The 54,700-nt window shown below is 65.5% G+C and carries 57 protein-coding genes and 1 riboswitch (2 of these 58 running past the window's edge); of the genes, 32 read left to right on the top strand and 25 right to left on the bottom strand.

Translation table 11 applies throughout. The features are described 5' to 3' along the window. Positions 1–958, top strand: partial view of a MacB family efflux pump subunit gene (locus tag ACQR1Y_RS05795; RefSeq protein WP_434880122.1) — the 3' portion only. It extends 1,004 nt beyond the left edge of the window; 958 of the gene's 1,962 nt are visible here — the last part of the coding sequence; its start codon lies beyond the left edge, outside the window; the stop codon is at positions 956–958. 156 nt (positions 959–1,114) lie between these two features. Here the strand turns inward: ACQR1Y_RS05795 and ACQR1Y_RS05790 are convergent, their stop codons facing one another. The 10 genes from ACQR1Y_RS05790 to asd all read right to left on the bottom strand — a co-directional run bounded on the left by ACQR1Y_RS05790 (position 1,115) and on the right by asd (position 11,182). Then, positions 1,115–1,378 carry a hypothetical protein gene (locus tag ACQR1Y_RS05790; protein WP_434880121.1) on the bottom strand — a complete coding sequence of 88 codons (264 nt, stop codon included), beginning with the start codon at positions 1,376–1,378 and terminating at the stop codon, positions 1,115–1,117. Between the two features lie 810 nt (positions 1,379–2,188). Beyond that, complete coding sequence (locus tag ACQR1Y_RS05785) at positions 2,189–2,638, bottom strand: hypothetical protein (RefSeq protein ID WP_434860617.1); 450 nt, start codon at positions 2,636–2,638, stop codon at positions 2,189–2,191. Positions 2,639–2,718: 80 nt separating this feature from the next. Continuing rightward, on the bottom strand, positions 2,719–3,054 hold the full coding sequence (locus ACQR1Y_RS05780) for a hypothetical protein (protein ID WP_434860616.1): 336 nt from the start codon (positions 3,052–3,054) through the stop codon (positions 2,719–2,721). A 131-nt stretch (positions 3,055–3,185) separates the two neighbouring features. Further along, positions 3,186–3,452 carry a hypothetical protein gene (locus ACQR1Y_RS05775; protein ID WP_434860615.1) on the bottom strand — a complete coding sequence of 89 codons (267 nt, stop codon included), beginning with the start codon at positions 3,450–3,452 and terminating at the stop codon, positions 3,186–3,188. 530 nt (positions 3,453–3,982) lie between these two features. Further along, positions 3,983–4,834 (bottom strand): DUF3313 domain-containing protein, encoded by an 852-nt coding sequence (locus tag ACQR1Y_RS05770; RefSeq protein WP_434860614.1) that lies wholly within the window; start codon positions 4,832–4,834, stop codon positions 3,983–3,985. 531 nt (positions 4,835–5,365) lie between these two features. Then, positions 5,366–7,573: a xanthine dehydrogenase family protein molybdopterin-binding subunit gene (locus ACQR1Y_RS05765; RefSeq protein ID WP_434879494.1), complete on the bottom strand. Its 2,208-nt coding sequence runs from the start codon at positions 7,571–7,573 to the stop codon at positions 5,366–5,368. A gap of 4 nt (positions 7,574–7,577) precedes the next feature. Further along, positions 7,578–8,594 carry an FAD binding domain-containing protein gene (locus ACQR1Y_RS05760; protein WP_434879495.1) on the bottom strand — a complete coding sequence of 339 codons (1,017 nt, stop codon included), beginning with the start codon at positions 8,592–8,594 and terminating at the stop codon, positions 7,578–7,580. Further along, positions 8,591–9,130: a (2Fe-2S)-binding protein gene (locus tag ACQR1Y_RS05755; RefSeq protein WP_434879496.1), complete on the bottom strand. Its 540-nt coding sequence runs from the start codon at positions 9,128–9,130 to the stop codon at positions 8,591–8,593. The genes ACQR1Y_RS05760 and ACQR1Y_RS05755 overlap by 4 nt, the downstream gene beginning before the upstream one ends. Before the next feature lie 107 nt (positions 9,131–9,237). Further along, on the bottom strand, positions 9,238–10,197 hold the full coding sequence (locus ACQR1Y_RS05750; RefSeq protein WP_434879497.1) for an NUDIX domain-containing protein: 960 nt from the start codon (positions 10,195–10,197) through the stop codon (positions 9,238–9,240). Between the two features lie 109 nt (positions 10,198–10,306). Beyond that, entirely contained in the window at positions 10,307–11,182 is an 876-nt protein-coding gene (gene asd / locus ACQR1Y_RS05745) for an archaetidylserine decarboxylase (RefSeq protein ID WP_434879498.1), read from the bottom strand. Positions 11,183–11,220: 38 nt separating this feature from the next. Between asd and ACQR1Y_RS05740 the strand changes: the two genes are divergently transcribed. After that, the gene (locus tag ACQR1Y_RS05740) at positions 11,221–12,882 is read left to right on the top strand and encodes an aminotransferase class III-fold pyridoxal phosphate-dependent enzyme (protein WP_434879562.1); all 1,662 of its coding nucleotides are present in this window, start codon (positions 11,221–11,223) and stop codon (positions 12,880–12,882) included. A 249-nt stretch (positions 12,883–13,131) separates the two neighbouring features. On the opposite strand, the gene ACQR1Y_RS05735 is transcribed toward ACQR1Y_RS05740, so the two are convergent. The 3 genes from ACQR1Y_RS05735 to ACQR1Y_RS05725 all read right to left on the bottom strand — a co-directional run bounded on the left by ACQR1Y_RS05735 (position 13,132) and on the right by ACQR1Y_RS05725 (position 15,699). Further along, positions 13,132–13,764: a hypothetical protein gene (locus ACQR1Y_RS05735; RefSeq protein WP_434860608.1), complete on the bottom strand. Its 633-nt coding sequence runs from the start codon at positions 13,762–13,764 to the stop codon at positions 13,132–13,134. A 138-nt stretch (positions 13,765–13,902) separates the two neighbouring features. Beyond that, the gene (locus tag ACQR1Y_RS05730) at positions 13,903–14,592 is read right to left on the bottom strand and encodes a class I SAM-dependent methyltransferase (RefSeq protein WP_085962810.1); all 690 of its coding nucleotides are present in this window, start codon (positions 14,590–14,592) and stop codon (positions 13,903–13,905) included. A gap of 51 nt (positions 14,593–14,643) precedes the next feature. Then, positions 14,644–15,699: a glycosyltransferase family 4 protein gene (locus ACQR1Y_RS05725; RefSeq protein ID WP_434879499.1), complete on the bottom strand. Its 1,056-nt coding sequence runs from the start codon at positions 15,697–15,699 to the stop codon at positions 14,644–14,646. A gap of 347 nt (positions 15,700–16,046) precedes the next feature. On the opposite strand from ACQR1Y_RS05725, the gene ACQR1Y_RS05720 reads away from it, so the two are divergent. From ACQR1Y_RS05720 to ACQR1Y_RS05700, 5 genes are all read left to right on the top strand, one after another. Beyond that, entirely contained in the window at positions 16,047–16,745 is a 699-nt protein-coding gene (locus ACQR1Y_RS05720; RefSeq protein WP_434879500.1) for a L,D-transpeptidase, read from the top strand. A 270-nt stretch (positions 16,746–17,015) separates the two neighbouring features. Then, positions 17,016–18,677, top strand: a complete 1,662-nt coding sequence (locus tag ACQR1Y_RS05715; RefSeq protein ID WP_434879501.1) for a DUF4403 family protein — start codon at positions 17,016–17,018, stop codon at positions 18,675–18,677. A 208-nt stretch (positions 18,678–18,885) separates the two neighbouring features. Then, positions 18,886–20,103 carry an ABC transporter substrate-binding protein gene (locus tag ACQR1Y_RS05710; RefSeq protein WP_434879502.1) on the top strand — a complete coding sequence of 406 codons (1,218 nt, stop codon included), beginning with the start codon at positions 18,886–18,888 and terminating at the stop codon, positions 20,101–20,103. Between the two features lie 467 nt (positions 20,104–20,570). Continuing rightward, the gene (locus tag ACQR1Y_RS05705; protein ID WP_434879503.1) at positions 20,571–21,311 is read left to right on the top strand and encodes a response regulator; all 741 of its coding nucleotides are present in this window, start codon (positions 20,571–20,573) and stop codon (positions 21,309–21,311) included. A gap of 25 nt (positions 21,312–21,336) precedes the next feature. Next, entirely contained in the window at positions 21,337–22,701 is a 1,365-nt protein-coding gene (locus ACQR1Y_RS05700) for an ATP-binding protein (RefSeq protein ID WP_434860746.1), read from the top strand. A gap of 67 nt (positions 22,702–22,768) precedes the next feature. On the opposite strand, the gene ACQR1Y_RS05695 is transcribed toward ACQR1Y_RS05700, so the two are convergent. The 3 genes from ACQR1Y_RS05695 to ACQR1Y_RS05685 all read right to left on the bottom strand — a co-directional run bounded on the left by ACQR1Y_RS05695 (position 22,769) and on the right by ACQR1Y_RS05685 (position 25,697). Then, positions 22,769–23,308 (bottom strand): PRC-barrel domain-containing protein, encoded by a 540-nt coding sequence (locus ACQR1Y_RS05695; RefSeq protein ID WP_434879504.1) that lies wholly within the window; start codon positions 23,306–23,308, stop codon positions 22,769–22,771. A gap of 509 nt (positions 23,309–23,817) precedes the next feature. Next, positions 23,818–24,066 carry a hypothetical protein gene (locus tag ACQR1Y_RS05690; protein ID WP_434860602.1) on the bottom strand — a complete coding sequence of 83 codons (249 nt, stop codon included), beginning with the start codon at positions 24,064–24,066 and terminating at the stop codon, positions 23,818–23,820. 146 nt (positions 24,067–24,212) lie between these two features. After that, entirely contained in the window at positions 24,213–25,697 is a 1,485-nt protein-coding gene (locus ACQR1Y_RS05685) for a hypothetical protein (RefSeq protein ID WP_434879505.1), read from the bottom strand. 216 nt (positions 25,698–25,913) lie between these two features. Between ACQR1Y_RS05685 and ACQR1Y_RS05680 the strand changes: the two genes are divergently transcribed. The 11 genes from ACQR1Y_RS05680 (at position 25,914) to ACQR1Y_RS05630 (ending at position 36,250) form a co-directional block, all read left to right on the top strand. Beyond that, positions 25,914–26,696 carry a transglycosylase SLT domain-containing protein gene (locus ACQR1Y_RS05680; RefSeq protein WP_434879506.1) on the top strand — a complete coding sequence of 261 codons (783 nt, stop codon included), beginning with the start codon at positions 25,914–25,916 and terminating at the stop codon, positions 26,694–26,696. Between the two features lie 78 nt (positions 26,697–26,774). After that, positions 26,775–26,884: riboswitch (TPP riboswitch) on the top strand. Beyond that, on the top strand, positions 26,873–27,886 hold the full coding sequence (locus ACQR1Y_RS05675) for an FAD-dependent oxidoreductase (protein ID WP_434879507.1): 1,014 nt from the start codon (positions 26,873–26,875) through the stop codon (positions 27,884–27,886). Its footprint overlaps the riboswitch before it by 12 nt. After that, complete coding sequence (gene thiS, locus ACQR1Y_RS05670; protein ID WP_434879508.1) at positions 27,877–28,074, top strand: sulfur carrier protein ThiS; 198 nt, start codon at positions 27,877–27,879, stop codon at positions 28,072–28,074. Before ACQR1Y_RS05675 ends, thiS begins: the two co-directional genes overlap by 10 nt. A gap of 316 nt (positions 28,075–28,390) precedes the next feature. After that, positions 28,391–29,173: a thiazole synthase gene (locus ACQR1Y_RS05665; protein ID WP_434879509.1), complete on the top strand. Its 783-nt coding sequence runs from the start codon at positions 28,391–28,393 to the stop codon at positions 29,171–29,173. After that, on the top strand, positions 29,160–29,768 hold the full coding sequence (locus tag ACQR1Y_RS05660) for a thiamine phosphate synthase (RefSeq protein WP_434879510.1): 609 nt from the start codon (positions 29,160–29,162) through the stop codon (positions 29,766–29,768). The genes ACQR1Y_RS05665 and ACQR1Y_RS05660 overlap by 14 nt, the downstream gene beginning before the upstream one ends. A gap of 411 nt (positions 29,769–30,179) precedes the next feature. Beyond that, positions 30,180–32,081: a phosphomethylpyrimidine synthase ThiC gene (gene thiC / locus ACQR1Y_RS05655; protein WP_434879511.1), complete on the top strand. Its 1,902-nt coding sequence runs from the start codon at positions 30,180–30,182 to the stop codon at positions 32,079–32,081. A gap of 374 nt (positions 32,082–32,455) precedes the next feature. Further along, a complete protein-coding gene (locus ACQR1Y_RS05650) occupies positions 32,456–34,093 on the top strand; it encodes an AAA family ATPase (protein ID WP_434879512.1) in 1,638 nt (545 codons plus the stop codon). A 21-nt stretch (positions 34,094–34,114) separates the two neighbouring features. After that, positions 34,115–34,498, top strand: a complete 384-nt coding sequence (locus ACQR1Y_RS05645) for a RidA family protein (protein ID WP_434879513.1) — start codon at positions 34,115–34,117, stop codon at positions 34,496–34,498. A gap of 230 nt (positions 34,499–34,728) precedes the next feature. Beyond that, positions 34,729–35,274 carry a hypothetical protein gene (locus tag ACQR1Y_RS05640; protein WP_434879514.1) on the top strand — a complete coding sequence of 182 codons (546 nt, stop codon included), beginning with the start codon at positions 34,729–34,731 and terminating at the stop codon, positions 35,272–35,274. A 214-nt stretch (positions 35,275–35,488) separates the two neighbouring features. Then, positions 35,489–35,746, top strand: coding sequence for a hypothetical protein (locus ACQR1Y_RS05635; protein ID WP_434879515.1), 258 nt, complete (start codon positions 35,489–35,491; stop codon positions 35,744–35,746). A gap of 234 nt (positions 35,747–35,980) precedes the next feature. Beyond that, positions 35,981–36,250 carry a hypothetical protein gene (locus tag ACQR1Y_RS05630; protein WP_434862378.1) on the top strand — a complete coding sequence of 90 codons (270 nt, stop codon included), beginning with the start codon at positions 35,981–35,983 and terminating at the stop codon, positions 36,248–36,250. Positions 36,251–36,410: 160 nt separating this feature from the next. Here ACQR1Y_RS05630 and ACQR1Y_RS05625 read toward each other — a convergent pair whose 3' ends face one another. After that, complete coding sequence (locus tag ACQR1Y_RS05625; protein ID WP_434879516.1) at positions 36,411–37,031, bottom strand: glutathione S-transferase family protein; 621 nt, start codon at positions 37,029–37,031, stop codon at positions 36,411–36,413. A 106-nt stretch (positions 37,032–37,137) separates the two neighbouring features. On the opposite strand from ACQR1Y_RS05625, the gene ACQR1Y_RS05620 reads away from it, so the two are divergent. Beyond that, positions 37,138–37,641 (top strand): mismatch-specific DNA-glycosylase, encoded by a 504-nt coding sequence (locus tag ACQR1Y_RS05620; RefSeq protein WP_434879517.1) that lies wholly within the window; start codon positions 37,138–37,140, stop codon positions 37,639–37,641. Positions 37,642–38,767: 1,126 nt separating this feature from the next. On the opposite strand, the gene ACQR1Y_RS05615 is transcribed toward ACQR1Y_RS05620, so the two are convergent. After that, complete coding sequence (locus tag ACQR1Y_RS05615) at positions 38,768–39,208, bottom strand: hypothetical protein (RefSeq protein ID WP_434862375.1); 441 nt, start codon at positions 39,206–39,208, stop codon at positions 38,768–38,770. Between the two features lie 320 nt (positions 39,209–39,528). On the opposite strand from ACQR1Y_RS05615, the gene ACQR1Y_RS05610 reads away from it, so the two are divergent. From ACQR1Y_RS05610 to ACQR1Y_RS05600, 3 genes are all read left to right on the top strand, one after another. Further along, the gene (locus ACQR1Y_RS05610; RefSeq protein WP_434879518.1) at positions 39,529–39,783 is read left to right on the top strand and encodes a hypothetical protein; all 255 of its coding nucleotides are present in this window, start codon (positions 39,529–39,531) and stop codon (positions 39,781–39,783) included. Positions 39,784–40,050: 267 nt separating this feature from the next. Continuing rightward, entirely contained in the window at positions 40,051–40,320 is a 270-nt protein-coding gene (locus ACQR1Y_RS05605; RefSeq protein ID WP_434862373.1) for a helix-turn-helix domain-containing protein, read from the top strand. 161 nt (positions 40,321–40,481) lie between these two features. Then, positions 40,482–41,024 (top strand): collagen-like protein, encoded by a 543-nt coding sequence (locus ACQR1Y_RS05600; RefSeq protein ID WP_434879519.1) that lies wholly within the window; start codon positions 40,482–40,484, stop codon positions 41,022–41,024. Positions 41,025–41,054: 30 nt separating this feature from the next. On the opposite strand, the gene ACQR1Y_RS05595 is transcribed toward ACQR1Y_RS05600, so the two are convergent. After that, positions 41,055–41,327, bottom strand: a complete 273-nt coding sequence (locus ACQR1Y_RS05595) for a DUF2277 domain-containing protein (RefSeq protein ID WP_434879520.1) — start codon at positions 41,325–41,327, stop codon at positions 41,055–41,057. A gap of 92 nt (positions 41,328–41,419) precedes the next feature. Here ACQR1Y_RS05595 and ACQR1Y_RS05590 point away from each other — a divergent pair, with 92 nt between their 5' ends. The 7 genes from ACQR1Y_RS05590 (at position 41,420) to ACQR1Y_RS05560 (ending at position 48,574) form a co-directional block, all read left to right on the top strand. After that, on the top strand, positions 41,420–42,481 hold the full coding sequence (locus ACQR1Y_RS05590) for an alpha/beta fold hydrolase (protein ID WP_434879521.1): 1,062 nt from the start codon (positions 41,420–41,422) through the stop codon (positions 42,479–42,481). Positions 42,482–42,499: 18 nt separating this feature from the next. Continuing rightward, a complete protein-coding gene (locus tag ACQR1Y_RS05585; RefSeq protein WP_434862369.1) occupies positions 42,500–42,853 on the top strand; it encodes a hypothetical protein in 354 nt (117 codons plus the stop codon). Positions 42,854–42,889: 36 nt separating this feature from the next. Then, positions 42,890–43,318, top strand: a complete 429-nt coding sequence (locus ACQR1Y_RS05580) for a DoxX family protein (protein ID WP_434879522.1) — start codon at positions 42,890–42,892, stop codon at positions 43,316–43,318. A gap of 16 nt (positions 43,319–43,334) precedes the next feature. Next, positions 43,335–43,940 (top strand): pyridoxamine 5'-phosphate oxidase family protein, encoded by a 606-nt coding sequence (locus tag ACQR1Y_RS05575; protein WP_434862367.1) that lies wholly within the window; start codon positions 43,335–43,337, stop codon positions 43,938–43,940. A gap of 130 nt (positions 43,941–44,070) precedes the next feature. Continuing rightward, a complete protein-coding gene (locus ACQR1Y_RS05570) occupies positions 44,071–45,192 on the top strand; it encodes an efflux RND transporter periplasmic adaptor subunit (RefSeq protein ID WP_434879563.1) in 1,122 nt (373 codons plus the stop codon). Further along, positions 45,189–48,266 carry an efflux RND transporter permease subunit gene (locus ACQR1Y_RS05565; RefSeq protein WP_434879523.1) on the top strand — a complete coding sequence of 1,026 codons (3,078 nt, stop codon included), beginning with the start codon at positions 45,189–45,191 and terminating at the stop codon, positions 48,264–48,266. The genes ACQR1Y_RS05570 and ACQR1Y_RS05565 overlap by 4 nt, the downstream gene beginning before the upstream one ends. Then, the gene (locus tag ACQR1Y_RS05560) at positions 48,263–48,574 is read left to right on the top strand and encodes a DUF3240 family protein (RefSeq protein WP_434879524.1); all 312 of its coding nucleotides are present in this window, start codon (positions 48,263–48,265) and stop codon (positions 48,572–48,574) included. The genes ACQR1Y_RS05565 and ACQR1Y_RS05560 overlap by 4 nt, the downstream gene beginning before the upstream one ends. Positions 48,575–48,670: 96 nt before the next feature. On the opposite strand, the gene bfr is transcribed toward ACQR1Y_RS05560, so the two are convergent. After that, positions 48,671–49,156 (bottom strand): bacterioferritin, encoded by a 486-nt coding sequence (gene bfr, locus ACQR1Y_RS05555; protein WP_315717837.1) that lies wholly within the window; start codon positions 49,154–49,156, stop codon positions 48,671–48,673. 119 nt (positions 49,157–49,275) lie between these two features. Next, positions 49,276–49,560: a (2Fe-2S)-binding protein gene (locus ACQR1Y_RS05550; RefSeq protein WP_434862363.1), complete on the bottom strand. Its 285-nt coding sequence runs from the start codon at positions 49,558–49,560 to the stop codon at positions 49,276–49,278. A gap of 256 nt (positions 49,561–49,816) precedes the next feature. On the opposite strand from ACQR1Y_RS05550, the gene ACQR1Y_RS05545 reads away from it, so the two are divergent. The 3 genes from ACQR1Y_RS05545 to ACQR1Y_RS05535 all read left to right on the top strand — a co-directional run bounded on the left by ACQR1Y_RS05545 (position 49,817) and on the right by ACQR1Y_RS05535 (position 51,026). Then, entirely contained in the window at positions 49,817–50,167 is a 351-nt protein-coding gene (locus ACQR1Y_RS05545; protein WP_434862362.1) for a hypothetical protein, read from the top strand. Positions 50,168–50,185: 18 nt separating this feature from the next. Beyond that, on the top strand, positions 50,186–50,527 hold the full coding sequence (locus tag ACQR1Y_RS05540; protein WP_434862361.1) for a hypothetical protein: 342 nt from the start codon (positions 50,186–50,188) through the stop codon (positions 50,525–50,527). Positions 50,528–50,744: 217 nt separating this feature from the next. Beyond that, the gene (locus tag ACQR1Y_RS05535) at positions 50,745–51,026 is read left to right on the top strand and encodes a hypothetical protein (RefSeq protein ID WP_006615582.1); all 282 of its coding nucleotides are present in this window, start codon (positions 50,745–50,747) and stop codon (positions 51,024–51,026) included. Between the two features lie 81 nt (positions 51,027–51,107). Here the strand turns inward: ACQR1Y_RS05535 and ACQR1Y_RS05530 are convergent, their stop codons facing one another. The 4 genes from ACQR1Y_RS05530 to ettA all read right to left on the bottom strand — a co-directional run. Then, on the bottom strand, positions 51,108–52,331 hold the full coding sequence (locus ACQR1Y_RS05530; RefSeq protein WP_434879564.1) for a lytic murein transglycosylase: 1,224 nt from the start codon (positions 52,329–52,331) through the stop codon (positions 51,108–51,110). An 18-nt stretch (positions 52,332–52,349) separates the two neighbouring features. After that, positions 52,350–52,592: a hypothetical protein gene (locus tag ACQR1Y_RS05525; RefSeq protein WP_434862360.1), complete on the bottom strand. Its 243-nt coding sequence runs from the start codon at positions 52,590–52,592 to the stop codon at positions 52,350–52,352. A gap of 57 nt (positions 52,593–52,649) precedes the next feature. Next, positions 52,650–53,231, bottom strand: a complete 582-nt coding sequence (locus tag ACQR1Y_RS05520) for a TIGR00645 family protein (protein ID WP_434862359.1) — start codon at positions 53,229–53,231, stop codon at positions 52,650–52,652. A 141-nt stretch (positions 53,232–53,372) separates the two neighbouring features. After that, positions 53,373–54,700, bottom strand: the 3' portion of a protein-coding gene (ettA, locus tag ACQR1Y_RS05515; protein ID WP_434879525.1) for an energy-dependent translational throttle protein EttA. It continues 322 nt past the right edge of the window; only the last 1,328 of its 1,650 coding nucleotides appear in the window; its start codon lies off the right edge, out of view; its stop codon occupies positions 53,373–53,375.

Genomic DNA, 54,700 nt, shown 5'->3' with positions numbered 1-54,700 from the left:
GGTGGTCGCCGACGCCAAGGTGATGGCGCAGCAGCCCTATGTCGATGCGATCTCGCCGACGGTCTCGACCACCAGCACCTTGCGGTTCGGCGCGATCGAGGTCAGCGCGCAGATCTCCGGCGTCGGCGAGCAGTATTTCCGCGTCAAGAACACCGAGCTCGCCGAAGGCGGCTATCTCGATGCCGACACCGTGCGGTCCTATGCCCAGGATGCCGTGATCGACGACAATGCGCGCAAGGCGCTGTTTCCCGATGCCGATGTCAGCCCGCTCGGCAGGGTGATCCTGATCGGCAAGGTGCCCTGCCGCGTGGTCGGCGTCACCAAGCAGCAGCAGGCGGGTTTCGGCTCGAGCTCCACGCCGATCGTCTATTTGCCATACACCACGGTACAAGCCCGCTTCCTCGGCAACCAGGTCCTGCGCAGCATCAGCCTGCGCGTCGACGAAGCGACGCCGATGGCGGAGGCCGAGCGCGCCGCCACCGCGCTGTTGACGGCGCGGCACAACGCCAAGGACTTCTTCGTGCTCAACACCGACGACATCCGCAAGACGGTCGAGAGCACCACGCAGGTGCTGACCTTGCTGGTCGCCGCGATTGCGGTGATCTCGCTGCTGGTCGGCGGCATCGGCGTGATGAACATCATGCTGGTGTCGGTGTCGGAACGCGTCGGCGAGATCGGCGTGCGCATGGCGGTCGGCGCGCGGCGCAGCGACATCCTGATGCAGTTCCTCATCGAAGCGGTGCTGGTCTGCCTGCTCGGCGGGGCGCTCGGCCTGACCGTGGCCATCGGCTTCGGCACCGTCTTCAATGCGCTCGATGTCGGCTTCCAGCTGATCTATTCGCCACTGGCGATGGCCGGCGCTGCCGTCATCTCGATGGCGATCGGCATCGGCTTCGGCTACATGCCGGCGCGCAGCGCCTCCCGGCTCGATCCGGCGACGGCATTGGCGCGAGAGTAGGTTTTCGTCACATCGCAGCGGGTGTGAGCTCCCGGCTCCCGCCCTCGCGACCCGGCAGATGCCGTCAACGATGACGGCACCTGCTCGTTCGATTGCGGCGTCGGCGTGAAGGAAGCGGGGGACCGGTTCTGCTTCCTCCCGCCGCGCGCTCACCGATCAACGGCGGCGCTGCCACACACCGGCGTAGTTGCCGTCGCCGTTCTGGCCGATGCCGGCGTTGTTGTTGCGGCCGATCTGATGCACGCCGGCGCCGTTGCCGTTGCCGTACTGGATGATCTGGCTGTCGTTGTTGCGGCCCTTCTGGAAGGTCTCGGCACCGTTGCCGTTGCCGTTCTGCACGATCGAGGACGAGTTGCCAGCATAGGCGCCCGAGGTGAGCGTCAGGACGGCAGCGGAGACGAGGAGGATGGAGCGGAGCATGGCGTTTTCCCTGTGATCGGTTTCGAACCGCGTCATTGCCGTTCGATGGTTGGAGACTACGCGGCGCCCACGCCTGCTTCCGTGCCGCATGTCACACTCTGCTACTCGCGCTCTCCATGGCCCTTTCGCGTGACCACCCGCCTCGCCCACCGCTGTCGTCCCGGACCAGCCACGACGCGCGCCAGCGCGGCGAGGCGCCGATCCGGGACCCATAATCCGCGGCGGTCGTGTGAGGCAAAAGGCCAAACGCCAGCGTGCCTCAAACAGCTCCCTGGGGGTATGGGTCCCGGATCGGCGCTGCACCAACGCTGGCGCGTTGGCGCAGCTCGTCCGGGACGACGGCGAGGGTGTTGATACAGATGCGCGCCTCGCCCACCACCGTCGTCCCGGACAAGCCACGACGCGCGCCAGCGCGGCGAGGCGCCGATCCGGGACCCATAATCCGCGGCGGTCGTGTGAGGCAAAAAGCCAATTGCCAGCGCGCCTCAAACACCTCGCTGGGAGTACGGGGCAATTGCACATGACGATCGGAGATTTGCGCTCATCTGTCTCCACAACGTCATGGCCGGGCTTGTCCCGGCCATCCACGTCGTTCGGCATGCTGAGAACCACGTGGATGCCCGGGACAAGCCCGGGCATGACGGTGACTCTCATTGGCAGGATCGTTCGCCGGCACAGCTGCGGACCTCAGTATGCGATAGCCTGTAGACACCACAACGCAGCGACAGCCGGTGACGGCTGTCGCTGCCGGAGGGCGATGTTAGACAAGCGCGATGGAGCCTGGCGGATCAGGCCGGCTCCGTCGCGACCTCACATCTTCTTCTGCAGGCCCATCGACGTCATCAGCTTGTCGAGCGTCTTCTGCGATTGCGGCGAGGCGCCCTTGCGGACCTCGCGATAGACGTTCGGCTCCGTCGACGCGGACTTGCGATCATCATCGTCGTCCATCGCATCGGGATCGACCGGCGTGGATGGCACCGCGGAGTTCTGTCCGGGGTCGGCCTCTGTCGTCGGCGGTGTGACCGGTCCCGATCGCTGCACGATCGTGGCCGAGTTGCCGCCGCTGTGCTGTTCGATCCTTGTATAGCCGGAGCGTGTCTCGACCTTCTTGTCGGTCGTCGCCGCGCCGCCGCTTTGGGTCACGCTCGCCGAATTGCTGCCGTTCCTGATCGACGTCGTCTCGGCCTGCACCGACAAGGCGACGAGACCGGCGAGCAGAGCACCGGCCACGAGCAACGCTTTTCGCTGGTTGAGCTTCATCTGTCCCTCCTGACGGATTCGAGCGTTGGACGAGAGCTCGTCCAACGCCGTCCGGTTTCGAGCCTGCGGGCAAAAGCCCGTTACCACTGATTGACCCGGACGCGATTGGCGTTGCCAACCTGCATGGCGCCGGCGCTGTTGTCACGGCCGCGCTGGTCGAGGCGCGTCGCGTTGTTGTTGCCGAGCTGCGTCGAATTCGAGCTGTTGTTCATGCCGGTCTGGCGCGCACTCGCGGTGTTGCCGTTGCCGGCCTGCACCTGTCCATTCATGTTGTACTGGCAGTTCTGCGTGACGTGGTCGCTCAGGCCGTTGCCGATCTGGGTCTTGGCGTGCACGCAGGCGGTGATGCCGCCGGCATAGGCCGGGGCGGAGATCAGCGCCAGTGCGGCGCTTGCGATCAACAGAAGCTTGCTCATGGGGCGCATCCTTGGGGGCTGGGTTTGTCGGGGCTGTCGTTCGGGACTGAGGTCGTGGGCTGGGCGTTCGAGGTCTGGCTCAGCGGACAGGAAGCGAGATCCGCTCGCTTCCTTCCGCTCCGCTTTCTCGATCAGCGGCGGCGCTGCCACACGCCGGCGTAGTTGCCGTCGCCGTTCTGGCCGATGCCGGCGTTGTTGTTGCGGCCGATCTGATGCACGCCGGCGCCGTTGCCGTTGCCGTACTGGATGATCTGGCTGTCGTTGTTGCGGCCCTTCTGGAAGGTCTCGGCGCCGTTGCCGTTGCCGTTCTGCACGATCGAGGACGAGTTGCCGGCATAGGCGCCCGAGGAAGCGAGCGTCAGGACGGCAGCGGAAGCGATGAGAATGGAGCGGAGCATGGTCGTATCCTTTTGAGCGTTCGATCCGGCGTCATTGCCGTTCGATGGTTGAAGGATAGACGGCGCCCACGCCCGCTTCCGTGCGGCGGGTCACACTCAAGCTCCGGACCGCTCTGCGTGCCTATGCCCGATTGCCCACAGCATCCAAAACTGTCGTCCCGGCCTGGTGCGCAATTGCACGGGACGCATACCGCGGACGCCATCGAGGAACGAAGCTGATCGTTGCGCGCCTCACCGCAGTCAGTCGTTATGAGTTCCGGATCGGCGCTGTACCAACTCCGTTGCACTCATCCTCGACGACGAGGCCGAGCTGCCCGCCACGACGGCAGCGCGCTCCCCTCCCCCTTGCGGGGAGGGGTCGGGGGTGGGGGTCCCCGGGCGATGAAATGTGTGGCGGCCAACTCGCTTGCCACAGAGATCGTCGTGAGAGCCAGATCGTAAGCGCCCAACGAAGAGCGGGATTCGTGGACCCCCACCCCCGACCCCTCCCCACAAGGGGGAGGGGGCGCACCGGTCGGGCCGCTCGGCCTCTATCGCCTGGCGACCTGCGTGCCCGGTTGGCCGTCTTGCGGCACTGCGCCCTTGTCGACCCATTCGGGCGGGGCGCCGAGGCGATTGGCGACCATGCCGATGAGTCCGGGGTCCCTTCCGAACGCTTCGCACGCAGCATTCTTGGGTTTGGCGCCGAGTGCCGCGCCGATCCGCTCGATCGACGGCAGCTTCGGCGGCTTGCCGAACGGCGTCTCGCCGGTCAGCAGCATCTGGCCGAAATCGGCGCTGAACGATCCAGCGAGATCATAGGCGTCGCCGGCCTGCGACAGCACCGGCGAATTGGTGAAGGAGTTGGCGCCGCGCGCCCACACCATCGCGGCCTGCTGCCGTCCCTTGCGGTCGAGCGCTTCCGCTTCGATCGTCAGACTGCCGAGGCCGATCGGCAGTCGCGGCACCGGCACGGGCACGCCGAGTGCGCCGGGAACAGCGGAGACGACCTTGGATGCGCCGGCCGCCACCGGGTCGGTCGCCGTGGCCTGGGTGATGAAGGTGCGGGTCGTCAAATCCGCCCGCTCGTTCGCCGGCACGACGGTGAAGCGTTCGCTCAAGTTAAGGCAGAGCGCGCGATCGACGGCATTGGCGACCAGCCGCCGCTGCTCCTCGCTCAGGACCGCGCCCGCCTCTCCCGAGAACGACGTCGGCATGATGCGCACGGTCGAAGCCGCCAGCACCTTGTCCTTGTCGACGTTGAGCTGCGACTTGGCGAGGATGCCGTTGGATTCCGCCATCGCCTGATAGGAAGCCAGCGACCCGCTCTGGGTGATCGGCGCCGTCGCGCAGCCGGCGAGGCCAAGGGACGCGCACAGCACGCCGAGACGGAGGCCGATCATGGGACGAGACGATCCGACGAAAGTCCTGACCTTGCCATCGACCATGCCGGGACCGTCCTGCGCTCGCTCACCATCGCCCGCCGCTGGCGACGCCTGCTTGTGGTCCGGGAATTCGGAGAGCTGAGGGCGGAAGCGTGGAGAGATGATCGGTGAACGGCGCCAACCAGGGAAACAGTGCGGCAGGCATGGTTACGCTCTGGCGCCATTGCGGCAGGCTCGAATTCGATGGGGAAGTCGAAGAACGGCGGCGTCATCAACGAAAGCGGCCAGCCATGTCGGCGGATCGCCGTGCGAACCTTGCGCTCCACCACGTCGAGAGACAAGGCGTCATTTCCGCGCAGCCAGGCGGCAGCACGGCGATGAAGGCTCTTCGCGACCGGGGCGGCATCGCATGGAGCGATGCGGGACGACCGCGACGAACAACTTCCGCAGGCAGAGCACCGTGGTCGCCGGGCTCATTCGGCTTGCGCGGAGATCGCTTCGGCACAGCGGGCGCTTTTCGACCAGAACAGTCGCCGGCGCCCGCCGTCCTCATTCCACCAGCAGCTTGTCCAAGGTGATCGGCAGGTCGCGCACGCGCTTGCCTGTCGCATGATAGACCGCGTTGGCGATCGCGGCGGGAACGCCGACGATGCCGATCTCGCCGACGCCCTTGATGCCCATCTTGTTGATGATGCGATCCTCCTCCTCGACGAAGATCACCTTGATGTCGTGGACATCCGCGTTCACCGGCATGTGATACTCGGCGACGTTGGCGTTCATGATGCGGCCAAACCGGTGATCGATCATGGCTTCCTCGTGCAGCGCCATGCCGATCCCCATGACCACGCCGCCCATGATCTGGCTCGCCGCGGTCTTGGTGTTGAGGATGCGGCCGGCGGCGACGGCGTTGACGATGCGCGTCACGCGGATGACGCCCAATTCCTCGTCGATCTTCACCTCGGCAAAGACAGCCGAATGGGTGTTGTGGGCGTGCTTGTCGTCCTCTTCGAAATCCCCGCCGCGCTCCTTCTCGATGCGGTCCTTGCCGCCGTGGCGCATGACGTCCGACATCGCCACCGAGCGGCTGCGATCCGCGATCGCGACGATGGCGCCATCGGCCAAGGTCACCTCGTCGGCCGTCAGCCGCTGCAGCGGCGAGTTCGGCATGGCCTGCGCCATGGTCAGCAGCTCGGCACGGATGTCGTCGGCGGCATTGACGATGGCGTGCGAGATCGAGGCGGCGGTCCATGAGCCGCCTTCGACCGGCGCCTTCGGCAGGGTGGAATCGCCGAGCTTCACCGTGATGCTGTCGAGCGGCACACCGAGCATGTCGGCGGCGACCTGCGCCATGATCGTGTAGGTGCCGGTGCCGATGTCGGAGGTGGCGCTGGCCACCTCGACATGGCCGTTGGCGGTCATCACGATGCGCGAGGCGAACGGCATCTGCATCGCCTCCCAGGCGCCGCTCGCCATGCCCCAGCCGACCAGCTCGCGGCCATCGCGCATCGAGCGCGGCTCGGCGCTGCGCTTCGACCAGCCGAAGGCGTCGGCGCCCTGCTGATAGCACTCCTTCAGGCGCTTGCTGGAGAACGGCAGGTTCTTGTCCTGATCGCGATCGGAGTAGCAGCGCAGCCGCAGCTCCAGCGGATCCATCTTGAGGGCGACGGCGAGCTCGTCCATCGCGCATTCCAGGCCGTAGACGCCGCTGGCGGCGCCCGGCGCGCGCATGTCGCCGGGTGTCGGCACGTCGAGCTTGGCGAGCCGGTGCGTCGCCCGTGAATTTTCAGAGGTGTAGAGCACCTCGCCCCAGCCGATATCGTTGCGCGAGAACGCCTCGTGCTGCGAGGTCATCGCGATCGCCTCATGCGTCAGCGCCGTCAGCGCGCCGTCCGGACCGGCGCCGAGCGCCAGCCGCTCGATCGTCGCCGGGCGGTAGCACAGGCCGTACATCTGCGCGCGGCTGAGCACCACGCGCACGGCGCGCTTCAGCTTCAGGGCGGCCATGGCCGCGAGCGCCACCTGATATTGCGGCCGTAGGCCCGAGCCGAACGCGCCGCCGACGAACGGCGACATCACCTGTACATCGTCTTCCTTCAGATCGAACACGCTGCAGACATAGCGCTGCACGTTCTGCACGCCCTGGGTCTTGTCATAGACGACGAGCTTGCCGCCATCCTTCCACAGCACGGTCGAGCCGAACAGCTCCATCGGATTGTGATACTCGATCGGCACGCCGTACTCGGCATCGTGACGCACCGGCGCGACTGCGAGCGCCTTGGTTGCGTCGCCGCGCGGCTTGACGGGCTTCTCGACCTTGAAGGCCTGCTCGCGCCTGGCATGCAGGTCGGTCGCGAATTCATCTGTGTGATAGCGGACGTCGACCAGCGTCGCCGCGAAGCGCGCGGTGTCCTCGTCCTCGGCGACGACCAGCGCCACCGGCTGGAAGTTGAAATGCACGCGATCGTCGTAGAGCGGCCGATAGGGCGAGCCGTCCTCCGGCGCGACCTCGTCGCGATAGCCGTCGTCCTTGTCGGCCATCTTGACGCGGTTGGTATGGGTCAGAATGTCGATCACGCCGTCGACGGCGCGGGCGCGGCTGGCATCGATGCTGACGATGCGCCCCTTCGGAATGGTGGAGCTGACCACGACGCCGTAGGCGAGGTCGGGCGCGGAGAACTCCGCGGCGTATTTGGCTGAACCCGTGACCTTGGCGCGGCCGTCGACGCGGGAGGTGGCGGTGCCGATGTGAGCGGTCATGAGATCACCGGATGGTCTTGTTGGATTGGATCTGCGGCGTGCCGCTCGCGGCCTGCGTCAGGGTTCTGACGATGGCGCGGCGGGCGAGCGGGAGCTTGAAGGCGTTGTGCCGATGCGGCTTGGCGTCCTGGAGCAGGATGTCCGCCGCGCGCTCGAACGCCGCGCGGTCAGGCGCCTGGCCGCGCAGCGCGGCCTCGGCTGCGTCGTTGCGCCATGGCTTGTGGGCGACGCCGCCGAGCGCAAACCGCGCCTCGCGGATGCGGCCATTGTCGATGTCGAGCGCTGCGGCGACGGAGACCAGCGCGAAGGCGTAGGAGAGCCGGTCGCGGATCTTGAGATAGCTGTGGTTCGCGGCAAAACCCTGCGCAGGCAGTTCGATCGCGGTGATGATCTCGTCGGCGCGCAGCGTGTTGTCGAGGTCGGGCCGGTCGCCGGGCAGCCGGTGGAAATCGGCAAACGCGATTCTGCGCTGGCCTTGGGCACCAGCGACGTGAACCGTCGCTTCCAGCGCGGCCAGCGCCACGCACATGTCGGACGGATGCGTCGCGATGCAGGCGGCGCTGGCGCCGAGGATCGCATGGTTGCGGTTGAGACCCTCGACCGCCGAGCAGCCATCACCGGGCGTGCGCTTGTTGCAGGGCGTGGCGACATCGTAGAAATAGGCGCAGCGCGTCCGCTGCAGCAGATTGCCGCCTGTCGAGGCCATGTTGCGCAGCTGCGCCGAGGCGCCGGCGAGGATCGCGCTCGACAGCAGCGGATAGCGGCTCTCGATCACAGGATGATAGGCCAGCGTGCTGTTTGGCACCAGCGCGCCGATCTTGACGCCGCCAGCGCTCGTCTCCTCCACCGCATTCAGCGGCAGGCGGCTGATGTCGATCAGCCGGCGCGGCTGCTCGACGTGGTACTTCATCAGGTCGAGCAGATTGGTGCCGCCGGCAATGAATTTTGCATCGGGCGTATCGGCCTTCAGCCTGACGGCTTCCGCGACGTCGCTGGCGCGCGCGTAGTCGAAATTGTTCATCGGCGACCTCCCGTGGCCTGCTTGGTCATGGCCTGCTTGTCCATGGCTTGCTCGATCGCACCGACGATGTTGGGATAGGCGCCACAACGGCAGATGTTGCCGCTCATCAGCTCGCGGATCTCATCCTTGGTCTTCGCTTTGCCCTCGGCGATCAGGCCGGCGGCCGAGCAGATCTGTCCCGGCGTGCAATAGCCGCATTGGAAGGCGTCGTGATCGATGAAGGCCTGCTGCAGCGGATGCAGCTCGCCGCCCTTGGCGAGCCCTTCGATCGTGGTGATCTCGGCGCCGTCCTTCATCACCGCGAGCGTCAGGCAGGACAGCGAACGGCGGCCGTCGATCAGCACGGTGCAGGCGCCGCACTGGCCGTGATCGCAGCCCTTCTTGGTCCCGGTGAGATCGAGATGATTGCGCAGGAGATCGAGCAGCGTGGTCCAGGGCGCCACCGACAGCGTGCGGCTTTCGCCGTTGATCCGCAAAGTGACGGACAGCGGGGCAGGCTTGGTGAGAGATGCGGCACTCTCGCGCGACGGGCTCATGCGGGGTCTCCGTTGACGGACCCGCATCAACCCGCAATGGCGCGAATGGTTCTCAGCAATTTTCGCGTGGCGGACCGCAGGACTGGCTGCGCTCCGCCCGCCGAGGCTCAGGCCGCCCGGCCGAGCCAGGCCCGCATCTTCTGCGCGAGACTGCGTCGGCCGCGGCCGTCCGGAGCATCGGCTTCGCCGCGGGCACTGTCCTGCGATTCAGACTCCGCGTCGGACATTGGCGCATCCGCAGTCGGTCGGCTGTTCTCGGCGGGCGCCGGCACGAGCGATTTGATCGCCGCCGCGACGGCCTCGACGCGTTCGAGATCCTCAGGCACTCGCTCGGGCATCGCAGCCTCAGGCGCGGCCACCGCCTCCGTTTGCGGCGGCACTCCGGCCACAACCGGCTCGGGACGATCCAACTCGCGGCTTGCATCGAGCGCCGGTTCGCTTGCGATCTCCGGAATTGCCTCCACCATCTCAACAGCCTGCGGGACCGGCTCGACCGCGACTGGCAAGGCGGCAGGCAGCTCGGACGGCTCCGGCTGCGGTGTCGCGCGGCTGCGGCGCTTCTTGGCCGTGGCCGGCTTCTCCTCAGCCGACTTTTCAACCGCAGCCTTTTCAACAGCGGCTTTGGGCTCCGCCGCCGGCTTCGCCTTCACCTTGCGGATCAGGCCGGCTAGCGCATAGGGGCCGACCGTTTCCAGGAACGTCTTCTCGTGATCGCGCGACAGGCGCTCCACCGCGGCGTCGAGCGGCAGCCAGTCGACGGCGCGGACGTCGTCCATCAGCGGCTGCGTCTGCGTGCCCGTCGCCTCCATGCGCCAGTAGTGCACGACCTTGGAGCGCGTGCCGGTGTCATGCACGAGCGTGCCGAGGAATTCATGCACGGTCACCTTGTGACCGGTCTCCTCCAGCACCTCGCGCTTGGCCGCGTCGCGCGGCGTCTCGCCGTCGTCGAGCTTGCCTTTCGGCAGCACCCATTCGTCGCGCTTGCGCAGGCGCACGACCGCGATCCGCGGCGGTTGCTCCCGCCGCAGCACAATGCCGCCTGCCGCCATGATCGGCGTTCTCGCCATCGCCTCTCCCACGCCTTGCGGGTTGCAACCCGCCGATTCGCCAGTTCAACGCCAGGATATGGCGACGTGCAACGGCGAAATCGAGATTGCCGTCGTGCACATGTCACATTCAGCCGGCGGCGACGCGCCTGCGCCACAGTGGCTGCCCTGCTCTGACACGCGCGCCCTCGGTGATGCCTGCAGCGAAGGTGAACTCGCCGGGCGCGAGCAGGATGATGGTCGAGCCGTGCTCGAACCAGCCGAGCTCGTCGCCCTTCTTCACCTCGTTGTTACAGACATAAGAGAGCGGCCGTTCGGTCTGCGCATTCAACACGCGACCCAGCGCATGCAGGCGGATGCTCGCGACCAGGATCGCGGCGACCGGCACGATCGTGAACGGCTCGCCTGTCGCGAGATGCGTGCGGATCACCGCGCGCTCGTTCTTGCAGAACAGCCGCTCGACACGCTTCAGCGCAATCGGATTGACGTTCCAGACGTCGCCATGGATCAGGCTGACATGCTCGAGCGTCATGTCCGCCGGCGCGTGGAAGCGGTGATACATGCTCGACGTCAAACGGATGGTGACGAAGCTGCCGTTGCGATAGGTCTCGACGACGGCGGGGTCGGCGACCAGATCCTTCAGCGAATAGGGCGCGCCCTTGATCTGGTAGAGTTCGCCGTCCTTGATCGTGCCGTGCGCGCCGATGATACCGTCGGACGGCGTCGTCACGATTGCGGGATCGGGATCGAACGGCCTTAAGCCCGGCTTCAGCTCGCGGGTGAAGCAGGCGTGCAGGCTCTTGAACTCGCTCTCCTTGGCTTCGGAGAGGTCGAGGTCGGAGAACAGCTTCCACAACGCGATGGACGTATCCTTCACCAGCGGATTCTCGATCTTGGAGAACCAGCCCATGAAGCGGGTCAGCGCGGCGCGCGGCACACGGTTGGTGAGCAGGAAGTTGAGGTCTTCCTGTTGGGTGAAGGAGGCGATCAGGCTTTTGACTGTCATGAATCTGTCAGCAGGTGGAGTTAGCGCTTTTGGACATGATGGAAACCTCGATTCCTTATGTATCGCTCGCCGTTGGCGCTGCCGTGACAGCCGCCGTCGCCCCGAAGGTCAAGGCCCGCATCGAACTGTCGCGCGCCAAGCACCGTTCGCTGGCCGGCCATTCCAAGATATCCCGCCGGATCTCCAAGCTGATCCCGCGTTATGAGTTCGACATCGACGATTTCTTCCGCTCCGACGGCGCGCCGCAGGCGATCGCCACGCAGCGCCAGGACGGCTTCTTCCGGCTCGGCGCGCTGTTCCAGGAGAAGTTCGCCAGGAGCCGTGCGCTGACCGCGGAGGCCGCGAGCCGCATCTCCGACCTGCAGTTCACCCAGGCCTACCGGGTGCCATTCCAGTACAGCCGACTGGTCAAGGAGCAGCTCGGCGCAGGCTCGTTCATGCAGTCGTCGTCCGGCGTCACGATCACCGATCTCGACGGCAACCAGTTCTACGACCTCACCGGCTCCTACGGCGTCAACATCTTCGGCTACGACTTCTACAAGGAATGCATCGCCGCCGCCGAGCGGCGCGCGCAGGCGCTCGGCCCGGTGCTGGGGCTCTATCACCCGGTCGTAGCCGACAATGTGAAGCGCCTGACCGAACTGTCGGGCATGGACGAGGTCTCGTTCCACATGTCCGGCACCGAGGCCGTGATGCAGGCGGTGCGGCTCGCCCGCTATCATACCGGCCGCAGCCATCTGGTGCGCTTCGCCGGCGCCTATCACGGCTGGTGGGGCGACGTGCAGCCCGGCGTCGGCAATCCGATCGCACCGCACGAGACCTACACCCTCGCCGAGATGTCCGAGCGGACCCTGCACGTGCTGCGCACGCGGCGCGACATCGCCTGCGTGCTGGTCAACCCGCTGCAGGCGCTGCATCCGAACGGCAACGCGCCCGGCGATTCCGCGCTGGTCGATTCCTCGCGCAAGGGCCGCTACGACCGCGCGGCCTACACGGCCTGGCTGAGGCAGCTGCGCGAGGTGTGCACCGAGCGCGGCATCGTGCTGCTGTTCGACGAGGTCTTCCTTGGCTTCCGCCTCGCGCCCGGCGGCGCCCAGGAGTACTTTGGCGTCTCCGCGGACATGGTGACCTACGGCAAGAGCCTCGGCGGCGGACTGCCGATCGGCGTGGTCTGCGGCAAGAAGAACTACATGCGCCGCTTCCGCGACGACCGCCCCGCCGACATCTGCTTCGCCCGCGGCACCTTCAACTCGCATCCTTACGTCATGACGGCGATGGACGAGTTCCTGAGCCGGCTCGACAGCCCGAACTTCCGCGCCATCTATGACGGGCTCGACGACACCTGGAACGGCCGCGCCTCCAAGCTCAATGCGGAGCTCGCCGCCAAGGACCTGCCGGTGCGCGTCTCCAACATGCAGTCGATCTGGCTGGTCGAGTACACCGTACCGTCGCGCTACAATTGGATGCTGCAATATTATCTGCGCGCCGAGGGCCTGGCGCTGAGCTGGGTCGGCACCGGCCGCTTCATCTTCAGCCTGAACTACACCGACGCGGATTTCGCCGAGGTGACGAAGCGCGTCGTCGCGGCGGCGGAGAAGATGAAGCAGGACGGTTGGTGGTGGAACGACGGCACCCTGACCAACAAGGCGATCAAGCGCCAGATCCTGAAAGAGATGATCGGGGCGGTCATCGGGCGCTGAGGGCTGCGCCTTCCCCGCTTGCGGGGGGGGTCGGCGGGCTCGCAGAGCCCGACGGGTGGGGGCAGCCTCACGACGCGCTGCCCTTGGGAGCGGAGCAAGCTCGCCCCCTCCCCAGCCCTCCCCCGCGAGCGGGAGAGGGAGCGCACTGCCCGCGCCGCATCCGTCTCCGTTCAACATCAACTTTTCCCCACAAACACCGATGCCCGGGACTGGCCCGGGCATCGCGATCGTTCGGACTTCGAGATCAGCTCAGGCGTGCTGCTCTTCGAGGCCTTCGTTCATCAGGTGAAGGCCCGGATCGATCAGTTCGCCGCGCAGCAGCGCCAGCGGGGCCGAGCGGTACTGCATGAAGTCGTTGAACGGGTCGGTGAGGATCTTGGTCATCCAGACGAGGCCGGTCTCGACGTCGCGGATGAAGAACAGCTGGATGGTGCGGAACATCAGCCCACCGACGCCGATCACCAGCCACAGCTTGGCGGTCTCGCGGGCGAATTCCATCGCCGTGGTCCAGGGCGACAGCAGGCCGAAGAACGTAGGCTGCAGATAGAGCACCACCGGAGCGGCGGCCCAGATCGACATCAGCACGACCTTGCGCTGCAGATTGTAGCCGACCTTGATCTCTTCCTTGTGCTCGTGGGTCGCCTGGTTGACGTGGTCATAGCCCCTGGGCTCGAAGAAGAAGTGCCCGGCCTGGCGCGAGGTCATCGAGACCAGCCAGCCGATCAGCGCCGAGATCAGGGGATCGAACACCATCATGACATAGGCGATCAGGAAGCTGAGCGCGCTGACGAAGTGCAGGCTCTGATTGATGCGGCTGTGGTGATAGTAGCGATGGTCGTCCCAACGCTGGATCCGCAGCTGCTCCAGGAAGTGCTTGATCATGGTTGCTCCGAAGAATGAGTTGCAGGTCGTGTACAGGGATTCGATGTAGATCCTGTGACATCATCAAGATGTCACAGGATCGGACGCAGTGGGCCCCGCAGACTACGGGAGACTCACGGATGGGAAGCTGCCGCGCCCTCAGGCGGCGGCAGCGAGGTCCATCTTGCGGAAGCGGACCAGCGAGAAGTGTCCGAGCGGCGGAATCAGGCGGCGCTCGACCAGCTCCATGCGCTGCGCGCCGGCGAGCCAGCGCATGTAGCGCGACCAGCCGAACTCGGCGGTGCGGAAGCCGAGCCGGCGCACCACCGGCTGCAGCGCCTGCTCAATGACGCGGCGCAGGCCGTCATCGGCGCTGACGCGGGTCAGGATGATCAGCTCGCCGCCGGGACGCAGCACGCGGGCGAACTCGTCGAGCGCGACCTCGGGGTTCGGCACGGCGGTCACGACATATTGCGCCATCACGACGTCGAAGGAATCGTCGGGGAAGTCCAGGTTCTCGGCGTCCATCACCGCCAGCCCCTCGACATTCTTCAGCCGCTGGTCAGCGACGCGGCGCATCGCCTTGCCGAGCATCGCCTCGGAGATGTCGGTGCCGAACACGCGGACATGCGGGGCATAGAGCGGCAGCGAAATGCCGGTGCCGACGCCGACCTCGAGCACGCGGCCGCCCATCTTGTTGGTGGCCGAGATCGCCGCCTTGCGGCCCTTCTCGAACACGCCGCCGAACACGAGGTCGTAGATCGGCGCCCAGCGGTCATAGGCCTGCTCGACCTGCTCGCGGTCGAAATCGAGCTCCCGCGCGCCGTCGAGCTTCATGGTTTCTGCCATCGTAACATCTCACTGAGGTTTGGAATGAACGGAGTGACGCAAGGTTGGCCGTCAGCCGCGGACCGCGCTCTGGCCCACCAGGATCGGAGCGGGACGAATGACGCGCGACGGCTGCAGCACGGCGAGATTGCCGATGAACTGACGCGCGCTGTTCTCCCAGGATCGATCGAGGGCGAACGCGCGGCAGGTCTCGCGCGACATCGTCAGCGCCTTCAGGCAGGCCGCGCGCAGGTCCCAGTCGATCGCACCGATCGGATGATCGGCGATGACGTCGAGCGGGCCGGTGACGGGAAACGCCGCGACCGGCGTGCCGCAGGCGAGCGATTCCAGCTGCACCACGCCGAACGTGTCGGTCAGGCTGGGGAAGACGAAGACGTCGGCGGCCGCCATGTGCGCCGTCAGGTCCTTGCCCTTCTTCTCGCCGAGGAAGTGCGCATTCGGGAAGCGGCGCTCCAGCTCGGCCTTCGCCGGACCGTCGCCGACGACGACCTTCGAGCCCGGCAGATCCAGCGACAGGAATGCCTCGAGGTTCTTCTCGACCGCGACACGGCCCACGGACAGGAAGATCGGCCGCGGCAGATCGAGCGTTGCCGGCTCATCGGGATTGAACAGCTTGGTATCGACGCCGCGCGTCCAGAAGCCGAGCTTCTTGAAGCCGCGTCCCGCGAGCTCCTGCCGCAGCGAGTTGGTGGCGACCATGGTCATCGCGGCCGCGTCATGGAAGCGGCGCATCACCCAGTAGCCCACGGCATCGGGAATTCCGGTGCGCACAGAGACATATTCCGGGAAGCGCGTCGTGTAGGACGTCGTGAACGGCAGGCCGTGGCGCAGGCAGTAGCGCCGCACCGCCCAGCCGATCGTGCCTTCAGTCGCGATGTGGATCGCGTCGGGCGCGGCCGCCTCGATGCGGCGGGCGATCTCGCTCGCTCTGGTGATCGCAAGCCGCAGGCCCGGATAGGTCGGCACGCCGAACGATGGAAAGCCTTCCGGCGTAAGGAAGGTGATGTCGGCACCCAGCCCCGCCGCGGCGCGCGACAAGGACGTCAGCGTGCGTACCACGCCATTGACCTGGGGGTGCCAGGCGTCGGTTGCGATTAAGATCCGCATAAGGCGATCCGGAAAGTTGCAGCGATTCTGAACGGCCGCAAATTCCGACATTGTTATTTCAGGCGTGTGACGTCATCGAACTGTCGAAGGCTCTTTTTGCCGCCGTCCACCATCTCCGCCGCGATCTCAACGCCAGCCTGTCGTGAAACCGTCATGAAACAAACGGTTAAGCCGACGAAACCGTTTTACTGAGAGCGCGCAAACGCACCGAAACTTTTCTCCCCTATCAGTTGCAGCATCAGGCGCGGATCAATGCGCCACAAGAAATGATGACAGGCAGCTGATTTCAACGACGCCGGCCGAACATGACGGCGGCGCATGGCAAGCGTTCAAACAAGGGGACGTCGATGTTCACGTCAGGAAAATTCCTTTCTCCATCTCGTATTCTGTTCGGCGCGCTGATCGCGGGCAGCATCGTCGCCGCCGCGCCGACGCAGGCCGCCTCCCCGGCCCCGCTGCCGTTCCCCTTCCTGCTGCCGCCGCCGGCGTCGGCCTACGAGCCGCCGGCCTCTGCGCCGCAAATGACGCCACCCGGCGATGACGAGGCGACGCCCTCAGAGTTGCCGGCACGGCTGCGCCGTCAGGTCGTGAGCTACGCCACCCGCGAGGCGGCCGGCACGATCGTGATCGATACGCCTAACAAGTATTTGTACTATGTGCTCGGCAACGGCCAGGCGATGCGCTACGGCATCGGCGTCGGCCGCGACGGCTTCACTTGGTCGGGCGTGCAGTCCGTGACCAAGAAGGCCGAGTGGCCGGACTGGACGCCGCCGCCGGAAATGATCGCGCGCCAGCCCTATCTGCCGCGCCACATGGCCGGGGGCCCGGGCAACCCGCTCGGCGCCCGCGCGATGTATCTCGGCGGCACCGTCTACCGCATTCACGGCACCAATGCGCCGGAGACGATCGGTACGCATGTGTCGTCCGGCTGCATCCGTCTCACCAACCAGGACGTGATCGACCTGTATTCCCGGGTCAATGTCGGCGCCAAGGTGATCGTGCTGCCGATGGAGCGGCGCGCCGATCTCGGCCGCGCGCTCCGCTGATCGCAACCTGCCTCCCCTTTTCCTCCCCACGATCCTCCCTGACTGGACCGCCGCGGCCGACAGCCACGGCGGTCATTTCTTTGCGCGCGTCACGTCTTCGCGCTGATCCGGCCATTCACCTTCACGGCCGATTGATGATGCCGGACTTCAACGGGTGCTCTGGCGCGCCTCCGTCCAGCCCTGTAAACTCGATAATTCTGTATTAACCGCGATCCCGCCACGACCGGACCGTGCCCGGCCGTGCAGCCGCCGGAGCCCCCTGGACTCGACATGAACCTTCCGCCCCCGCGCACCGATTGGCAGGGCAAGCCTCATCCGCTCGCCCCAAGACCGTTGCAGACACCGCAGCGGCCGTTGCAGCGGCCGCCACGGTGGTCGCCGCCGCGGCTGCGCATGGTGCTGATCGCGGCCGCCGGGCTCGCCGCGCTCGTCCTGATCGGCATCATCGTGGTGGAAGTGTTCCTGTACTCCGGCAAGACGCCGGCTCCGCCCGTCGCCGCGTTGCCACCGCTGCCGGCCGCGACGCGCAATTCCATCATCATGACCCCGGTGTCGATCTCGCTCGGCGCCATCCGCGACGCGGCCGAGAAGGCCACGCCGCGCAATTACGCCGGCAAGTCCGAGAACCCCGTGTCGCAGCTGCTGCAGAATGCCGATATCGGCTGGACCGTCTCGCGCGGGACGATCGCGGCCACCGGGACGCAGGACACGCTGTCGCTGGCCGCGCCGCTGTCGGGCCGGCTCAACGTCACCGGCTCGCTCTCGGCGAAGGCCACCGGCGCACTTGGTGACGCGCTCGGCGGCCTGCTCGGATCGGACGCGGCCAAGCAGATCGGCGGCATCAACATCAAGAACCTGAACGCCACCGCCGACATCAAGGGCAACGTCTTGATCGGGATGCGGCCGCGGCTCGCGGCGGCCTGGGCCGTCGAGCCGAACTTCACCGCGCAGGTCAATCTCGGCGATACCGCGCTGACGGTCGCCGGCGCCCGGGTGAACGTGCCCGCGCAGATGAAGCCGGTCATCGACAAGACCGTGAACGAGCAGCTCGCCGCGCTGAGCGAGCGGCTGCGCAAGGATCCGACGATGCGCCGGGTCGCGCAGGCGCAATGGGCGCGCGCCTGCCGCTCGGTGCCATTGCAGGGCTCCGCGCCGGGACTGCCGCCGGTGTGGCTCGAGGTCAAGCCGACACGCGCGCTGGCCGCGCAGCCGACGATCGACGTCAATGCCGTCACGGTGACGATGGGGATCGAGGCGGAGACGCGGGTCACGCCGGCCGAAACGAAGCCGGAATGCCCCTTCCCCGAGAAGATCACGATCATTCCGCCGACCACCGGCGGCATCAACGTCGCGGTCCCGATCGACGTGCCCTTTACCGAGCTCAGCAAGCTCGTGGATTCGCAGCTTGCCGGGCGAACCTTCCCCGAGGACGGCTCCGGCCCGGTCGCGGTCACCGTCAAGCATGCGACTGTGATTCCCTCCGGCAACCGGCTGCTGATCTCGCTGCAGGTGAAGGGCACGGAAAAGGAAAGCTTCTTCGGCTTCGGCGCCGACGCGACGGTGCACATCTGGGGCCGCCCGATGGTCGATCAGGCGCAGCAGATCCTGCGCCTCGCCGATCTGCAGCTTGCCGTCGAATCCGACGCGGCCTTCGGCCTGCTCGGCGCCGCCGCGCGCGCCGCCGTGCCGCATCTGCAGCGCGCTTTGCTGGAACGATCGGTGGTCGATCTCAAGCCGTTCTCCGACAATGTCCGGGAGAAGATCGCCGCCGCCATTGCCGAGCTGCAGAAGAACGAGAACGGCATCCGCGTCGACACCGACATCAACAATCTCGCCCTCACCGACATCGCCTTCGACAGCAACGTGCTGCGCGTGATCGCCACCGCCGAGGGCACGCTGGCGGTGCGCGTCAATTCATTGCCGGGGCTGTAGCCGTTCACACGGCTGAACATTCCGTCATATGGCGTAGCCCGTAGATTCCCAGCGAATCACGAGTGGCCGCGCCGGGTTCCCGATTGGCGTCCCCCGATGCGAGCTTGCGCCCTCCGCGCAACCGTCCTATGCGCAGCCCCGCTTTGCGCGGCCATATCAGGGCGGATAGAACTCCCGCACCAACAAACAATAATCTCGGGAGAGAGACATGAGACCTTCGGCGCAAGCCGCCGCTGCAGCCATCGCGCTCGCAGCCCTCTGCGGAACCGCATCTGCCCAGACGATCTCGGACGACATCGTCAAGATCGGCGTGCTCACGGACATGTCGAGCCTCTATGCGGACGCCACCGGCAAGGGCTCGCTGGTCGCGGTGCAGATGGCGGTCGAGGACTACGGCGGCAAGGTCAAGGGCAAGAAGGTCGAGGTGGTCTCGGCCGATCACCAGAACAAGCCCGACGTCGGCGTCAACATTGCCCGCAACTGGTACGACAATGAGAAGGTGGATGCCATCTTCGACGTGCCGACCTCCTCGGTGGCGCTGCCGGTCTCGGCGCTGACGCGCGAGAAGAACAAGATCCACATCAACTCCGGCGGCGGCTCCTCCGACATCACCGGCGCGCAGTGCTCGCCCAACACGGTGCACTGGACCTACGACACTTATGCCCTGTCCAACGTCGCCGGCAAGGCGATGGTCAAGCGCGGCGAGGACACCTGGTTCTTCATCACCGCCGACTACGCCTTCGGCCAGGCCCTGGAGCGCGACGCGGCCAATGTCGTGAAGGAAGCCGGCGGCAAGGTGCTCGGCGACGTGCGCCATCCCCTGAACTCGTCCGACTTCTCCTCCTTCGTGCTGCAGGCCCAGGCGTCCAAGGCCAAGGTGGTGGGCCTCGCCAACGCCGGCGGCGACACGCAGAACGCGCTGAAGCAGGCCGCCGAGTTCGGCCTGGCGCAGAGCGGCCAGAAGATGATCGCGCTGCTGATGGAGATCACCGATGTGCATTCGCTCGGCATCAAGTCGACATCGGGCCTGATCGTCACCGACGCCTTCTACTGGGACATGAACGACGAGACCCGCGCCTTCTCCAAGCGCTTCAACGAGAAGGTCGGCCACATGCCGACGATGATCCAGGCGGGGCTGTATTCGGCCACGACGCATTATCTAAAGGCCATCGAGGCGATCGGGACCGACGAGGCGCCCAAGGTGATGGCGCAGATGCGCGCGATGCCGGTGAACGACTTCTTCGCCAAGAACGGCAAGATCCGCATCGACGGCCGCATGGTGCACGACATGTATCTGTTCGAGGTCAAGAAGCCCGAGGAATCGAAGAGCGACTGGGACCTCTACAAGCTGATCGCCACCGTCCCGGGCGACGAGGCCTTCCGTCCGCTCGACAAGGGCGGCTGCCCGCTGGTGAAGTCGAACTGATACGACGCGGCAACGGCGGTCTGCTCCCTCTCCCCGTCCTTCACGGGGAGAGGGTCGGGGTGAGGGGCAGCCACACGGGCAGAGTGAGTTGGTAGCACTTCTCCATGCTCGTCAACGCGAGTGTTCGACGCCATAGCTACTCAAAGCTCGTTCGTGACGATTCCCGTATACTGATCCACTTCCCGTGCCGCTGCCCCTCTCACCCCAGCCCTCTCCCCGTGAAGAACGGGGAGAGGGAGCGCAGCGTCGCTCGGGGCAGCGGTTCAGCTCTACACCACGAGCCGGTAGTCCGGTGTCGTCAGCCCCACCGTGGCACCTCTCCGTCTGCCCAGGGGCTTGACGCCTCCGCATCAAAGCGCGACAGCGTGCCCAACGGTAGTCGCGCCCTGCTCGACGGCGCGTTGCTAGGAAACATTACGTAACAAAAAAAATCGCAAATCGCCGCGATTCTAGGTCACTTGATCGGCATGGCCCAGACACAACCCCACATCCTGGTCGTCGAGGACGACCGCGAGACGCGGACGCTGATCGCGAAATATCTGCGCAACAATGCCTGCAACGTCACCACCGCGACCGACGGCCGCGAGATGACCCGCATCATGGGCGACCATCGCGTCGACCTGCTGATCCTCGACGTGATGCTGCCCGGCGAGGACGGCCTCACGCTGTGCCGCAAGCTGCGCGCGGAATCGCAGGTGCCGATCATCATGCTGACCGCGCGCGGCGAGGACGTCGACCGCATTCTCGGTCTCGAAATGGGCGCAGACGACTATCTGCCGAAACCGTTCAACCCGCGCGAGCTGCTCGCCCGCATCAATGCGGTGCTGCGCCGGCAGGCCGCGGCGATGACCGCGAGCGCGACCGAAGGCGCCACCGCCCTGAGCTTTCTCGGCTGGCGCATCGACTTCCGGCTGCGCGAGCTGCGCAATCCCGAGGGCGCGCGCGTCGCGATGACCAGCGCCGAGTTCGACCTGCTGCGCACCTTCTGCGAACGGCCCGGCCGGGTGCTGTCGCGCGACAGCCTGCTCGACCTGACGCAGGGCCGCAATGCCGGCTCGTTCGAGCGCTCGATCGACGTGCTGGTCAGCCGCATTCGCCGCAAGATCGAGCCGGATCCCCAGGAGGCCACGATGATCAAGACCGTGCGCTCCGGCGGCTACATGTTCACGCCCGTGGTCGAGGTGGTGACCGGCCCGCAAAACCATTGATCGTTCGTATCGGGTAGCTGTCGTGATGATGTCGTTCGGCTTTCTCAACCTGAAGGGCATCCGCGGCCAGATCACGGCGCTGGTGGCGATCTCGATCGTCACGCTGCATGCGATCATCACCGCCTCGTTCCTGATCTATCGCGCCGATCAGCCGGAGAACGAGAACGAGGCCGGACCGTTTCAGCTTGCGACCGTGGTTCATGTGCTCGGGCGCGCCGAAGCGTCCGACCGCGCGCATCTGATCAGCGACATCACCCGGGCCTACCCTGAGTTCGATCTCAAGCCTTATGCCGGCCCGCCGCCGGACTTCGGACCGCGCCCTGACGAGCGCGGGCCCGAGGCACGCGGAGGGCGCGAGGGCGGACCGGGATTCGGCGGCTTTCGTGGGTTAGGCCCGGGCTATCGCATCTACATGCCACCGCCGGGATCGCCCGGGCGACAGGTGGTGTTCGCCCTGCCCGATGGCGGCATGATCTCGGCGAAGATGCCTGAGCGGCCGCGCCGGCCGCCGTTCTGGGGGGCGCCGTGGCTGACGACGATCCTGTTCGCCTTCATCAGCATCACGCTGCTCGGAGTGTGGGCCGCACGCGCGCTGACATCGCCGCTGTCCGTGTTCGCCAGGGCGGCCGAGACGTTCAGCCTCGACGGCGATGCACCGGCCCTGCCCGAGCGCGGACCGGAGGAGATCCGCTCGCTCGCACGCGCGCTCAACCGGATGCGTCAGCGCATCACCGCGCTGATGAACGACCGGACCAAGATGCTGGCTGCGATCAGCCACGATCTGCGCACGCCGCTCACGCGCATGCGGCTGCGCTGCGAGTTCGTCGAGGACGAGCTGCAGCGCAGCCGCATGCTCGCCGACCTCGATCAGATGCATTCGATGCTGGGCTCCGTGCTGTCGTTCCTGCGCAACGGGCGCAAGCTTGAGCCGATGACACTGGTGGATGTCGCCAGCATCCTGCAGCTGGTCGCCGATCAATTCGCCGATGTCGGGCAGAACGTCAGCTATGCCGGACCCCCGCATGCCATGGCGACGGTGCGTCCCGACGACCTGATGCGCTCGATCACCAACCTGGTGGAGAATGCCGTGAGGTATGGCCAGCAGACGGTCGTGCGGCTCACAGTCTCGGGCAAGCATCTCACCATCGATGTCGAGGATGACGGACCGGGAATCGCAGACGCGCTGAAGGCGGACATGCTCGAGCCTTTCGTGCGCGGCGATCATGCCCGCAACATGGACGAGGCAACCGGCTTCGGATTGGGATTGTCGATCGCCAAGGCGATCGTTCAGGCGCATGGCGGCGAGCTTTCGCTGCATGATCGCAAACCGTGCGGGCTGATCGCGCGCATCAAGCTGCCGCAGGGCGAGACGACGCTTCGCGCCGCCTGATCATATGCGAACGCGCCCGGACGAACCGGGCGCGCTGCACATCAACTGATAGACCGGAACGCCGAGATTACTCCGAGTACTTGAACTCGGGCATGGACTTCAGCTGGTCCTTGGTGGCGTTGATCATGGCGTGGTCGGGATACCAGCGGCTCTTCGACGAGCTCATCGACGACGACGAGGTGCCGGTGGCGGCGCCGGTCGTGGTGGTCGAGGCCGGCGGCGTGGTCGCCGTCGTCGTGCCAGTAGCCGGAGCGCTGGAAGCCGTGCTCGCCTGCACCGGCTGATCCGAGAACTTGATCTGATCGAACGAGACGGCGACGAGGTGCTCGCCCATGCCGAGGAAGCCGCCGACGCCGATCACGACGCCCTTCACCGCGCCGCTCTTGTCGACGAGCATGTCGTCGATCGAGCCGACGTTCTCGTTGTTGTTGTTGTAGACCTTCACGCCGATCAGCTTCGAGCCGCGCCAGTCACCCGCATAGGAGGCAGCGGTGGTGTCGCTCTTGATCGTGGTGCTGGTGGTGGTCGTGGTGCTCTCGGCAGCAAACGCCGCGGTCGCGAGCAGCAGGGAACCGGCGAGGCCGGCCGCAACAGTCTTCATCACCATGTGGTGTCTCCTCTCAGTGTGAATGGTGACGAGAGAACGGCAACGGACAGTCCGCGTTCCCAGGGAACCGCGATTTCGTCACGATCGCGACAAGCGGTCCCATCGCGGGCGGGGGAGTGTTACGGAGTGACGGTTCTGAGATGGGGAGGATGAGGCTGAGGGAAAGAAACTACAAAGCGCAATAATGGAAACCGCCGCTCACTGCACGGACGGTGGGCTCCCTCTCCCCGTCCTTCACGGGGAGAGGGCTGGGGTGAGGGGCAGCGGCACGGGTGGTGCAATCTCCGAGCAAAGACTGCTGGCGATGAAGCTGGGAAGATCGCATCTTGAGATGCGATCTCATCGCGCAGACTCTGCTCCACTCACTCAGTCTGCCCGTGCCGCTGCCCCTCACCCCGACCCTCTCCCCGTGAAGGACGGGGAGAGGGAGCGCACCGCCGTTGCTGTGGCAGCTTGCGCATCTCAGAGAGGATTCAAGCATTCAGCCAGATCGCGGCGCATCGAGCTAACTACGCCGCCAGTGCGCCATCCTCGTCGACGGCCTCGGCATAGAACGCGATCGTCTCGTAGCGATAATCACACAACCGGCAGTGCCACAGGAACGCAGTCCGCCGGCCATCCTTCTCGACCCAGGTCGGAAGCGCGATCGGCTCGGCGCATTGGGCGCAGGGATTGTTGCGCGGCAGGTCGAGCACGCGCATCGGCGACCGGCTGTCAACAATGTCACGGAATTGGATGTCGGCTGCCTTCACGGCCATGACGCGCTCCCTCTCTGTTCTGTTTTGAATGAGTCAGGCTTGCTGTCGAACTGACCGGGAGAGAATAGCCGCACGGCTGCTGATTTGCACGTGCCCGGATGCCGCGCGACATCCGACCTCACGCAAATTCGATCAAATTGTCTGCTTCAATTCCCGCGACTCTGGACCGCCGGTTCCACGACGTGGCGGGCGCCCGGCTTGCGCAGGTGGATGGTGGCGATGTCGTCGGCATAGACCTTCTGCCAGCCGTCGACGTGATCCAGCAGCTTGGTCGCCGCGCTCTGCGTCCGCAGCAGGGTCGCCTCGATGTCGTAGTCCTTGAGCAGGCGGAACAGATTGTCCGGCTCCATCAGGCCCGACGCCGCATTGTGATCGACGAAGAACTTTTCGCCATAGAGCTCGGTGCGGCCGTCGATGAACGGCGCCACCCCGGTTGAAATCAGATAGCCGCCGAAATCGTAGTCGTTGAGAACCCTGGTCAGATTGAGCTTCTTCAGTTCGGTCACCGCCGCAACCGGCGTGCCGCGCATGTTCGGCGCGTAGCTGAGCATCGACACCGACGCAATGGTGCCGGCGCCCAGCGCCAGCACGACGGCGGCGGCGAGCGCGCGCGGACTTCCCGCCACGGGCGGAACGGGCGCTGTCCCCGAAAAGCGCGCCAGCGGCGCCGCGATCACCAGCGGACCGACGAGGGCGAGGATTTCCGCCGCCCGCGCCTGTGCCAGCGCCATGTGCAACAGGCCGAGCAGCATCAGGATGCGCACCGGCGGCAGCGCGAAGCCGTGGAGCAGCGCGAAGCCGATCGCGATCAACAGGCAGATCTCGAACGGGCCGAGGCCCTGGAAATCCGCCGCCTTCCATTCGACGATCAAGGGCAGCGCCTGCCCCAGCGACAGGATCTTCTGCGAGGCCAGCAGCGCATTCCAGCCATAGGGCGTGCACCAGCTCGCCACGAGCGCCAGCGCCGCGAACAGCGCCCAGCGCAAGGCGAGGCCGCGTCTGGCCGAGGCGTCCGCGTTGACGAGCGCATCGAGCGCGGCGGGCGCAATGAAGAACAGGCCGAACACGAAGCCGCCGTGGAGATTGGCCCACAGCGCAATCAGCAGCACCAGCGCGAATGGCGGCGCCTCTCTGCGGTCGGCCGCATCGATCAGTCCGCCGATCCAGGCCACCAGAATCGGAAACGCCAGCACATGCGGCCGCGCCAGCAGATGCGGCAGGCAGAGCAGGAACGCCGCGACGACGAAAACCAGCGTCGTGCTGTCGCGCAGATGGCGGCTCAACATGCGCGCGAACAGCGCGAACGCCAGCGCGATGGCCGCCGCCGCCAGCACCACCGGCCCGGTCCAGCCGGCGATCCGATAGGCCGCGGCAAAGGCGACCTGCGCCAGCCATTGCGTCGACATCCAGGGCGCGCCGCGCATGGTGAAGGAATAGACGTCGACCTCGGGCACCGCGCGGTGATCGATGATCCACTGCCCCACCGTGATCTGCCACAGCGTGTCGGGATCGTTGAGCAGCCGGTTGCCGGAGATCAGCAGCAGCGCATAGACGGCGGCGCCGACCCACAGCGCAAGCTGCGCCTGTGCGCGTCCGGCGCTCGCATCTGTATGGGTGACGGACAGCGTCATCGCGGTAGGTCCTGGCTGGAGACGGCTCCACCCAACCACGCCCCGGCATAATTCGGGGTAAACCGGAGCCGCCATGCTCCCGGCGCACCCGGGCGCAGCGCCCGATTTTCGCCACAATATTGCCCGGCGTTTGCGCCAATTACGGTGTGCAAAGGGTTAAACGTGTGCCGAGGGGGCTGCTTCGGCATGCGCACGGTTCCCGGGGGATCCTGAGTCATGAAACGTCTTGTGCTGACGGCCTGCCTCGCAGGCTTCGCGATGCTCGGTCACGCGCCGCTTGCAACGGCCGCCGAGGAGACGGACAGCGCCAGCAAGGCAAAAGCGGGCAAGATCAAGCTGGCCCATGTCCGCGCCGACAGCATCAAGGATCTGGCCGCGCGCGGCGCGGTCACCCGGACCGCGCGCGAGGTCGAGGCGATCGAGGCCGTCAGCGGCGCCGACACGACCAATCCGGTCGATGCCAACGCTTCGGCACAGCCGGCCGAGGTCGAGGCCGCGCCGGACGCGCCCGCCCCCGAGCGCGAAGCCGACCGCAAGGCGGCCGAGGCCAAGCCGAAGCACATGAATACCGGCCATCCGCATATCGATGCGCTGGTTGCCGTGCACGCCGCCGCCAACAACATTCCGGAAACGCTGATCCACCGCGTGATCGTGCGCGAGAGCAAGTATCAGCCGAACCTGGTCGGCCGCTGCGGCTGCATCGGCCTGATGCAGATCAAGCTCGGCACCGCGCGCGGGCTCGGCTATACCGGCGATGCGGCGGGCCTGCACGATCCCAACACAAACCTCACCTATGGCGTGCGCTACCTCGCCGGCGCCTACCGCGCCGCCCGCGGCGACCACGACCGCGCCGTGGCGTTTTTCGCCAAGGGCTACTACGAGGAGGCCAAGCGGCAGCGCCTCGCCGATGCCCGCCCCGCCGGCCGGCCGGAACGCGTCAGCGCACCGCTCGACATCACGCCGAAGATCGAGACCCGCCGGCACGCCCGCGCGCACTGACGGCGTTTCGTTCCTATCCACCCGCCACAGTCTTTCCATGACACTCCGTTGACACCGGGGCGTATCGGTCTATTTTAAGCGCGTTCCGAGGGGAGCTCCGAGGGGGAGCTGAGATACCGCACGTGATGCGGTGACCCTTTGAACCTGATCCGGGTCATGCCGGCGAAGGGACAGGGATGCAGCAGACACCCACGCGCGGGGATCGCCCCGTATCCATCATCGGCGCCGGTATTGCGGGCGCTTGGCAGGCGCTGTTGTTCGCGCGCGCCGGCCATGACGTCACCCTGCACGAGCGCAGCGACGCCGCGCTGATGCTTTCCACCAGCCATTGGGCCGGCGGCATGCTGGCGCCCTATTGCGAGAGCGAAGTCTCCGAACCGATCATCAGCCGCCTCGGTCTTGCCTCGCTCGACATCTGGCGGCGCGAGATGCCGGAGACGCCGTTCAACGGCTCGCTGGTGATCGCCCATGCCCGCGACCGGGCCGATTACGACCGCTTCGCCCGCCGCACCTCCGGCTATCAGCGCCTCGATGCGGCTGCGCTCGCCGAGCTGGAGCCGTCGCTGGAGGGCCGCTTTCGCGAGGGCCTGTTCTATCCGACCGAGGGCCATGTCGAGCCGCGCCGCGTGCTGCCGAAGCTGCACCAGCGCATCGTCGAGGCCGGCGGCCGCGTGCTGTTCAACAGCAATGTCAGCGCCGATGACATCGATGGCCTCGTGATCGACTGCCGCGGGCTGGAGGCGCGCGACGCCGAGCCGGAGCTGCGCGGCGTCAAGGGCGAGATGATCCTGATCGAGACCGCCGAGGTGCAGCTCGCGCGCCCGGTGCGGCTGATGCATCCGCGCTTCCCGCTGTATCTCATTCCGCGCGAGGACAATCTGTTCATGTTGGGGGCAACCTCGCTCGAGGCCGAGGACACTGGCGTCTCCTTGCGTTCGGCGCTGGAGCTATTAGGCGCCGCCTACTCCGTGCATCCGGCGTTCGGCGAGGCGCGCATCCTCGAATTCGGCTCCGGCCTGCGGCCGGCCTATCCCGACAATCTGCCGCGCATCACGGTCAAGAGCGAGCGCGAGATCCGCGTCAACGGGCTCTATCGCCACGGCTTCCTGATCGCACCGAGCTTGGCGCAGGCGACATTGAACTACGTTGCGCATGGCCAGATCGACAATGAGGTGATGCGATGCGCGTGACGGTCAATGGCGAGGCCCGCGACATCAGCGCCACCGACGTCGCGGCGCTGCTGTCGGAGCTCGACTACGAGGGCACGCATTTCGCGATCGCGCTGAACTACGACGTCGTGCCGAGGAGCCGCTGGTCGGAGACGGCGCTGAAAGCCGGCGACGAGATCGAGATCATCACGCCCCGGCAGGGAGGGTGATGATGCTGATGGAGCAATCGCTCGCGCCTCACACTCCGCCGTCGTCCCGGCGGACGGCGGGACCCATAGCCACCGTCGGCCGTGGTGGTACTCGATCTCTTCAAGCGTGCCCCCATGCGACATCACGCGGTATGGGTCCCGGCGTTCGCCGGGACGACGTGGGGAGACCGTATGCGCACCACCCACAGCCGTCGTCGCCCGGCTTGACCGGGCGATCCAGTACGCCGCGGCCCCTCGGCTCATCACGACCGCCTCTGGAATACTGGATCCCCGCTTTCGCGGGGATGACAGTGTCATTCGGGGAGAGACCATTCCCATGCTGAAATTCTACGACAAGACTGTCACCTCCCGCCTGCTGATCGGCACCGCGCTGTATCCCTCGCCCGCGATCATGCAGGATGCGATCCGCGCCTCCGGCGCCGAGATCGTCACGGTGTCGCTGCGGCGTGAAGCCGCCGGCGGCAAGACGGGCGATGCGTTCTGGAAGCTGATCAACGAGCTGAACGTGACGGTGCTGCCGAACACCGCCGGCTGCCGCAGCGTGCGCGAGGCCGTCACCACCGCGAAGCTCGCGCGCGAATTGTTCGGTACGTCCTGGATCAAGCTCGAGGTCATCGGCGACAACGACACCTTGCAGCCCGACGTCGTCGGACTGGTCGAGGCCGCCACCATCCTGATCAAGGACGGCTTTGATGTCTTCCCCTATTGCACCGAGGATCTCACCGTTGCCACGCGCCTGGTCGATGCCGGCTGCAAGGTGGTGATGCCCTGGGCCGCGCCGATCGGCAGCGCCAAAGGCATCACCAATCGCGACGCCCTCAAGCTGCTGCGCGACCGCCTGCCCGACATCACGCTCGTCGTCGACGCCGGCCTCGGCGCGCCGAGCCACGCGGCCGAAGCGCTGGAGCTCGGCTACGACGCCGTGCTGCTCAACACCGCGATCGCCAAGGCCGCCGACCCCGTCGCGATGGCCCGCGCCTTCAAGCTCGGCGTCGAATCCGGCCGCACCGCCTACGAGGCCGGGCTGATGGACGCCCGCGATTTCGCCTCGCCCTCCACCCCTGTCGTTGGGACCCCGTTCTGGCATGCCGTATCCTGATCGCTTCTATCCCGTCGTCGACAGCCTCGCCTGGGTCGAGCGCCTGACCAAACTCGGCGTCGGCACCGTGCAGCTGCGTGCGAAGAATCTCGACGACGGCCAGGCGCTGCAGATCGTCACCGACGCGCTTGAAATCACCAAGGGCACCGCGACCAAGCTGATCGTCAACGACTACTGGCGCGCCGCGATCGTCGCGGGCGCCGCGCACGTCCATCTCGGCCAGGAGGATCTCGCCGAGGCCGACGTGAAGGCGATCAAGGAGGCCGGCCTGACGCTCGGCCTGTCGACGCACGACGATGCCGAGCTGGAAACCGCGCTCGCCGCCGAGCCCGACTACATCGCGCTCGGCCCGATCTTCCCGACCACGCTCAAGGCCATGCGCTTCGCGCCGCAGGGCATTCCGAAGATCAGCGTGTGGAAACAGCGCATAGGCAACATCCCATTGGTCGCGATCGGCGGCATCAAGCTGGAGCAGGCGGCGGAGATTTTTGCGGCGGGCGCGGACTCGATCGCGGTGGTCAGCGATGTCACGCAGAATGCCGATCCGGACACAAGAGTGCGCGCGTGGCTGGATGCCGCGAAGGAGCCGGCGTGATGCGCGCGAATGTTGCGAATGCGTCTGAGAATTGTTGCACGAGCTCGCCGCCAAGCGCGCAGTGCGCTCCCCTCCCCCACGCCGCAATCGCGCAGCGATTGTCGGCAGCGGGGAGGGGTTGGGGGTGGGGGTCCACGCGCTCTGCTCTCAGCGTGAGATCACACCCACCCTACAACTTCAATCACGCGCTCACTCATCAGCACCGTATTCCGAGCACCCCCACCCCCGACCCCTCCCCGCAAGGGGGAGGGGAGCGCACTGAGCACGTCGCGATGTCTCGCTCCATCACATCTCGCGGCAACGCATCTCATCGCAGCAAAAGTCGCTCCAACACACCCTACTCCCACGCATCCCCTCTGAACTCCGCGCCCGCATTCGGCCCGGCCGACAACAATTGACCAGGAGGATCCCATGAACATCCGCTCCAATCCCGACACCACCCTGCCCGCCGTCACCACCGGCCCACTGCCGTCGTCGCGCAAGATCTACGCGACGCCTGCCTCCGCGCCCGATCTCCGCGTGCCCCTGCGCGAGATCATCCTGTCGGAGGCGGCCTCCGAGCCGAACCTGCCGGTCTACGACACCTCCGGTCCCTACACCGATCCCAGCGTCACCATCGACGTCAACGCCGGCCTGCCCCGCAACCGCACCGCCTGGGTCAAGGAGCGCGGCGGCGTCGAGGAATATGTCGGCCGCGACATCAAGCCGGAGGACAATGGCAATGTCGGCGCCGACAAGGCGGCGAAGGCGTTCACCGCGCATCACAAGCCGCTGCGCGGCCTCGACGGCCACAAGATCACCCAGCTCGAATTCGCCCGCGCCGGCATCGTTACCAAGGAGATGATCTACGTCGCCGAGCGCGAGAATCTCGGCCGCAAGCAGCAGCTCGAGCGCGCCGAAGCCGCGCTCGCCGACGGCGAGAGTTTTGGCGCTGCCGTCCCCGCCTTCATCACCCCGGAATTCGTGCGCGACGAGATCGCGCGCGGCCGCGCCATCATCCCCTGCAACATCAATCATGCCGAGCTGGAGCCGATGATCATCGGCCGCAACTTCCTCACCAAGATCAACGCCAATATCGGCAACTCGGCGGTGACCTCCTCCGTCGAAGAGGAAGTGGACAAGATGGTGTGGGCGATCCGCTGGGGCGCCGACACCGTGATGGACCTCTCCACGGGCCGCAACATCCACACCACCCGCGAATGGATCCTGCGCAACTCGCCGGTGCCGATCGGCACCGTGCCGATCTACCAGGCGCTGGAAAAGTGCAACGGCGATCCGGTCGCGCTGACCTGGGAGCTCTACAAGGACACGCTGATCGAGCAGTGCGAGCAGGGCGTCGACTACTTCACCATCCACGCCGGCGTGCGGCTGCAATACATCCACCTCACCGCGTCGCGCGTCACCGGCATCGTCAGCCGCGGCGGCTCGATCATGGCCAAGTGGTGCCTCGCGCATCACAAGGAGAGCTTCCTCTACACCCATTTCGACGAGATCTGCGACATCATGCGCAAGTATGACGTCTCGTTCTCGCTCGGCGACGGCCTGCGCCCGGGCTCGATTGCCGATGCCAACGACCGCGCCCAGTTCGCCGAGCTGGAGACGTTGGGCGAGCTCACGAAGATCGCCTGGGACAAGGGCTGCCAGGTCATGATCGAGGGCCCCGGCCACGTGCCGATGCACAAGATCAAGATCAACATGGACAAGCAGCTCAAGGAGTGCGGCGAGGCGCCGTTCTACACCTTGGGGCCGCTGACCACCGACATCGCGCCGGGCTACGACCACATCACCTCGGGGATCGGCGCGGCCATGATCGGCTGGTTCGGCTGCGCGATGCTGTGCTACGTGACACCGAAGGAGCATCTCGGCCTGCCCGACCGCAACGACGTCAAGACCGGCGTCATCACCTACAAGATCGCCGCCCACGCCGCCGACCTCGCCAAGGGCCATCCCGCAGCCCAACTGCGCGACGACGCCCTCTCCCGCGCCCGCTTCGAGTTCCGCTGGACCGACCAGTTCAACCTCGGCCTCGACCCGGACACCGCGAAAAGCTTCCACGACGAGACCCTGCCGAAGGAAGCCCACAAGGTCGCGCATTTCTGCTCGATGTGCGGCCCGAAATTCTGCTCGATGAAGATCACCCAGGACGTCCGCGACTACGCCGCGACGCTGAATGATCCCACGACAGTTGGCATGACCATCAGCGGCACCATCGAGGACGGCATGGCCCAGATGAGCGCCAAGTTCAAGGAAATGGGCGGCAGCGTGTATCTCGACGCGGAGAAGGTGAAGGAGAGCAACAAGGCGCTGTCCTGACGCCTTGCGCCTCTCTCTCGATCGTCATGGCCGGGCTTGACCCGGCCATCCATCAAAGCCGGGCGAAAGCCCGGCTTTTTTGCTTGAAACAAAACGGCGCACTGCTCAATCTACCCGAACAGCCAAGTCACATGAGGAAAGCTTACACGTTACGCCCCAAGGACAACCCACTTAACAACGCGAACGGGCCAAAATGACCCAAACCGGCTCCACTCCACCATTCAGCATCAACATTTCGTCCATCGGCCTTAGATGGCTTCAAATCTATAACTAATTTATCTTGGAGCGATATTCCACCTCTTGCAGTGCTCACTGGACGGAACGGATCAGGCAAGTCACAGCTACTTTTCTGTCTTGCACATAAGATGAATGGGGTGAATGCCCCTCATATTTCAGATCTTAACAATCTAAAGCTCGACGTCATGGGCGACACGTTTCAACCGGGTGAGGTTGCATACGTTCCCAATTCAGAAACAACAATCAACGACGCAGCTCTATCAATCAGCAACCTAGTTAACGTTAAAGAACAAGCTTACAACCAATTGATCCAACACGGCAACTCCTCAATACAGATGCTCAGGAGACAGCGCTGGGCCGCAACACTGCTCGGAAAGGAAGTAAGAAGCTTTCCAGTCAACGATTTCCTAGACGCCGCGCCCAACGATCTTTCATTCATGCTTGACGACGAAAGTCCAATCTCAGGTTTAGCGCATGTCTTTCTAGGCCACCGTCTCCAAATTATAGAGGAGCTTGAACGCGGCCTTTCCAAAGACGAAGCAGAAGCGAAATTAGGCCCAGCTCCATGGGACGTACTCAACGAGATCCTTACGGTTGCTGAGTTTCCCTATCGGGTAGCCGCACCAACCTCCTCATTACTTGGGCTGTATCGCGTACTTCTAATGGAAGGAGACACAGCTATAAGCCCGCAAGAGCTGTCATCTGGCGAAAAGGCTATACTACAGCTAGCTATTTGGATGTACGACTCGAAGCACCATAACCGCTTCCCCCGATTGCTACTTCTTGACGAGCCAGACGCTCATCTGCACCCGGCTATGACGCGCCAATTCTTTAACGTCCTCAAAGAAGTTCTTGTCGATAGGTACAATGTGCGCGTCATCCTCACCACGCACTCTCCATCCACTGTCGCTCTCGCTCCAGACGGCAGCATATTCGAGATGTCACGAGGAGGGGCGAAGATACAGCCATCGCAATCCAAGGCGAATGCAATCGGCCTCCTAACCGCGGGGCTCGTCACAGTATCGCCTTCGACGCGCTTCGTTCTCGTCGAAGACGAGGCTGACTCCGTTTTTTACAACTGCATCAGAGACATACTGATTGACATCGGACCCGGCAAAGATGCAATGGCCTTGACGCCCACCCCCACAATCGCCTTTGTCTCCGTTTCCGTGGGAAAAAGCACAGCGAAAACCAGCGGAGGCAAAGACAACGTAAGGCACTGGATTAACAAACTAGACTCACCTCCCTTTGACGAACTGGTCTTCGGCCTCATCGACGAAGACGATGCAAACGTCCCCAACTCAAGGGTTCTTGTTATAGGAAGATATAGCTACGAAAATTACATCATAGATCCATTTGTTGTTTTTGGACTTCTGATAGAAACAAGATCCGCTCCTAATTTGAATGGCGTTCCGCACAAGATCGGCGACGAACATAAGATTAGAAATCTTCCGCCCACCGCTCTACAGTCGATCGTTGACTTTATCCGGAACAGAGTTGAACCGGAGCTACAGCATCTACGATCGGAAGAAGCCGCAACTCAGACGGTAGAGTTTACAACCGGACAGGCTGTTTCCTACCCAAACTGGATGATCGACAGAAGAGGACACGATCTATTGATTACCTTCCAGTCGATTTTTGGGGGTCCAACCGTGGTATCGCCACCACGTTTGACGCAAAGCCTGCAACGCGTTCGACTGATACCAAAGGAGCTGGCGCACACTTTTTCAAGTCTCCAGGGTCGCCAGAACGGATCACAGCCTGGAGCGCTATAATACCTCTTTGCCGGATTTTGTATGCCCATCCACCACATCCCCGCCCCACCGCACATCAAAGCCCCGCCGCTCTCCTTCGGCACCCGCGTCGGCGACCTCCTCTTCATCTCCGGCATTCCCGGCTTCGACGCCAACGGCAACCTGCCCGATGAGTTCGACGCGCAATTCGCCAATGTCGTGACCAACTTCACGCGCGTGCTGACCGAGAGCGGCGCCTCTCTTCGCGATCTCGTCAAGGTCAACGTGCTGCTGACGCGCGCGGCCGATGTGGCTGTCATGAACCGGCTCTATGCCGCGGCGTTCGGGCCGGCGCCGTATCCGGCGCGGACGACGTGCGTGGTGGTGGCGCTGCCGGATCCGAAGATGCTGATCGAGATCGAGGGCGTGGCGGCGGTGAAGACGTAGCGCCAGCGAGCGTCTCTAGCGACTAGCGGTGCAAGTGACTGCGCCCTTGTATCAAGCAGCGCGGCGCGCGGCGGCATGATGCTAAGAGTTTCACGGCAGCGCGACGATAGTCACGTCTCCGCCCTGGAGGCGGCCGCTTTGCCTACCTACACGCTCCGAACAGCATCGGTGACCGCCTCACACTTGTCATTGCGATGCGGCCCGTGGTTGAATACCGCTGGGGCGGGGGAATGTCGGCGATGTTCATTGCATTTTTCGGGGCGGCGCTGGATCGGCCCCTACGCTGGCTGCTCGCAGGCCTGGCAATCGCGCTGACAGCAGGCTGCTCATCGGTCCCGATCGGGAACGAGGCCGCCAAGCCGCCGGAGGCGCCGCGAGCTGGTTATGCGACGCTGCATGTCGGTCGGCCCACCGGCTTCAACGTCAGCGTCTTCCCGGTGACGATCGACATCGATGGCAAGACGGTCGGCTCGCTCGCGCCGGGGCGCTACATGACTGTCGAGCTTGCACCCGGCAAGCATACGCTCGAGGTGCCGAACAACGCGTGGAGCCGCGCCATCAACGGGATTCCCCATCAGGTCGAATTCACCACCGCGGCCGGAAAAACCTACTACGCGTTGCCGACCGAATGGAATTCCGGCAGCACGCAACGCGTGACCATGGTCGGCTCCGCCGTCGTCGTCGATCGCGTGGCCGATCATCACAGAAGCTTCTCGGTCCAGGAGGCGACAACGCCGCCGGCGGAGTTCGCGCGCCTGAGCTACGCGACGCCATAGTCCAGCGAAGGCCGTCCGCTTCACCATCCTGCCCGGACCGCAAGCGCGCTGATCGGCATCGATGCGCCGCGTCAGCCATGCACCATCGGTAACGCATGCCTGCTCGCGCGGTTTTGCCGCATGTTTCGCGGCGCCCTGCCTTCAAATTGAACGACACCGCATGGACACAGGCCGCGCCCCAAGGGAGGGGCCGATTTGTTGCCGGAGTTTGTCGATGCGTCGTTTCACCACAATCTGTATTGCATCTGGCCTTGCCGCCGCGGCCGTGATGGCCGCCACCCCGGCCCGCGCCGGCTATTACATCCTGCGCTGGGACAACACCGGCATCTGCCAGGTTTGGAGCGAGGCGTTCACGTTCAGGCCGGTGCAGTGGCCGTCGCGCTACCAGGTGATCAGCCGCGTCGTGCCGACCTTCAACGACGCGGTCACGCTGCAGGTGAAGCTGAGGCGCCAGGGGCGGTGCACGCTCTGAGGCCGCGCGACGGCGAGCAGCCCCGCATCTGCACGCCGGGAGGCGCGCGTCCCACGCCTCCTCCATCATGACGACACCCCATCGTCACATCGCCGAGATCGCTGTGAACGGCGCCACGTCGCGGCTTGCGCGACGCGCCCTTTTGTCGCACCACTTTCGCCCAAGGCCAGCCGCGCGCTCGCCTTCGTCAGCCCGCCACCGCGGGCCGCTGTCGTTCGTTTGAGGAGATTGACGATGCGTCGCTTGACCACTCTCGCTGCCGCCGCGGCCCTCGCCGCCGCCTCGATCGCCACGCCTGCCTTCGCTGCGCCCGCACCGAAGAGCGGCTACTACGTGATCCGCTGGGACAACACCGGCATCTGCCAGATCTGGAACACCGAGTTGCAGTCGAAGCCGGTGGAATGGCCGTCGACCTACAAGATCGTCTCCAAGCCGGTGCCGACCTTCGTCGAGGCCACCAACATCCAGCTCAAGCTGCGCGACGAGCGCCGCTGCTTCCTGTAAGCCGCCTCCCCCCTGGCCTCATGGTTCGAGACGCGCCGCAAGCGGCGCTCCTCACCATGAGGGTCTGATATCGGCCTGCTGCCAAGGCCTCGTCCTGAGGAGCACGCCGCAGGCGTGCGTCTCGAAGGACGGCGACGCGGCAGTGTGCATCCCCGCGGCGTCAGGCGGCGGCGACCCGGCTCGCCGGCATCGCGACGAAGCCGGGTAGTTCCGTGATCCGCCCCAGCCAGGCGGTCACATTCGGATAGGGTGTGAGCGAGACGCCGCCTTCCGGCGCATGCGCGGTGTAGCTGTAGAGCGCGATATCGGCGATGGTCGGCGCATCACCGGCGAGCCAGGGCCGGCGGCCGAGCTCCTGCTCCATGACAGCGAACAGGCCGTTGGCAAGCTGGTGCGCGCTTTCCATGTCGGTCGGCGCGCCGAACAGGGTCGCGATCCGCGCCGCCGCGGCGCCGAAGGCGAGCGGTCCCGCCGCCGCCGACAGCCAGCGCTGCACCTGCGCCTGCACGAGCGGATCGCGCGGCAGCCAGCGGCCGGAGGCGTCGTAGCGGTTCGCGAGATAGACCAGGATCGCGTTGGAATCGGGGATCACGGCGTCGCCGTCGACCAGCACCGGCACCTGCCCGAACGCATTGAGCGCGAGATAATCCGGCCGCTTGTGCGCGCCGCCCTTGAGGTCGACATCGACATAGTCGCAGTCGAGCCCGAGCAGATGCAGCATCAGCTTGGCGCGATGCGAGTGGCCGGAGAGGGTGAATTGATACAGACGACGTTGCGACATGCTGGGCTCCCTGTGTTGCGCCTGACCTAGACCACGGCCGCCGCGGCAACAATGCAGCGCTCTCGCAACAGCTTGTTGCGAGGCCAGCAATAATGCACAAGGCGCCATGGACCGCCTGCCCGACCAGCTTCAGCCCGGCCTGCGCCTCGTCTTCGCCGGCACCGCCGCGAGCGAGCGCTCGGCCGCGACCGGGCACTACTACGCGCATCCCGGCAACCGCTTCTGGCGCACGCTGCATGCGACAGGGCTCACGCCGCGGCTGTACCAGCCGGAGGAGTATCCCACGCTGCGTCAGCTCGGCATTGGCTTCACCGATCTCTGCAAGCAGGGCGCGGGCATGGACCATGTCGCGCTGAAGGCCGGCGTCGATGTCGCGGGCTTCACAGTGAAGATCAGGCAGTACCGGCCGGCGACGGTGGCCTTCACCAGCAAGAAGGCCGCGAGCCTGTTCTACGGCCGGCCGACCGGCGCGATCGCGCTGGGGCGGCAGCTGGAGCAGGAGGATTTTCCGACCGTGTTCGTGCTGTCTTCGCCGTCGGGAGCCGCGTCGGGTGCGTGGACGCTGCAGCCATGGTTGGAGCTGGCGGAGCATGTGCTGAAGACGGCCTAACACGCGGCGCCAGTGATGATCGGTAGGGTGGACAAAGCAATCGCCCGCAGGGCGGTGGCGTGCCCACCATGCATCGGCGCACTCAGCAGCGCGACGGCGGGCACGGCGCGTGACGGAGCACAGCAGACAATGAGGGTCACGGGCGCGCCTTTGCCCACCCTAGCAGTGTGGACTGCATGCCCATCTTGCTCACAGGGCTGGTGAGACCGTGCCGTCTTCCCTTAGTCGAGAACATCTCCACGGCGCCGGTCTCTCCACTCCCCTCCCCCTTGCGGGGAGGGGTCGGGGGTGGGGGTCCCCACGAGAAGTCTGTCCGGTGATTTCAGATCACCTGGACCGGCCTGCCTCAAACGAAACTCATCGCCCGCGGACCCCCACCCCCCAACCCCTCCCCGCAAGGGGGAGGGGAGCTCACCGCCGACGCGGCAGGCACTCGGCCCTCTCAAGGCGTATTCGTCTTTGCCGAAAATATTTCTTGCTTATTTTCCGAAATCATGATTATCTCTCTCTCAACCCGCCTCATGCAGAGGGACGTACGCGTCGTCACGATACGTGGAGGTGGGCCGCGGTGGACGTGAGGGCTGCGCCGGACGAGCGCCGGTCGTCACGTACGGCGAAGTCGTGATGTCCTGATACCCCGATGCTGGTATCACGCGGGCGGCGATGCGAAGGCAGCGCGTCCGTCATGGTGGCCAACAAGCCCGGCGCACCAGGGAGACCACGTATAAGCCGTCAAACCATGCGCGCAGGGAAGGCCGGGATGTCCCAGCCGAGCCTGTGGTTCTGCCGCGTGCTTTTCTTGTTGCACGCGGACCATGGGAGCGGCGAGCTCCCGGTCTTCCCTGCCCCTCTCGGGTTTCGATGGGGCGCTCACAAACGCAGATCTCGCGCACAATGTGCGGCGAGAAAGTGGAGTCGTGAGCAGGAGATCGATGATGCGCCGCGCGGCCAACTCAGGAAACACTGTCATCGCCCGCGCAGGCAGGCGATCCAGTATTCCAGAGGCGGTTGTGATTGAGCCGATGAGCCGCGGCGTACTGGATCGCCCGGTCAAGCCGGGCGATGACAGCGGTTGTTAGTAGCGGCGGCGATGCTCTTTTTCCGGCACCGATCACCAATGACCTCCCTACCTGATCGTGATCGCGAGCCCCGACAGGTCGACATTCGCCAGCAGGCCGACCTGCTCGCCGGACAGCTCCAGCACCGCGCCCTTCTGGTTGGTCAGCACGATGCCGCGGACGCCGCGGCCGACGGCGAGGCCGGCGCCGGCGGCGCCGTAGACGCCCTCGACATCCGACGGGCGCCAGATGTTGCTGACGCGGCCGCGCAGCACCGTGCGGGAGCCGCCGAACACGAGGCCGTAGTCGATGCCGCCGGTCGAAAGCGGATAGGCGCGGCCGTGGAAGTTCAGCACGCCGCTGCCGCCGGAGCCGCCGATGATCCATCCCGCCTTGTAGATGGTCAGCGTGATGAAGCCGCCATCCGCATGCGCGGTGGCGGGAATGACGGCGCCGCAAGCGGCCGTCAGCGCCACCAGCAGACCGCGAAGCGAGGATGCAATTTTCATGAATGAAGTCTCCAGCGAAGTGAGCTTTGCAGCGTGATTATGAGATGCGCGAAGGTGCGGTATTTCGGTGGCCGCGCGCGGCGATCGCGCCCCACCAAGCGAATCGATCGGGCCGAATTTAGCCCTTTACGCGGCCATGCGCATGCGAGGCCGCAAGTGTGGTCGAAATGCCGCCCTCGCCGCAGCGATGCAGGATTGAACCGGTTCCATGACGAACGACACTGAAGGGGGTGTCCGGGCCAAGCGCCCGGCCCGGCTCCGGCAAGCCGCAGGCGCCGCCGGAGCCCCGCATTCACTTAGCCATTTGAGGAGCCTTCCTGATGACCCGCATTTCGCTGCTGTGTGCCACTGCCGCTATTGCCGGCGCCGCTCTCTCCGCTGCGACGCCTGCGAGCGCCGCGCCCTATCACCTGATCCGCTGGAGCGACACCGGCTTCTGCCAGGTGTGGGACAATGGCGTGCCGACCACGCCGTGGCCGGGCAACTATCAGAGCGTCAGCACCAAGGTGCCGACCGTGATCGAGGCGCTGGCGATGAAGGAGCATCTGCTCCGCCACGGCCACTGCAAGTTCTGACACAACGTTCCCGATCGATGCGGGACGGAGCGGCGTGGCCTGCTCCGTCCCGCGCCCCTTTTGCGCCGCGTTGTGGCGAAATGGGTCGAGACCCCAGCGAAACAATGGCACTTTCGGGGTATTTCGGGCCGGTTGGCTCGCTGCGCCCCCGTGTTAAGGCCCCGTTAACCTTGTCCGACCACGGTGATTTACGGGCTGGATGTTTAGTTGGTCTCGATGTTTTCGCGTCGTCTCGAGCGTCGGCGCGGGCGTTGATCGGGAGGAGTTATGTCGCAAGAGTTGTCAGCCGATACCGCAAGTCCCTCACTCGTACCCCTCGTCATGCCGCCGTCGCCATCGGCTGCGGAGGTTCTGCCGCTGTTGATCGGCACGCCCTTGTCGGAGATCGAGCGCGAGCTCATCGTCCAGACCTTGGCGCGCTGCAATGGCAATCGCACCCACGCCGCAAGGCTGCTCGGCATGCCCGTACGCACCCTGCGCAACAAGATCCGCAGCTACACGGCCGACGGCATCGCGGTGCCCGCCTATACGGCCTGATCCAACGGCGACCGCCCGATATCCCATCGTGTGGAACTCATCAGGATGCGTCGCCGATTGATGTTGATCAGTCGGCCTCGCAGCCCTCCTGCAATTGCTGCGATCATCACGGCTCTGTTAGGCTTTGCCGCGAATCAGAGCTTGGTAGCGGAGTTGCGGTAGTGGCAAGGAATCCGGCCGGACGCGGCCTGCAGGGCCCCGTGGGTCCACGTGGCCCGCAAGGGCAGCCCGGACGGCGCGGACCGGATGGTCAGCGCGGCAAGCCCGGCCCCGACGGCAAGCCGGGAGCTCAGGGCAAACCTGGTCCACAAGGCCCACGCGGCGAACAAGGTCCGCCGGGCAAGCCGGGTCCCGAAGGACCGCAAGGCCCCCGTGGAGACCAAGGCCCTCGCGGTGAACAGGGGCCGCCCGGCACCTTGCCGACGATCGATCAGCTGATGCCCTGGCTCGAGCAGATTTTCGCCGCCTATGACGACTACAAGCGCAACCGGGATCGCGAGGCGCATGAGCGCGACGCGCAGCTGATCGCCGTGCGCGACATCTTCGCTTCGACCGAGCACGACGAGGCGCTGGAAGAGGCGTTCGAGGACGACGATCCGCACGAGATCGACGTTCCCAAGAAGAAGAAAAAGAAGAAGGGCAAGAAAAACAAGAAGCACGGCAAGAAGGCCGCCGCGCGCGAGGATCAGGACGACGAGTTCTGAGGCGCTCGCCCTGCTGTGGCGCCCGCCGGCTCAGCGCGGTCCGAACCGCGCCGCCGACCGCTCCCGCGCCTTGGCCGCCTCGATTTCGCGGTCGCGCGGCGGAGCCTGGGTGTGCAGCGAGGTCAAGAGCCGCCGCGCCGCGCTGGCGACGTCCTCGACCGCGGTTGCGAAGGCGGCCTCGTTGGCCTGCGACGGCGTGTTGAAGCCTGAGAGCTTGCGCACGAACTGCAGCGCCGAGGCCTGGATTTCAGCCTCCGTGGCCGGTGGCTCGAAATTGAACAGCGTCTTGATGTTGCGGCACATGGCGGGTGGATTCCGGTGCTGAACGACGTCGAGGACCGTGCTATCATGCCCCCGAGGCGGCCGGAAGAGTCGCACAGGATCAGGGGGAATGTATGGTTCGATCGCTTGCCGCCGTCTTTGCCGTCGTCATCGTCTTTTGCGCGCCGGCCCGCGCCGCCGACTATCCCGCCCCGAAGCAGGGCGACGTCGTCATCAAGGATTTCAAGTTTCACACCGGCGAGACGCTGCCGGAGCTGAAACTGCACTACACGACCGTCGGCGAGCCCACGGGGCAGCCCGTGCTGGTGCTGCACGGCACCGGCGGCTCCGGGGCCAGCATGCTGGGGCAGACCTTCGCCGGCGAATTGTTCGGCAAGGACCAGCCGCTCGACGCGAGCAAATACTACATCATCATCCCCGACAGCATCGGCCACGGAAAATCGTCGAAGCCGTCGGATGGGATGAAGACCAAATTCCCGGCCTATAACTATGCCGACATGGTCGATGCCCAGCACCGGCTGCTGACCGAGGGGCTCGGCATCAAGCATGTCAGGATGATCATCGGCAATTCGATGGGCGGCATGCACAGCTGGGTGTGGGCGACGCGCTATCCGGAGTTCATGGACATCGCCGTGCCGATGGCCTCGCAGCCGACGGAGATGGCGGCGCGCAACTGGATGCTGCGGCGGATCATGCTGGAGACGATCCGCAACGATCCCGACTACAATGGCGGCAACTACACGACCCAGCCGCGGATGATGAAATACGCCGTCACGGCCTATGGCACCGCGACCGCCGGCGGCACGATCGCCTATCAGGTGGCAGCGCCCACGGCGGCCAAGGCCGACAAGCTGGTCGAGGAGCGCCTCGGCACGCCCATTCCCACCGATGCGAACGACTTCCTCTATCAGTGGGGCTCGTCGCAGGACTACAATCCGTCGGCCGATCTCGACAAGATCAAGGCGACCGTGCTGCTGATCAACTCGGCCGATGACGAACGCAATCCGCCGGAGACCGGCGTTACCGCGGACGCCATGAAACGCGTCGCCAACGGCAAGGTACTGCTGATCCCGGCGTCGGCGGAGACCCGCGGCCATCTCACCACCGGCTTTGCCAAATTCTACGTCGAGGCGCTGCGCGAGTTGCTCGCGACGGCGCCGCAGCGCGGCATGTAGCGGGGGAAGGAGCCTCGAATGCGCGGAATCGTTCTGGCCGTTCTGATGCTCGGGGCGCTCGCCTCCGCGCCCGTCGCGCTCGCCGTCGACAACGGTCAGTTCGAGAACGTGCCCCCGGACATCCGCGCCTGGTTCAAGAGCGTGATCGCGCCCAACGGCGTCCCTTGCTGCGATGTCTCCGACGGCCACCGGACCACCTACGACGTCCGCGACGGCACCTATTGGGTGCCGATCGAGGGCCGCTGGATGGCCGTGCCCGAGCGCGCCATCATCCGCGACCGCGGCAATCCGATCGGCGAGGCGGTGGTGTGGTACGTCCACCATCGCGGCGACATCATCATCAGCTGCTTCGTTCCGGCGGATGCCGTGTGACATGAACGCAGCGAGGTCAGCGCTTGGGACAGCGAGATGACGGAGGCACCGCGCGACGATCGGCGCCGCGCCGTGATGCGCTGGCTCATGGCGGCATTCTACGCGGCGGCCGGCATCGCGCATCTGGCGATCCCCGAGCCGTTCCTGCGGATCACGCCGTCCTTCGTGCCGTTCGCCCCGCAGGTCATTCTGCTCACGGGCCTCTGCGAACTCGCGGGCGCGGCCGCGCTGGTGACGACACCGATGCGGCGCTGGGCGGGGATCGGACTCGCGGCTTACGCGATCTGCGTGTGGCCCGCGAACTTCAAGCATGCGTTCGAGGCGATCGACCTGCCGTTGCTCGGCAGCAGCTGGCTCTATCACGGCCCGCGGCTGGCGTTCCAGCCCGTGCTGGTGTGGTGGGCGCTGTACAGCGCCGGCATCATCGATTGGCCCTGGCGCCGTCCACCTGATCACGTGAAATAATTCGAGGAGCCGAGCCGTGAGCGCCCCAGCCGATAACGATCTCGCAGCGATCTATCCGAAGCCTCATGAGCGCGTGCTCGCGAAGGTGCGCCCCGGGCTCGACGTCCACAGCCGGACGTTCATCGCGATGTCGCCGTTCTGCGTGATGGCCACCTCCGGCCTCGACGGCAGCGTCGATGCCTCGCCGCGCGGCGGTCATCCCGGCTTCGTCCAGATCGACGGCGACCAGCGCCTGCTGCTGCCGGACCGTCCCGGCAACAACCGCATCGACAGCCTGCGCAATTTGACGGAAGGCTCAGGCCAGGTGCAACTGATCTTCTTCGTGCCAGGCCTCAACGAGACCCTTCGCGTCGGCGGCACGGCCGCGCTGTCGACCGATCCCGATCTGCTGGCGCAGCTCGAAGAGTTCGGCAAGCCGCCACGCGCGGCGCTCGTGATCACCGTGCAAGAGGTCTACTTCCATTGCGGCAAGGCGATCATGCGCGCGAAGCTCTGGTCGCCGGATGCGAAGGTCCCGCGCTCGGCGATGCCGAGCATCAGCGACATCATCTATGATCAGACCAAGCTCGGCGCGCCGGAGGCTCAGGACGTGATCGATGCGCGTTGGCGCGAGCAGCTGTGAGTTCCGCTGCTGCTACTCATTTGCAGTCGCGATCAGTCAAGTAAACCACCGTGCTCACGCAGCTGTGCAGGTGCGGAGCGAGAGGAAGTTGGGTATGAAGCGCGTCATCGCATCAAGCTTCCTCATCACCATGACCGGGCGTTTTGTTCGATCGACTGCAGCGCCCCTCGCGCGCGCCCTCCTGGCGCTCGCGCTGTCGGCCATCGCGGGCGCGGCGGCGGCCGATGAGGAGCTGAAACTCACGCCGGAGCAGGCGCAGAATCTCGGCGTCCGTGTCACGCATCCGATCTCGAGCCGGCTCGACAAGACGCTTCCCTACCCCGCGCAGCTCGTCATTCCGACACCGCAGCTCTGGGTCGTCAGTGCGCCGGTGTCGGGCATGATCACCAATCTCGCCGTCGCCCGCGGCGATCGCGTGGCGGTCGGCCAGCCGCTGCTGACGATGGAAAGCCCGAGCTTCGTATCGCTGCAGCGGGACTATCTGCATGCGCTGGCGCAGGAGGTGCTCGCGGTTCAGCAACTCAAGCGCAACGCGGATCTATATGACGGCAAGGCCATCCCGCAGCGCGTTCTGGAGTCGAGTCAGGCCGAGGCACGACAGGCCAGCATCGTGGTCGCCGAGCGGCGGCAGATGCTGCATCTCAGCGGGCTGTCAGACGAGGCGATCTCGCGGCTGTCCAACGAGGCCGCGATCAGCACGACGCTCACCGTGACCGCGCCGCGCGCGGCGTCGGTTGTCGAGATCACGGTGTCGCCGGGCCAGCGCCTCGAGCAGGCCGCCTCGCTGGTGAAGCTCGCACGGCTGTCGCCGCTGTGGGCGGAGATCGCGATACCTGCCACCAGCATCGGCGCCATCAAGACCGGCGCCAGGGTCGACATCGACGGCTACCCGACGCCTGGTCAGGTGATCCTGGTGTCCGAGACGACGGACGCGGCGACGCAGACCATCCTGGTGCGCGCTGAAATTCCGAACAACGGCGAGCTGCATCCCGGCCAGATGGCGGCCGCGCGCATCGGCTTCATCTCTGCCGGCGAGAGCGCCTGGGAAATTCCCTATAGCGGTCTCGTCCGCCGCGGCGACCAGGCCTCGGTGTTCGTCGCCACGCAGGGCGGCTTCCGCCTCGTCGCGGTGACGCTGCTCGCCGAGGACCAGGATCACGTCGTCATCTCCGGGCCCATCACCGACAAGGACGACATCGCCACCGGCGGCATCTCCGCGCTGCGCGGCATTCTCGCGCGGCTGGGACAATGATGCTGGAGCGCCTGGTCGCTTTCGCGCTGTCGCAGCGGCTGTTCGTCCTGCTGAGCACACTGCTGGTGATCGGCGCGGGCGCCGTGGTGCTGCCGAGCCTTCCAATCGACGCCTTTCCCGACGTCTCGCCTGTGCAGGTGAAGATCATCATGAAGGCGCCCGGGCTCACGCCCGAAGAGGTCGAGCAGCGCATCACCGTGCCGATCGAACTGGAACTGCTCGGGCTGCCGAACAAGAAGATTTTGCGATCGGCGACGAAGTACGCTCTCGCCGACATCACCGTCGATTTCGAGGATGGCACCGATATCTATTGGGCACGCAATCAGGTCTCGGAGCGACTGTCGAATGTTTCGCGCGACTTCCCGGAAGGCGTGAGCGGCGGCCTCGCGCCGATCACGAGCCCGCTGGGCGAGATGTTCATGTTCACGATCGACAGTCCCGACCTGTCGCTTGCGGAGCGACGGACTCTGCTCGACTGGGTGATCAGGCCGGCGCTGCGCACCGTGCCGGGCGTGGCCGACGTCAATTCGCTCGGCGGCTATGTCCGCGCGTTCGAGATCGTGCCGCGCAATGATGCGCTGGCAGCGCGCGGCATCTCCTCGGAACTGTTCCGCAAGGCCATCGAAGCCAACAGCCGCAACGACGGCGCGGGACGCGTCAACCAGGGCGAGGACAGCGCGCTGGTCCGCATCGAAGGCAGCATCCGCGGCATCGACGACATCAAGGCCATCGTGGTCGACACACGCGACGGCATCCCGATCCGGGTCAGCGACGTCGCCCGCGTCAAGATCGGCGCCCTCACCCGCTATGGTGCGGTGACGATCGACGGCAAGGGCGAAACGGTCGAGGGGCTGGTGCTGGGCCTGCGCGGCGCCAATGCCGGACAACTGGTCCGCGATGTCCGCGCCCGGCTGGAGCAGCTGAAGCCCACGCTGCCCGCGAGCGTCAGCATCAACGTGTTCTACGACCGCAGCCGGCTGGTCAACCGCGCCGTCGGCACGGTCGTCCGGGCGCTCGCCGAGGCGACTGTGCTGGTCGTCGTGCTGCTGCTGCTGTTCCTCGGCAATTGGCGGGCGTCGCTGGTGATCGCGCTCAGCCTGCCGCTCGCGATCATGATCGCGCTGATCGTGATGTGGGCCGTCGGCATGTCCGCCAACCTGATGAGTCTCGGCGGTCTCGCGATCGCGATCGGCATGCTGATCGACGCGTTGGTCGTCGTGGTCGAGAACATCGTCGGCAATCTCGGCAAGCACGACCGCGCGAGCACGACGCCGCTCGTCCACATCGTCTACCGTTCCGTCTGCGAGGTCCTGCAGCCGGTCGCCTCCGGCGTCCTGATCATCATCATCGTCTTCGTCCCGCTGCTGACGCTGCAGGGGCTGGAGGGCAAGCTCTTCATCCCGGTCGCGCTCGCCATCATCTTCGCGCTCGCCGCGTCGCTGCTGCTCGCGCTGACGGTGCTTCCGGTCGCGACCTCCTTCGTCGTCACATCCGCGTCGCACGAGGATCCGTGGCTGATCCGGGCCGCGCAACGCATCTATGCGCCGGCATTGGAATGGGCGCTCCGCAACGAACGCAAGGTCATTGTTGCCGCGCTCGCCGCCCTCATCGCCGCCGGATACGGCTACGCTCAGCTCGGCAAGACCTTCATGCCGACGATGGACGAAGGCGACATCATCGTCAGCGTCGAAACGCTTCCGTCCGTCAATCTCGACGAATCGCTTGCCATCAACGCCCGACTGCAGACGGCCCTGATGAAGGTGCCAGATGTCGCCGGCATCATCGCGCGCACCGGCTCCGACGAACTCGGTCTCGATCCGATGGGACCGAACCAGACCGATACCTTTCTCGTGCTCAAGCCGGCGGAACAGAGGCAAAGCACGGATCGCGACGCGCTGCTGCACAAGCTGCGCGAGGTCCTGAGCGGCTTCCCCGGCGTCTCGCTCAGCTTCACGCAGCCGATCGACATGCGCGTGCAGGAAATGATCAGCGGCGTTCGCGGCGACGTCGCGGTCAAGATCTTCGGGCCTGATATCGGTAAGCTGAACGAGATCGCCGCAAAGCTCTCATCCATCCTGTCCGAGGTCGAGGGCTCGCAGGACGTCTACACGACGTTGAACGAGGGGGCGCAGTACTACACGATCGCCGTCAACCGGATGGAGGCTGGCCGCCTTGGACTGACGGTGGACTCCATCGCCGCCTCGCTGCGCACGCAGATCGAAGGCCGAACGATCGGCACCGCGCTCGAGGAGGGACGCCGGACGCCGATCCTGGTTCGTGGCGGCGAGATCACGCGGCAGGCGCCGACGATGCTGGCATCGCTCCCGCTGACGCTGGCATCGGGCCAGCATGTCGCGCTCTCTCAAGTGGCGCGCATCCAGCGGGTCGATGGCCCGGTGAAGATCGACCGCGAGGACGGCAACCGCATGAGCGTGGTGCGCAGCAATGTCCGGGGACGCGACATGGTCGGCTTCGTACAGGCCGCCCAGCAGAGGGTTGCAGCCGAACTGCCGCTGCCAGCGGGATATCGGCTGACCTGGGGCGGCCAGTTCGAGAATCAGCAACGCGCCGCCGCGCGGCTCGCGATCGTCGTGCCGGTCGCGATCGGTCTGATCTTCGTGCTGCTGTTCACGACGTTCGGCTCCGTGCGTCAGGCTCTGCTGGTGCTCGTCAACATCCCATTCGCCCTGATCGGCGGCGTCTTCGCGCTGGTGTCGACCGGCGAATATCTGTCGGTGCCTGCATCGGTCGGCTTCATCGCACTGCTCGGAATTGCCGTGTTGAACGGCGTGGTCCTGGTGTCCTATTTCAACCAGCTGCGCGCCCACGGGCTGTCGGAGCAGCGCATCGTGATCGACGGCGCGCGGCGCCGACTGCGGCCGGTGCTGATGACCGCGAGCATCACCGCGCTCGGCTTGATCCCGCTGCTGTTCGCATCCGGTCCGGGGTCGGAGGTGCAGCGTCCGCTCGCGATCGTGGTGATCGGCGGCTTGCTGTCGTCCACGCTGCTCACGCTGATCCTGCTGCCGATCCTGTACCGCCGCTACGGCGCAAGCGCCAAGGAGGCGACATGACCGGCCAAGCCGTCTGCCTCACGTTGATCGTGCCGCAGGGGCTTCGTGCGGAGGTGCTCGATCATCTCGCAGAGCAGACTGATCTGGTCACGGGCTTTACCGCGTCGGAGGCCGCCGGCCATGGCGCGCGCGCCCGGCTGCGCAGCCCCTCGGAACGAGTCCAGGGACATGCCAACGAGATTGTCGTGCAGATCGTACTTCAGGAGAAGGATCTCGAGCGGCTGCTGCAGCGGCTCGGAAGCGCGTTTGCGGGAACACAGCTGGTCTATTGGGCCGTGCCCGTCATCGCATTCGGCATCATCGACTGAGCGCCTGCAATGTCGCGGAGGCGGTCGATCCGGGGCAAGTTACGAAGCCCTGAACCGACCGTGTTCCGCAGGAGAGACGCCGTCTGGCCGTGACCGTCAGTGCTCGCTCTCGAGCCCGCCGACGTGCTTCTGGGTGTAGAGCTCGAGGCCGATGCGGTTGATGAGGTCGAGCTGAGTCTCGAGGAAATCGATGTGATGCTCCTCGTCCTTCATCAGCTGCTCGAACAGGTCGCGCGAGACGTAGTCCTTCACGCCATGGCAGTAGGTCGCAGCTTCCTGATACAGCGTCCGCGCGCCGATCTCGGCGGCGAGATCGCACTCGATGATCTCCTTGACGTTCTGGCCGATGCGCAAGGGATCGAGCACCTGCATGTTCGGGAATCCGTCGAGGAAAAGGATGCGGTCGGTGAACTTGTCGGCGTGCTCCATCTCCTCGATGGATTCCTTGCGCCAGACCTTCGCCATGTCGAGAAGGCCCCAGTTGTTCAGCAGGCGATAGTGCAGCCAATATTGGTTGATGGCAGTCAGTTCGCTGCGCAATCCCTTGTTGAGATATTCAATGACCTTGGGGTCGCCCTGCATAGATAAGCTCCGAAAAGTTTGAGGCCGCAGGCGCTCAATAACAGGTTCGAAGTGCGGAGACGACCCCCGTTCATGTGCATTTTTCGGGCGGAGAGCGACGCGCGGGAGGGCAGCGGCGGTCAGCAGGCGGCGAGGGCGAACCGGCTCTGGAGGTCGTCCTCGACGGCCTGCACCGGCGCTTGCGCATGCTGATGGGCATGCTGGCAGCCGCTCTGGCACGCACGCGCACAGGGACCCAGGGCTTCATCGATGATCGTCTTGATCGTACGCGCACAGCGTCCGCATTCCGCGCTGCAGCCAAGGCAGCCATAGACCTGCTTGGGGCTCCGCGGCAATTCGTCCGAGGAGGTCACAGCCTTGCGGATGTCGTGATCGCTGATGACGTTGCAGGAACAAACAATCATGAGAAACCGGCCAATCGTCGTTTGGTCCGCTATCGATAGTCATCCGCAGCTACCCGCGCAAAGGGAAAACCGCGCTTTTGAAGCTATTCCAATCTGTCGTGCAACCTAGAATGATTTCAGAGTAGGACGTTGCTGCAGATCAAAGTCGTCAGCAATTGAAGCTCGCGATCATCGGCGGTCTTAGTCGCCGCCTCCTCCGTCCCCGCCACCTCCATCGCTTCCTCCCCCATCGCCGCCGCTGTCCATCGGGTTGCCCATGGCGTCGACCGAGGTATTCGAAAACCAGCTGGCGAGGCTGAAGCCCTGGCCGGAGGTCGATGAGGTCGCCGTGTCGGAGGTCGCGGTGTCAGATGACCGGCGCCGGCGCGGTTGCTGGCGATCGGATCTGACCAGCAGTACCCAGCACAAGGCCGATGTCAGCCCAACGGCCACGGCGATAGCCATCGCCGGCGTCATGACTGGTCCGAGCCGCAGGAAAATTTTGTGCAATGCAGCATTTGAACGTATCCTGTCTATGGGTCGTCCAATGGGACGAGCCCGTTCATTGATCATTCAAGCGGGATGTGAAAACGTGCCGCATCACCCGATGCGCCATCTGCCGACCTGAAGTGAAAGAGGTAAGGTCATGAAGAAGACTCTCGCGGCCCTGGCCGCCGTCGCGACCCTGTCGAGCGCAGCGCTGGCGCCTGCTCCGGCCGAAGCGCGTAATGGTCGCGTTGCCGCCGGCGTGGCAGCGGGCCTGATCGGTGGTGCGCTCATTGGTGGTGCGATCGCCGCCGGCAGCAATCCCTATTACTACGGCCCCGGGTACTCCTACTCCCCTGGCTACTCCTACGGCCCGGGATACTCGTATTACGGAGGCGGCCCTGCCTATGTGGCCGATCCCGGCTACGCCTGCTACTGGCAACGCCAGCGCTTCTGGGATGGTTATGGCTGGCGCATCCGCCGCGTCCGCGTGTGCGAGTGATCGTTCACCAACATTAATTCCATGAAGCGGCGGCGGAAAACGCAAAATCCGCTGTCCGCAGGGCCAGAAAAAACCGTTTTTCCGTCGCATCAGGTCGGACAGAGTTTACGAAGGGTTGACGGATTATCGTGTTTTCTCAGCGATGCTGATGGCCCTGATCGTGCGTGAATCACCAACCCGGCGCTCCCCGAGGGCGCTCTCCAGGAGATCTTGGAACATGAAGAAGATCCTGACCGCGGTGCTCGCGGTTGCGACTATCGCAGGTTCGCTGAGCGTCACTGCACCGGCTGCGAAGGCCGGCGACGTCGGCGCGGGCGTTGCGGCTGGTCTGATCGGCGGCGCGCTGATCGGTGGCGCGATTGCCTCCAGCCGTCCGGCCTATGGCGGTCCGGTCTATGTCGAAGCCCCTCCGCCGGCCCCGCCGCCGTGCGTGTGGCGCCGTGAGCGCTATTGGGACGGCTACGGCTGGGTGTCGCGCCCGGTTCGCGTCTGCTACTGAGCCAGACGACGATTGCTCTTCGAAAAGCCCGGCCGCGAGGCCGGGCTTTTTGCTGCCGGACTCGCGCAAATCGTCGGCACGCTACCGCGCGGCCTCGATTGCCTGCAGGACCGATGCGCTCGGCCAGCAATCCAGCTTCAGGCCCGCCCTCTTCTGAAAGGCGCCCAGCGCGGCGCGTGTCTGCATGCCGGCCTTGCCGTCCAGCTTGTCGCCATAGAGGCCGAGCCGCGTCAGCCCCTTCTGCATCGCCTCGACATCCCTGCTGCGCAGCTGCTTCGAGGCCGCCCAGGGCGTCGCGAAGGCGGCGGGGCTGGTCATGCGATCGGCGAGGTGGCCGACGAACAGCACATACAAATCGGAGAAATTGTATTCCTTGATGACGAAGTAGTTCGCCGTCGTCAGGAACGCCGGGCCGTAGATGCCCTCAGGCTGCAGCAGCGAGGCAGGCTGCTGCTGCTCGGCCGCGCCGAGCCGCTGGCCTCGCACGGGAACGAAGCCCGCGCGCAGCCAATCCGCGATCGGCTTCTTCACCTCGGGCACGCCCATGGTGCAGTCGACATTGGCCGGCGGCTTGACCTCATAGGCCCAGCGCACGCCGCGTTGCCAGCCCTTGTTGGCGAGCTGCTGCGCGGCGGAGCCCAGCGCATCGGGAACCGACCGCCAGAGATCGACCTTGCCGTCGCCGTCGAGGTCGACGCCGTGCTTGTAGTACTCCGACGGCAAGAACTGGGTCAGGCCGACGGCACCGCCCCATGACGCTCTGAGATCGCGGCGCGACACCACGCCGTCGCTCAGCATCTTCAGCGCCATGATGAACTCGGTGCGGTACTGGTCCTTGCGGCGGCCGACATAGGCCTGCGTCGCCAGTACGCGCAGCGCGTCATAGGGCAGCGCGTAACGGCCGAAATCCGTCTCGCGGCCCCAGATCGCGAGCACGATCGGCCCGGGCACGCCAAAGCGGCGCTCGATCTCGGCGAGCACCGGACGATATTGCTGGATCAGTTGCTGGCCATGCGCGGCCAGCCGCGCGATCGAGGCTTCCTTGATGTAGTCGGCGGGGACCTGCACGAACTCGGCCTGCGCCGGCGCGCCGGTCGCGGGGCGGCCGGGCAGCAGCAGGTCGGGGAGCTTGTAGTCGGGCTCCAGCCCCTGCGTCTCGCGTTCGAACGTTGTCCGCGACACGCCCTGCTCCTTGGCCTCTGGCCAGAGCGAGGCGACGAATTGCGTGAAGGCGGGGTCGGCGGCGTACGCGACCGATAGGAACGGTGAAACTGCGAGCAGAAGCAAAGCCACGAGCGTGCGCAACAACACTGCGGCGTCCGCCTAAGCTTCTGTCAATTCGAGGCGCTTCTCTACACGCTCCAAACGTCCCCCAACACGATCAACGCGCTCCGAAAGCTCGGCGATCCGAACGTGAACCTGCCCGAGCTCAACGTGAACGTGGGCAACTTCGCGCTCAAGTCCACCGACGCGCTGCTTCACCTCGCGGACATCCTCGCGAAGCAAATCGAGCGTCCCGCGGATAAGACGCAGATGTTCAAGGACGATGTTTTCCACTTCGGTCATGGCATAAGCCTACCACACCGCGAACAGAATGTGAACAACCTACTTGCGCTCCCCTCCTCAATGCCCCGCCGCCTGCTTCGCCTCCTCGATCGCGGCATTCGACAGCTTATCGACCATGGCGATGCCGATCGCCGACAGGATGAACACCGTGTGGATGATGGTCTGCCACATCACGCCGGTCTCGGTGTAGGTCGACTTGCCCGACGACAGCGCACCGGCTTCGATGAAGGTGCGCAGCAGATGGATCGAGGAGATGCCGATGATCGCCATCGCCAGCTTGATCTTCAGCACGCTGGCATTGACGTGGCTGAGCCATTCCGGCTCGTCGGGATGGCCCTGAAGGTTCAGCCGCGACACGAAGGTCTCGTAGCCGCCGACGATCACCATCACGAGAAGGTTCGAGATCATGACCACGTCGATCAGGCCGAGCACCGCCAGCATGATCTGCTGCTCGGAGAAATCGAAGGCGTGCGCGAACAGATGCCAGAGCTCCTTGAGGAACAGCACGACATAGACGCCCTGCGCGATGATCAAGCCGACATAGAGCGGCAGCTGCAGCCAGCGCGAGCCGAAGATCAGCATGGGAATCGGGCGCAGCGCGCCGCCCTTGGAGGACAGGGACGCGTCAGGGGAAGACATGATCGGGAATCTCGCAGGCTAGGATGGATGGCGGAACGTCTATCTACGCCATCGCATAGCACGCGGAAGCGACAACTGGTCGCAACGCGGGCGCGACGCTTTGTCCCGGAGCAAAGACAGCGTCGCGCCTCGTCATGGAGATCAGCGGGTCAGCTTCTTGTACTTGACCCGATGCGGGATCACGCTGTCCTGGCCGAGCCGGCGCATCTTGTCCTTCTCGTAGTCCTGGAAGTTGCCCTCAAACCATTCGACATGGCTGTCGCCCTCGAAGGCCAGCATGTGGGTCGCGATGCGGTCGAGGAACCAGCGATCGTGGCTGATGATGACGGCGCAGCCGGCGAAATCCTCCAGCGCCTCTTCCAGAGCCCGCAGCGTATCGACGTCGAGATCGTTGGTCGGCTCGTCGAGCAGCAGGACGTTGGCGCCGGACTTCAACATCTTGGCGAGATGCACGCGGTTGCGCTCACCGCCGGAGAGCGCCCCGACCTTCTTCTGCTGGTCGGCGCCCTTGAAGTTGAACGACGAGCAATAGCCGCGCGAGTTCACTTCCTTCTTGCCGAGCAGGATCAGCTCGTTGCCGCCGGAGATCTCCTCCCACACGGTCTTGTTGCCGTCGAGCGCATCGCGCGACTGGTCGACATAGCCGAGATGCACGGTCTCGCCGACGGTGATGGTGCCCGCGTCGGGCTTCTCCTGGCCGGTGATCATGCGGAACAGCGTGGTCTTGCCGGCGCCGTTCGGGCCGATCACGCCGACGATGCCGCCCGGCGGCAGCTTGAAGGTAAGATTGTCGATCAGCACGCGATCGCCGAAGCTCTTCGAGAGACCTTCGAAGTCGACGACGTTCTGGCCGAGCCGCTCGGCGACGGGAATGATGATCTGCGCGGTCTGGGTCTGCTTCTCGCTGGCCTTCTTGAGCAGCTCCTCATAGCGCTGATAGCGCGCCTTCGACTTGGCCTGGCGCGCCTTCGGCGAGGCCGCGATCCACTCCTGCTCGCGCGCCAGCGTGCGCTGGTGCGCGGCCTCCTCGCGGCCCTCCTGCTCCAGCCGCTTCTGCTTCTGCTGCAGCCATGACGAGTAGTTGCCCTCGTAGGGAATGCCGCGGCCGCGATCGAGCTCGAGGATCCAGCTGGTGACGTTGTCCAGGAAGTAGCGGTCGTGGGTGACGATCAGGATCGCGCCGGGATAGTTGCGCAAATGGCCCTCGAGCCAGGACACCGATTCGGCGTCGAGATGGTTGGTCGGCTCGTCCAGCAGCAGCAGGTCGGGCTGGTCGAGCAGCAGGCGGCACAACGCGACGCGGCGGCGCTCACCGCCGGACAGCTTGCTCACATCGGCGTCGTCGGGCGGGCACCGCAACGCGTCCATCGCCTGGTCGACCTTGCTGTCGAGATCCCACAGGCCCTGGGCCTCGATCTCGTCCTGCAGCTTGGTCATCTCATCGGCGGTTTCCTCGGAGTAGTTCATCG

It is taken from the genome of Bradyrhizobium sp. HKCCYLRH3099, assembly GCF_051167855.1.
Taxonomy (GTDB): Bacteria; Pseudomonadota; Alphaproteobacteria; order Rhizobiales; family Xanthobacteraceae; genus Bradyrhizobium.
This window is presented reverse-complemented; position numbering and strand designations above follow the sequence as displayed.

What these genes read in the sequence shown, in the direction of transcription:
- ACQR1Y_RS05790 (WP_434880121.1), bottom strand. Translation starts at nt 1,378, where the DNA reads ATGCTCCGCTCCATCCTCCTCGTCTCCGCTGCCGTCCTGACGCTCACC.
- ACQR1Y_RS05785 (WP_434860617.1), bottom strand. Translation starts at nt 2,638, where the DNA reads ATGAAGCTCAACCAGCGAAAAGCGTTGCTCGTGGCCGGTGCTCTGCTC.
- ACQR1Y_RS05780 (WP_434860616.1), bottom strand. Translation starts at nt 3,054, where the DNA reads ATGAGCAAGCTTCTGTTGATCGCAAGCGCCGCACTGGCGCTGATCTCC.
- ACQR1Y_RS05775 (WP_434860615.1), bottom strand. Translation starts at nt 3,452, where the DNA reads ATGCTCCGCTCCATTCTCATCGCTTCCGCTGCCGTCCTGACGCTCGCT.
- ACQR1Y_RS05770 (WP_434860614.1), bottom strand. Translation starts at nt 4,834, where the DNA reads ATGATCGGCCTCCGTCTCGGCGTGCTGTGCGCGTCCCTTGGCCTCGCC.
- ACQR1Y_RS05765 (WP_434879494.1), bottom strand. Translation starts at nt 7,573, where the DNA reads ATGACCGCTCACATCGGCACCGCCACCTCCCGCGTCGACGGCCGCGCC.
- ACQR1Y_RS05760 (WP_434879495.1), bottom strand. Translation starts at nt 8,594, where the DNA reads ATGAACAATTTCGACTACGCGCGCGCCAGCGACGTCGCGGAAGCCGTC.
- ACQR1Y_RS05755 (WP_434879496.1), bottom strand. Translation starts at nt 9,130, where the DNA reads ATGAGCCCGTCGCGCGAGAGTGCCGCATCTCTCACCAAGCCTGCCCCG.
- ACQR1Y_RS05750 (WP_434879497.1), bottom strand. Translation starts at nt 10,197, where the DNA reads ATGGCGAGAACGCCGATCATGGCGGCAGGCGGCATTGTGCTGCGGCGG.
- asd (WP_434879498.1), bottom strand. Translation starts at nt 11,182, where the DNA reads ATGACAGTCAAAAGCCTGATCGCCTCCTTCACCCAACAGGAAGACCTC.
- ACQR1Y_RS05740 (WP_434879562.1), top strand. Translation starts at nt 11,221, where the DNA reads ATGGAAACCTCGATTCCTTATGTATCGCTCGCCGTTGGCGCTGCCGTG.
- ACQR1Y_RS05735 (WP_434860608.1), bottom strand. Translation starts at nt 13,764, where the DNA reads ATGATCAAGCACTTCCTGGAGCAGCTGCGGATCCAGCGTTGGGACGAC.
- ACQR1Y_RS05730 (WP_085962810.1), bottom strand. Translation starts at nt 14,592, where the DNA reads ATGGCAGAAACCATGAAGCTCGACGGCGCGCGGGAGCTCGATTTCGAC.
- ACQR1Y_RS05725 (WP_434879499.1), bottom strand. Translation starts at nt 15,699, where the DNA reads ATGCGGATCTTAATCGCAACCGACGCCTGGCACCCCCAGGTCAATGGC.
- ACQR1Y_RS05720 (WP_434879500.1), top strand. Translation starts at nt 16,047, where the DNA reads ATGTTCACGTCAGGAAAATTCCTTTCTCCATCTCGTATTCTGTTCGGC.
- ACQR1Y_RS05715 (WP_434879501.1), top strand. Translation starts at nt 17,016, where the DNA reads ATGAACCTTCCGCCCCCGCGCACCGATTGGCAGGGCAAGCCTCATCCG.
- ACQR1Y_RS05710 (WP_434879502.1), top strand. Translation starts at nt 18,886, where the DNA reads ATGAGACCTTCGGCGCAAGCCGCCGCTGCAGCCATCGCGCTCGCAGCC.
- ACQR1Y_RS05705 (WP_434879503.1), top strand. Translation starts at nt 20,571, where the DNA reads ATGGCCCAGACACAACCCCACATCCTGGTCGTCGAGGACGACCGCGAG.
- ACQR1Y_RS05700 (WP_434860746.1), top strand. Translation starts at nt 21,337, where the DNA reads ATGATGTCGTTCGGCTTTCTCAACCTGAAGGGCATCCGCGGCCAGATC.
- ACQR1Y_RS05695 (WP_434879504.1), bottom strand. Translation starts at nt 23,308, where the DNA reads ATGGTGATGAAGACTGTTGCGGCCGGCCTCGCCGGTTCCCTGCTGCTC.
- ACQR1Y_RS05690 (WP_434860602.1), bottom strand. Translation starts at nt 24,066, where the DNA reads ATGGCCGTGAAGGCAGCCGACATCCAATTCCGTGACATTGTTGACAGC.
- ACQR1Y_RS05685 (WP_434879505.1), bottom strand. Translation starts at nt 25,697, where the DNA reads ATGACGCTGTCCGTCACCCATACAGATGCGAGCGCCGGACGCGCACAG.
- ACQR1Y_RS05680 (WP_434879506.1), top strand. Translation starts at nt 25,914, where the DNA reads ATGAAACGTCTTGTGCTGACGGCCTGCCTCGCAGGCTTCGCGATGCTC.
- ACQR1Y_RS05675 (WP_434879507.1), top strand. Translation starts at nt 26,873, where the DNA reads ATGCAGCAGACACCCACGCGCGGGGATCGCCCCGTATCCATCATCGGC.
- thiS (WP_434879508.1), top strand. Translation starts at nt 27,877, where the DNA reads ATGCGCGTGACGGTCAATGGCGAGGCCCGCGACATCAGCGCCACCGAC.
- ACQR1Y_RS05665 (WP_434879509.1), top strand. Translation starts at nt 28,391, where the DNA reads ATGCTGAAATTCTACGACAAGACTGTCACCTCCCGCCTGCTGATCGGC.
- ACQR1Y_RS05660 (WP_434879510.1), top strand. Translation starts at nt 29,160, where the DNA reads ATGCCGTATCCTGATCGCTTCTATCCCGTCGTCGACAGCCTCGCCTGG.
- thiC (WP_434879511.1), top strand. Translation starts at nt 30,180, where the DNA reads ATGAACATCCGCTCCAATCCCGACACCACCCTGCCCGCCGTCACCACC.
- ACQR1Y_RS05645 (WP_434879513.1), top strand. Translation starts at nt 34,115, where the DNA reads ATGCCCATCCACCACATCCCCGCCCCACCGCACATCAAAGCCCCGCCG.
- ACQR1Y_RS05640 (WP_434879514.1), top strand. Translation starts at nt 34,729, where the DNA reads ATGTCGGCGATGTTCATTGCATTTTTCGGGGCGGCGCTGGATCGGCCC.
- ACQR1Y_RS05635 (WP_434879515.1), top strand. Translation starts at nt 35,489, where the DNA reads ATGCGTCGTTTCACCACAATCTGTATTGCATCTGGCCTTGCCGCCGCG.
- ACQR1Y_RS05630 (WP_434862378.1), top strand. Translation starts at nt 35,981, where the DNA reads ATGCGTCGCTTGACCACTCTCGCTGCCGCCGCGGCCCTCGCCGCCGCC.
- ACQR1Y_RS05625 (WP_434879516.1), bottom strand. Translation starts at nt 37,031, where the DNA reads ATGTCGCAACGTCGTCTGTATCAATTCACCCTCTCCGGCCACTCGCAT.
- ACQR1Y_RS05620 (WP_434879517.1), top strand. Translation starts at nt 37,138, where the DNA reads ATGGACCGCCTGCCCGACCAGCTTCAGCCCGGCCTGCGCCTCGTCTTC.
- ACQR1Y_RS05615 (WP_434862375.1), bottom strand. Translation starts at nt 39,208, where the DNA reads ATGAAAATTGCATCCTCGCTTCGCGGTCTGCTGGTGGCGCTGACGGCC.
- ACQR1Y_RS05610 (WP_434879518.1), top strand. Translation starts at nt 39,529, where the DNA reads ATGACCCGCATTTCGCTGCTGTGTGCCACTGCCGCTATTGCCGGCGCC.
- ACQR1Y_RS05605 (WP_434862373.1), top strand. Translation starts at nt 40,051, where the DNA reads ATGTCGCAAGAGTTGTCAGCCGATACCGCAAGTCCCTCACTCGTACCC.
- ACQR1Y_RS05595 (WP_434879520.1), bottom strand. Translation starts at nt 41,327, where the DNA reads ATGTGCCGCAACATCAAGACGCTGTTCAATTTCGAGCCACCGGCCACG.
- ACQR1Y_RS05590 (WP_434879521.1), top strand. Translation starts at nt 41,420, where the DNA reads ATGGTTCGATCGCTTGCCGCCGTCTTTGCCGTCGTCATCGTCTTTTGC.
- ACQR1Y_RS05585 (WP_434862369.1), top strand. Translation starts at nt 42,500, where the DNA reads ATGCGCGGAATCGTTCTGGCCGTTCTGATGCTCGGGGCGCTCGCCTCC.
- ACQR1Y_RS05580 (WP_434879522.1), top strand. Translation starts at nt 42,890, where the DNA reads ATGACGGAGGCACCGCGCGACGATCGGCGCCGCGCCGTGATGCGCTGG.
- ACQR1Y_RS05570 (WP_434879563.1), top strand. Translation starts at nt 44,071, where the DNA reads ATGACCGGGCGTTTTGTTCGATCGACTGCAGCGCCCCTCGCGCGCGCC.
- ACQR1Y_RS05565 (WP_434879523.1), top strand. Translation starts at nt 45,189, where the DNA reads ATGATGCTGGAGCGCCTGGTCGCTTTCGCGCTGTCGCAGCGGCTGTTC.
- ACQR1Y_RS05560 (WP_434879524.1), top strand. Translation starts at nt 48,263, where the DNA reads ATGACCGGCCAAGCCGTCTGCCTCACGTTGATCGTGCCGCAGGGGCTT.
- bfr (WP_315717837.1), bottom strand. Translation starts at nt 49,156, where the DNA reads ATGCAGGGCGACCCCAAGGTCATTGAATATCTCAACAAGGGATTGCGC.
- ACQR1Y_RS05550 (WP_434862363.1), bottom strand. Translation starts at nt 49,560, where the DNA reads ATGATTGTTTGTTCCTGCAACGTCATCAGCGATCACGACATCCGCAAG.
- ACQR1Y_RS05545 (WP_434862362.1), top strand. Translation starts at nt 49,817, where the DNA reads ATGGCGTCGACCGAGGTATTCGAAAACCAGCTGGCGAGGCTGAAGCCC.
- ACQR1Y_RS05540 (WP_434862361.1), top strand. Translation starts at nt 50,186, where the DNA reads ATGAAGAAGACTCTCGCGGCCCTGGCCGCCGTCGCGACCCTGTCGAGC.
- ACQR1Y_RS05535 (WP_006615582.1), top strand. Translation starts at nt 50,745, where the DNA reads ATGAAGAAGATCCTGACCGCGGTGCTCGCGGTTGCGACTATCGCAGGT.
- ACQR1Y_RS05525 (WP_434862360.1), bottom strand. Translation starts at nt 52,592, where the DNA reads ATGACCGAAGTGGAAAACATCGTCCTTGAACATCTGCGTCTTATCCGC.
- ACQR1Y_RS05520 (WP_434862359.1), bottom strand. Translation starts at nt 53,231, where the DNA reads ATGTCTTCCCCTGACGCGTCCCTGTCCTCCAAGGGCGGCGCGCTGCGC.